52 protein-coding genes and 1 other annotated feature (2 of these 53 only partly in view) are annotated in these 57,671 nt (G+C 32.4%); of the genes, 47 read left to right on the top strand and 5 right to left on the bottom strand.

Annotated elements, in window-relative coordinates:
• From HMPREF0446_RS05070 to HMPREF0446_RS05015, 12 genes are all read left to right on the top strand, one after another.
• On the top strand, positions 1-103 hold the final stretch of the coding sequence (locus HMPREF0446_RS05070; protein WP_006702474.1) for a uracil-DNA glycosylase. Its footprint begins 554 nt before the window's first position; the window shows 103 of its 657 coding nt (coding positions 555-657); its start codon lies beyond the left edge, outside the window; it ends in the stop codon at positions 101-103.
• Positions 104-115: 12 nt separating this feature from the next.
• The gene (locus HMPREF0446_RS05065) at positions 116-1,090 is read left to right on the top strand and encodes a DNA/RNA non-specific endonuclease (RefSeq protein ID WP_006702475.1); all 975 of its coding nucleotides are present in this window, start codon (positions 116-118) and stop codon (positions 1,088-1,090) included.
• 239 nt (positions 1,091-1,329) lie between these two features.
• Positions 1,330-3,417: an SIALI-17 repeat-containing surface protein gene (locus tag HMPREF0446_RS05060; protein WP_006702476.1), complete on the top strand. Its 2,088-nt coding sequence runs from the start codon at positions 1,330-1,332 to the stop codon at positions 3,415-3,417.
• 163 nt (positions 3,418-3,580) lie between these two features.
• Positions 3,581-4,462 carry an ATP-binding cassette domain-containing protein gene (locus tag HMPREF0446_RS05055; protein WP_006702477.1) on the top strand — a complete coding sequence of 294 codons (882 nt, stop codon included), beginning with the start codon at positions 3,581-3,583 and terminating at the stop codon, positions 4,460-4,462.
• Positions 4,463-4,470: 8 nt separating this feature from the next.
• Positions 4,471-5,175, top strand: a complete 705-nt coding sequence (locus tag HMPREF0446_RS05050) for a hypothetical protein (RefSeq protein WP_156902319.1) — start codon at positions 4,471-4,473, stop codon at positions 5,173-5,175.
• An 11-nt stretch (positions 5,176-5,186) separates the two neighbouring features.
• A complete protein-coding gene (locus HMPREF0446_RS05045; RefSeq protein WP_006702479.1) occupies positions 5,187-5,753 on the top strand; it encodes an AMIN domain-containing protein in 567 nt (188 codons plus the stop codon).
• 169 nt (positions 5,754-5,922) lie between these two features.
• Positions 5,923-6,723: a LicD family protein gene (locus HMPREF0446_RS05040; RefSeq protein ID WP_006702480.1), complete on the top strand. Its 801-nt coding sequence runs from the start codon at positions 5,923-5,925 to the stop codon at positions 6,721-6,723.
• A gap of 4 nt (positions 6,724-6,727) precedes the next feature.
• Positions 6,728-7,546 (top strand): LicD family protein, encoded by an 819-nt coding sequence (locus tag HMPREF0446_RS05035; RefSeq protein ID WP_006702481.1) that lies wholly within the window; start codon positions 6,728-6,730, stop codon positions 7,544-7,546.
• Positions 7,547-7,731: 185 nt separating this feature from the next.
• Positions 7,732-9,210, top strand: coding sequence for an oligosaccharide flippase family protein (locus tag HMPREF0446_RS05030; protein WP_006702482.1), 1,479 nt, complete (start codon positions 7,732-7,734; stop codon positions 9,208-9,210).
• A gap of 3 nt (positions 9,211-9,213) precedes the next feature.
• Positions 9,214-10,200 carry a glycosyltransferase family 2 protein gene (locus tag HMPREF0446_RS05025; RefSeq protein WP_006702483.1) on the top strand — a complete coding sequence of 329 codons (987 nt, stop codon included), beginning with the start codon at positions 9,214-9,216 and terminating at the stop codon, positions 10,198-10,200.
• A gap of 176 nt (positions 10,201-10,376) precedes the next feature.
• Positions 10,377-12,065, top strand: coding sequence for an ABC transporter ATP-binding protein (locus HMPREF0446_RS05020; RefSeq protein ID WP_006702484.1), 1,689 nt, complete (start codon positions 10,377-10,379; stop codon positions 12,063-12,065).
• Positions 12,066-12,235: 170 nt separating this feature from the next.
• Complete coding sequence (locus HMPREF0446_RS05015; RefSeq protein WP_020991375.1) at positions 12,236-12,616, top strand: type II toxin-antitoxin system HicB family antitoxin; 381 nt, start codon at positions 12,236-12,238, stop codon at positions 12,614-12,616.
• 42 nt (positions 12,617-12,658) lie between these two features.
• On the opposite strand, the gene HMPREF0446_RS05010 is transcribed toward HMPREF0446_RS05015, so the two are convergent.
• A complete protein-coding gene (locus tag HMPREF0446_RS05010) occupies positions 12,659-13,219 on the bottom strand; it encodes a class I SAM-dependent methyltransferase (protein ID WP_006702486.1) in 561 nt (186 codons plus the stop codon).
• A 155-nt stretch (positions 13,220-13,374) separates the two neighbouring features.
• On the opposite strand from HMPREF0446_RS05010, the gene HMPREF0446_RS05005 reads away from it, so the two are divergent.
• From HMPREF0446_RS05005 to thiI, 4 genes are all read left to right on the top strand, one after another.
• Positions 13,375-15,366 carry a LysM peptidoglycan-binding domain-containing protein gene (locus HMPREF0446_RS05005; RefSeq protein WP_006702487.1) on the top strand — a complete coding sequence of 664 codons (1,992 nt, stop codon included), beginning with the start codon at positions 13,375-13,377 and terminating at the stop codon, positions 15,364-15,366.
• Positions 15,367-15,385: 19 nt separating this feature from the next.
• Positions 15,386-15,579, top strand: a binding site (T-box leader).
• A 55-nt stretch (positions 15,580-15,634) separates the two neighbouring features.
• Complete coding sequence (gene leuS, locus HMPREF0446_RS05000; RefSeq protein ID WP_006702488.1) at positions 15,635-18,049, top strand: leucine--tRNA ligase; 2,415 nt, start codon at positions 15,635-15,637, stop codon at positions 18,047-18,049.
• Between the two features lie 92 nt (positions 18,050-18,141).
• Positions 18,142-19,266 carry a cysteine desulfurase family protein gene (locus HMPREF0446_RS04995; protein ID WP_006702489.1) on the top strand — a complete coding sequence of 375 codons (1,125 nt, stop codon included), beginning with the start codon at positions 18,142-18,144 and terminating at the stop codon, positions 19,264-19,266.
• A 12-nt stretch (positions 19,267-19,278) separates the two neighbouring features.
• Positions 19,279-20,496 (top strand): tRNA uracil 4-sulfurtransferase ThiI, encoded by a 1,218-nt coding sequence (gene thiI, locus HMPREF0446_RS04990; RefSeq protein ID WP_006702490.1) that lies wholly within the window; start codon positions 19,279-19,281, stop codon positions 20,494-20,496.
• Between the two features lie 148 nt (positions 20,497-20,644).
• Here the strand turns inward: thiI and HMPREF0446_RS04985 are convergent, their stop codons facing one another.
• Positions 20,645-22,063 carry an N-acetylmuramoyl-L-alanine amidase gene (locus tag HMPREF0446_RS04985; protein ID WP_006702491.1) on the bottom strand — a complete coding sequence of 473 codons (1,419 nt, stop codon included), beginning with the start codon at positions 22,061-22,063 and terminating at the stop codon, positions 20,645-20,647.
• A gap of 188 nt (positions 22,064-22,251) precedes the next feature.
• On the opposite strand from HMPREF0446_RS04985, the gene HMPREF0446_RS04980 reads away from it, so the two are divergent.
• The 18 genes from HMPREF0446_RS04980 to pip all read left to right on the top strand — a co-directional run bounded on the left by HMPREF0446_RS04980 (position 22,252) and on the right by pip (position 37,086).
• Complete coding sequence (locus HMPREF0446_RS04980) at positions 22,252-23,142, top strand: deoxyribonuclease IV (RefSeq protein ID WP_006702492.1); 891 nt, start codon at positions 22,252-22,254, stop codon at positions 23,140-23,142.
• A 14-nt stretch (positions 23,143-23,156) separates the two neighbouring features.
• On the top strand, positions 23,157-23,777 hold the full coding sequence (locus tag HMPREF0446_RS04975) for a Fur family transcriptional regulator (protein WP_006702493.1): 621 nt from the start codon (positions 23,157-23,159) through the stop codon (positions 23,775-23,777).
• Positions 23,778-23,936: 159 nt separating this feature from the next.
• Entirely contained in the window at positions 23,937-24,110 is a 174-nt protein-coding gene (gene rpsU / locus HMPREF0446_RS04970) for a 30S ribosomal protein S21 (RefSeq protein WP_005605651.1), read from the top strand.
• Positions 24,111-24,189: 79 nt separating this feature from the next.
• Positions 24,190-24,633 (top strand): GatB/YqeY domain-containing protein, encoded by a 444-nt coding sequence (locus HMPREF0446_RS04965; RefSeq protein ID WP_006702494.1) that lies wholly within the window; start codon positions 24,190-24,192, stop codon positions 24,631-24,633.
• Positions 24,634-24,687: 54 nt separating this feature from the next.
• The gene (locus tag HMPREF0446_RS08140; protein ID WP_006702495.1) at positions 24,688-25,089 is read left to right on the top strand and encodes a helix-turn-helix domain-containing protein; all 402 of its coding nucleotides are present in this window, start codon (positions 24,688-24,690) and stop codon (positions 25,087-25,089) included.
• Positions 25,090-25,246: 157 nt separating this feature from the next.
• A complete protein-coding gene (locus tag HMPREF0446_RS04955; RefSeq protein WP_006702496.1) occupies positions 25,247-26,215 on the top strand; it encodes an Abi family protein in 969 nt (322 codons plus the stop codon).
• A gap of 211 nt (positions 26,216-26,426) precedes the next feature.
• A complete protein-coding gene (locus tag HMPREF0446_RS04950) occupies positions 26,427-27,407 on the top strand; it encodes a PhoH family protein (RefSeq protein ID WP_006702497.1) in 981 nt (326 codons plus the stop codon).
• An 18-nt stretch (positions 27,408-27,425) separates the two neighbouring features.
• Complete coding sequence (locus HMPREF0446_RS04945; RefSeq protein WP_006702498.1) at positions 27,426-29,615, top strand: HD family phosphohydrolase; 2,190 nt, start codon at positions 27,426-27,428, stop codon at positions 29,613-29,615.
• 12 nt (positions 29,616-29,627) lie between these two features.
• Entirely contained in the window at positions 29,628-30,113 is a 486-nt protein-coding gene (ybeY, locus tag HMPREF0446_RS04940; RefSeq protein ID WP_006702499.1) for an rRNA maturation RNase YbeY, read from the top strand.
• Positions 30,106-30,489, top strand: a complete 384-nt coding sequence (locus tag HMPREF0446_RS04935; protein ID WP_006702500.1) for a diacylglycerol kinase family protein — start codon at positions 30,106-30,108, stop codon at positions 30,487-30,489. The genes ybeY and HMPREF0446_RS04935 overlap by 8 nt, the downstream gene beginning before the upstream one ends.
• Before the next feature lie 10 nt (positions 30,490-30,499).
• A complete protein-coding gene (gene era, locus HMPREF0446_RS04930; RefSeq protein WP_006702501.1) occupies positions 30,500-31,408 on the top strand; it encodes a GTPase Era in 909 nt (302 codons plus the stop codon).
• A 9-nt stretch (positions 31,409-31,417) separates the two neighbouring features.
• Positions 31,418-32,221: a DNA repair protein RecO gene (gene recO, locus HMPREF0446_RS04925; RefSeq protein ID WP_006702502.1), complete on the top strand. Its 804-nt coding sequence runs from the start codon at positions 31,418-31,420 to the stop codon at positions 32,219-32,221.
• Positions 32,222-32,350: 129 nt separating this feature from the next.
• Entirely contained in the window at positions 32,351-32,947 is a 597-nt protein-coding gene (ruvA, locus tag HMPREF0446_RS04920) for a Holliday junction branch migration protein RuvA (RefSeq protein WP_006702503.1), read from the top strand.
• 14 nt (positions 32,948-32,961) lie between these two features.
• Entirely contained in the window at positions 32,962-33,960 is a 999-nt protein-coding gene (gene ruvB, locus HMPREF0446_RS04915; RefSeq protein WP_006702504.1) for a Holliday junction branch migration DNA helicase RuvB, read from the top strand.
• A gap of 20 nt (positions 33,961-33,980) precedes the next feature.
• Complete coding sequence (gene queA / locus HMPREF0446_RS04910; protein ID WP_006702505.1) at positions 33,981-35,018, top strand: tRNA preQ1(34) S-adenosylmethionine ribosyltransferase-isomerase QueA; 1,038 nt, start codon at positions 33,981-33,983, stop codon at positions 35,016-35,018.
• A gap of 21 nt (positions 35,019-35,039) precedes the next feature.
• Entirely contained in the window at positions 35,040-35,639 is a 600-nt protein-coding gene (locus tag HMPREF0446_RS04905) for a uracil-DNA glycosylase family protein (protein ID WP_040507555.1), read from the top strand.
• The gene (locus HMPREF0446_RS04900) at positions 35,639-36,130 is read left to right on the top strand and encodes a thiol peroxidase (RefSeq protein WP_006702507.1); all 492 of its coding nucleotides are present in this window, start codon (positions 35,639-35,641) and stop codon (positions 36,128-36,130) included. Before HMPREF0446_RS04905 ends, HMPREF0446_RS04900 begins: the two co-directional genes overlap by 1 nt.
• Before the next feature lie 14 nt (positions 36,131-36,144).
• On the top strand, positions 36,145-37,086 hold the full coding sequence (gene pip / locus HMPREF0446_RS04895; RefSeq protein WP_006702508.1) for a prolyl aminopeptidase: 942 nt from the start codon (positions 36,145-36,147) through the stop codon (positions 37,084-37,086).
• Positions 37,087-37,161: 75 nt separating this feature from the next.
• On the opposite strand, the gene HMPREF0446_RS04890 is transcribed toward pip, so the two are convergent.
• Complete coding sequence (locus HMPREF0446_RS04890; protein ID WP_006702509.1) at positions 37,162-38,685, bottom strand: AMP-binding protein; 1,524 nt, start codon at positions 38,683-38,685, stop codon at positions 37,162-37,164.
• A gap of 156 nt (positions 38,686-38,841) precedes the next feature.
• On the opposite strand from HMPREF0446_RS04890, the gene gtfA reads away from it, so the two are divergent.
• The 6 genes from gtfA (at position 38,842) to rny (ending at position 47,741) form a co-directional block, all read left to right on the top strand.
• A complete protein-coding gene (gtfA, locus tag HMPREF0446_RS04885) occupies positions 38,842-40,284 on the top strand; it encodes a sucrose phosphorylase (protein ID WP_006702510.1) in 1,443 nt (480 codons plus the stop codon).
• A 194-nt stretch (positions 40,285-40,478) separates the two neighbouring features.
• The gene (adhE, locus tag HMPREF0446_RS04880) at positions 40,479-43,112 is read left to right on the top strand and encodes a bifunctional acetaldehyde-CoA/alcohol dehydrogenase (protein WP_006702511.1); all 2,634 of its coding nucleotides are present in this window, start codon (positions 40,479-40,481) and stop codon (positions 43,110-43,112) included.
• A gap of 199 nt (positions 43,113-43,311) precedes the next feature.
• Entirely contained in the window at positions 43,312-43,719 is a 408-nt protein-coding gene (locus tag HMPREF0446_RS04875) for a metal-dependent transcriptional regulator (protein ID WP_006702512.1), read from the top strand.
• Between the two features lie 38 nt (positions 43,720-43,757).
• The gene (locus HMPREF0446_RS04870; RefSeq protein ID WP_006702513.1) at positions 43,758-45,074 is read left to right on the top strand and encodes a DRTGG domain-containing protein; all 1,317 of its coding nucleotides are present in this window, start codon (positions 43,758-43,760) and stop codon (positions 45,072-45,074) included.
• A gap of 8 nt (positions 45,075-45,082) precedes the next feature.
• Positions 45,083-46,054, top strand: a complete 972-nt coding sequence (locus tag HMPREF0446_RS04865; protein ID WP_006702514.1) for a DHH family phosphoesterase — start codon at positions 45,083-45,085, stop codon at positions 46,052-46,054.
• A 121-nt stretch (positions 46,055-46,175) separates the two neighbouring features.
• Positions 46,176-47,741 (top strand): ribonuclease Y, encoded by a 1,566-nt coding sequence (rny, locus tag HMPREF0446_RS04860; protein WP_006702515.1) that lies wholly within the window; start codon positions 46,176-46,178, stop codon positions 47,739-47,741.
• A gap of 85 nt (positions 47,742-47,826) precedes the next feature.
• Here rny and HMPREF0446_RS04855 read toward each other — a convergent pair whose 3' ends face one another.
• Together HMPREF0446_RS04855 and recU are read right to left on the bottom strand one after the other, a co-directional pair.
• A complete protein-coding gene (locus HMPREF0446_RS04855) occupies positions 47,827-50,316 on the bottom strand; it encodes a transglycosylase domain-containing protein (RefSeq protein WP_006702516.1) in 2,490 nt (829 codons plus the stop codon).
• 10 nt (positions 50,317-50,326) lie between these two features.
• The gene (gene recU, locus HMPREF0446_RS04850) at positions 50,327-50,914 is read right to left on the bottom strand and encodes a Holliday junction resolvase RecU (protein ID WP_407635483.1); all 588 of its coding nucleotides are present in this window, start codon (positions 50,912-50,914) and stop codon (positions 50,327-50,329) included.
• Positions 50,915-51,148: 234 nt separating this feature from the next.
• On the opposite strand from recU, the gene tig reads away from it, so the two are divergent.
• From tig to tgt, 7 genes are all read left to right on the top strand, one after another.
• Positions 51,149-52,429 carry a trigger factor gene (gene tig / locus HMPREF0446_RS04845; RefSeq protein ID WP_006702518.1) on the top strand — a complete coding sequence of 427 codons (1,281 nt, stop codon included), beginning with the start codon at positions 51,149-51,151 and terminating at the stop codon, positions 52,427-52,429.
• Between the two features lie 149 nt (positions 52,430-52,578).
• Positions 52,579-53,817 carry an ATP-dependent Clp protease ATP-binding subunit ClpX gene (gene clpX, locus HMPREF0446_RS04840; protein WP_006702519.1) on the top strand — a complete coding sequence of 413 codons (1,239 nt, stop codon included), beginning with the start codon at positions 52,579-52,581 and terminating at the stop codon, positions 53,815-53,817.
• Between the two features lie 16 nt (positions 53,818-53,833).
• Entirely contained in the window at positions 53,834-55,108 is a 1,275-nt protein-coding gene (locus HMPREF0446_RS04835) for an MFS transporter (RefSeq protein WP_006702520.1), read from the top strand.
• 2 nt (positions 55,109-55,110) lie between these two features.
• A complete protein-coding gene (gene yihA / locus HMPREF0446_RS04830) occupies positions 55,111-55,704 on the top strand; it encodes a ribosome biogenesis GTP-binding protein YihA/YsxC (RefSeq protein WP_006702521.1) in 594 nt (197 codons plus the stop codon).
• Between the two features lie 5 nt (positions 55,705-55,709).
• Positions 55,710-56,135 (top strand): GNAT family N-acetyltransferase, encoded by a 426-nt coding sequence (locus tag HMPREF0446_RS04825; protein ID WP_006702522.1) that lies wholly within the window; start codon positions 55,710-55,712, stop codon positions 56,133-56,135.
• 64 nt (positions 56,136-56,199) lie between these two features.
• Positions 56,200-56,502: a HesB/YadR/YfhF family protein gene (locus HMPREF0446_RS04820; RefSeq protein ID WP_006702523.1), complete on the top strand. Its 303-nt coding sequence runs from the start codon at positions 56,200-56,202 to the stop codon at positions 56,500-56,502.
• Between the two features lie 156 nt (positions 56,503-56,658).
• On the top strand, positions 56,659-57,671 hold the 5' portion of the coding sequence (tgt, locus tag HMPREF0446_RS04815) for a tRNA guanosine(34) transglycosylase Tgt (protein WP_006702524.1). Its footprint extends 133 nt past the window's final position; the window shows 1,013 of its 1,146 coding nt (coding positions 1-1,013); the start codon lies at positions 56,659-56,661; the stop codon falls past the right edge of the window.

Here is a 57,671-nt window from a genome sequence, read left to right as displayed (position 1 = left end):
TCCGTTATCTGCTTATCGAGGTTTCTTTGGAAGTAAACCATTTAGTAGGGTAAATGACGTCTTAATTCAACAAGGACAAACACCAATTCGTTGGACGGAATAAAAGGAGAATGATATGAAAAATCGTTTTTTTAAACTCTTTCTTTTATGGATGACCTCTTTAACATTCGCTGCTTGTTCGGCGAATACTCAAAAAGGAGTCCAAGAAGAAACAACCACCACAACCGTTCAGATTGATAAATCTCATAATTTACCAGAATCTCTTTTACCTTTTAAAAGAGAAAAACAAATGGTATTAGGAGAATTAGATACGTATAAGCGTTCAACTCAAGCTCATATCCAATTACGATATGATGATAAACCAACAGAAGAAAGAGACAGTAGAATTAATGTAGATCCAGTAGGATGGCATAACTTTAAGTTTCCAGTAGATTATACAGGGAAAGAAGCTTGGTTCATGAATCGTGGTCATCTAGTAGGTTATCAGTTTAGTGGACTAAATGATGAACTTAGAAACTTAACACCTATGACAGCATACTTAAATACAGGAAGTATGACAGGAACAGACGAAAAAAATCCTGCAGGAATGTTATTTTATGAAGAGAAATTAGCTGCATGGTTAAAACAAAATAAAAATGCATGGCTTGACTATCGAGTAACGCCACTTTATACAGATTCAGAATTAATTCCACGCCAAGTAGAATTACAATATGCTGGAATATCTGCTAATGGAAGATTGATTCCGATTCAATTTAGTAGCTCACTTGAAGAAGTCAATGAAGATGGAACAACTAGAGTCATTTTAAATAATGATGCACCGAATGGAACACTTGACTATCAAACAGGTTTAGCTGAACCAACTATTACAAGTGAGGCTCAAGAAACAACTCAGAGCGAACCTCAAGTAACTACTAAAAGTACAGCAAAAAGAAAAAATGATCGTACAGTATATGTAGCAAATGAAGGAAAAGCAACGGTATATTGGTATAACAAAAAAAATATGCCAGCAAAAACAAATCAAGCTAAAGTAGTTGAAATGAGTGAATCCCAAGCAAAAGCACAAGGAAAGACTCATGCTGGAAAAGAATAATGGAAATATACTATCTAGTGTTAGAAAAGAAAACAGAAATTTTGTAAAAGTAGATTTTATGATTAAATTTATTTAAGAACATATATGAAATAATTTAGAAGAAAAAGATGAGTATTGTCGTCTTTTTTCTTTTAATCTAAGAATGTTAATTTTTGAACATAAAGCCTTTACATTTAGATAATATTGGATTATTATTATGTTAATTATGGGGAATTAGGGTGAAAAAGGAGAATTATACTGTGAAAAAATTATCTACTAAAGTAAAAGGACATGGGTATTTAAAAAAGACTAAATTAGGACTAGTCAGTGGAATTATATTAGCATCTTCTTTGTTTGTTAGTCTAGGAAGTAACACATTTGTATTAGCTGAAGAAACTAATACAAATTCGACAGAAAATGTTGCTCCTAAAGAAAATAATGAAACAAAAGATAAATTTGTTCGAGAAGAAACAGTCACTGTTAAGGAAGCTGCATTGAAAGCGAAAGTTGAAGAAGTTAAAACATCTGGAGTTACTATTGAAGAAAAGCCAGCTGAAGTAGTTGGAGCAGCAAAAACAGAAACTGAGGAAGATTCTTTAAAGAAAGAGGCAGAAACTAAAGTAGATGAACAAATTAAAGCTCTAGAAGAAGCGAAAAAAGAGGAATTAGCAAGACAAGAGAAAGCAAAAGAAGTTGAAGTGTTAAAAAAATATTTTATAGAAAATAAACAAAAGAAAAATCATTTAATTACTCACTTAATTTCAAGAGATGCAGAGAAAGATGGAGATAAAACAAAGATATTTTCTGATTTTAGTTCAAATAAAGGAGATGTTTATTTTGTAAATGTAGATACTATAGATTTAACTTCTAAAGATACTATACGAGATATGGGAAAAAATAGAGTAACGAATAATGCCAAAAAAATTCATACAAAGCTTAATACAAATAATGGTATCCAAAATACTGATGCGTATATTTTTAAAGTTCGTAACGGAGAAACGATTTCTTATAATGTAAAAATGTTAGAAGATAGTTATTTAAGTAAAAATTTTGGAATAGATTCAATTTCAATAAAAAGAACTTATAATTTTGGATTTACAAACCAAGCTAGATATTATGATGTTTTAACTAATAATTTAACTGAAACAAATTATATTTTTACAAATATCGATAATTCAACAAATCCAAATTCAGGTACTCCTCATGTTACTACAGAATATTTATATAAAGATAAGTTAGGGAAGGCAATTTCTTTAAAAGAATTGTACATCAAAGTAATTAATGATGGTATTTTTTATAAAAATGAACTTTTAAACTTTGAAAATATATCTGATGAAAGTTTAAAACAACCAGAATCTGTTGAGAGATTCTTTGCTTCTAAAAAATTGGATTCAACAGGATTTTCTGTAATAGAAACTGCTGAGGGTGGAGTAGCAAAAACTATCAATTATCGTTTGAATGAAAAATTATTATCTTCAATTTTAGAAAGAACTTCTCTTACTTTAGTTAAAAGTAAAATATTAGAAAATGTTGACTACAAAAAGTTAATGGAACCTGTATCTGCAAATTATCATTTAGTAACTTATAAAAAACTAATTGATACTGGAGTTGTACAACAAAAATTTGTTGATGAAAAAGGGAATGAAATTGCTCCTACAATTACTAGTGAAAAAAGTGATAAAGGATCTACAGTTGCTGTAACAACTCCTCCAAAGGAAATCACTTATAACGGTCAAACTTATTTGTTACAAGAAAAAAATATTCCAAATAATTTAGTAATTGAAAAAGGAATTAATTCAGTAACTTTTAGTTATAAATTACAAGTTGTTACTGATAAAGGAAGACCAGAATCTCTAGAACTAAAAGAGTTTAACGGTGGCGTAGTACCGAATGAAGCACCAAATTTAGAAGTTCCAGAATTTAATGGTGGAGTAGTCCCAAATGAAGCACCAAAACTCGAAGAATCAGAATATACTAAACCAATAAGTATGAAAGGTGAACCATTAGTACAGCCAGAATTACCTGCATTTGAATTAAATAATGAAAAACAAAAATCAGATGTTGAGGCGCCTAAACCTCAACAGAAAGAACAAACTAAAAAATCTACATTTGATAAAACTTCTAAAAAAACTGAAAATGAAGTTCAAACTTCAAGTGAAAAACCACTGCCAGCAAAGCAAGAAAAAGAAGTAGTTCATCAAGCAGAATCTGAAAAGGTTGTTTCAAATAAACAAGTTCTTCCAAATACAGGTATGTCGGATACTAGTTTATATTATACAATTAGTGCTAGTGTTATGAGCTTATTAGGTATGATGAGTTTAAAATTCAAGAAGAAAAATATGAAATAAATTTTAATAGTATCGAATAAGTATTCATCCAAATAAATAAGAAATCAAAGACTTTTCGAAGTAGCTAGTTGACTTCGGAGAGTCTTTTTTTTCTTGTAATATTCATAAAAAGTGATAGTATTACATTTATAGTATTAAATTTCTAATATAACGAGGTGAATACATGAGTCAACCTTTAATCGAAGTGAAAAATATTCATAAACGATATGCAAAATATCATGCGTTAGATAATGTATCGTTTAATATTTATGAAGGTAGAATTTGTGGATTAATTGGTGAAAATGGAGCAGGGAAAACGACATTAATTCGTATTATTTCTGGACTAATTAAACAAGACTCTGGAGAAATTGTTGGACTAAAAGGATGTAAACTAAGTTCAATTGTGGAAGCACCAGCTCTTCATTTGAATCTTTCCGCTTATGATAACTTACACTATCAATTATTATTATGTGGAGAAAATCCTTCTCATGAAAAAATAGAGGAAGTATTAAATTTAGTAGGGTTAGCCGATGTGGATTCAAAGAAAAAAGCCAAAGATTTTTCTTTAGGAATGAGACAACGATTAGCGATAGGGTTGGCAATTATCGATTCACCCAAATTATTAATTTTAGATGAACCAATTAATGGATTAGATCCGAAAGGAATTAAAGATATTCGAGATATTCTAGCAACTTTAAAAAATGATTTTAATATAACGATTTTAATTTCCAGTCATATTTTATCTGAATTAGATCTTATTGCAGATGATTATGTCATTATGAGTAAAGGAAAAGTTATTCAAGAAGACTCAAAATTAGCTATCTTATCTTCATTGGCCAAAAAAATTATTGTTTCAACAGCAACAAATCAAACAGCGATTGAAATTTTAACATCAAATGATTGTCAGTGTACTCTTTTACCTGACAAAATCGAAGTGAACCATACATCCCTTACGATTAATCAGATGATTGATCTATTAAGAGAAAATCAGATTGAGATTTTTGAGATTTATAAGGAACAAGTTTCTTTTGAAGAATATTATTTTAATTTGGTTGAAGGAAGGTAAGCGTAATGATGTCAAATTTTAAAGCAGATATTTATAAAATTAGAAAAGAAAGAGTCTTTTCTGTCTCACTTTTACTATGTATTTTATTAGAATTCTTATTTACATTTGTGATGAGAGAAAAGAGTGGGGATACTGGAGTTGTCATCACTTTATCGTCTTCGACAGTTTTTCTACCATTATTTTTTATTGCAGTGGATTTATTCGTTTGGGGAGAAGACTTCGTATCTAGAACCATTAATACACAGATTATTAAAGCTAGTAGTCGTTTCTCCTTATTTATTTATAAAGTTGTGACGACGGTTTTATATTCAACAGCGCATTTATTCGTTGCTTATTTATCTGTAGCAGTATTTAGAGGGATTTTTGCAGATAGTATTTCTCTATCGGCAGTGTGGAATATGGCAGTATACCAATATCCTTATTATTTATGTATTATGTTCCTATCTATTTTCATTTTCAATTATGTAGATAAGGTAAGTTATGCGCAATTAATTTATATAGTGGTTGTCATTTTGTTTGATAATTTAATGAGTTTTTCAATGGAAAATGTGATTGACCCTGAATTGTTAAATCACTTTTTACTTTTTAACCAATTAAAAGCCATTACAGGTAGTGGAGACTTTTTAACGCCATCTGTTATGATTGCACTCATTTTTAGTGTCTTATACTTTATTTTTAGTTATTATTTATTTAGTGAACGAGAATTTAAATAAGGAGAAAGCTTATGAAGAAAATTTTACCATTTATCGTTTTTTTCCTAGTTATTGTAGCTTTTGCATTTTATATGACTTATAGCAACGCAAAAACGGATTTTGATTTTTCTCAAACTTGGGAATTACAAGAAAATGCGAAACAAAAAGTAGAAATTTATGGAACAGAGCAAAATGTGGAATTATCGATTGTACAAACTTCTAATCCTCAAACAAAAGTAACTGTATCAGGGAAAATCTCAAAAACTTCAGTGAATACGATTAAAGATACAAAATCAAACGAAGAAGGATTGTATATTCCAATCTCAAAACATGGGTTTCGATTATATACTTCTCAATTTGGAAAAGATACATTAAAAATTACGGTTGAATTAGCGAAAAATGCTGACCCATATGAAGTATTTTTAGATACCGTTAGTGGGGAAGTCAAAGTGAATGTTCCTCAAACATTTGATGGGAAATATGACATCATGTTGAATAATGGAGCTAAATTAACAGAAAAACCTGAAACAAAAGAAACAAGTGCAAGTGTCATTAAAGTAGATGCTTATACAGATGTAACGATTGTAAAAGGAAAATAATTTAATTGAAAGAGCCTTTTGAAGTGACCCCAAAAAGTTAGACTTTTTGGGGTCACTTCACATTTAATTTTTTTACTGCAACTTTTTCAAATAAACCCTTGTGTATTTATTGTTTTGCACGGTTGTGCTATAATCATCAAGGAATATCTGAATAAAAGAGGATTTTTAAATGAAAAGATTAACGACAGAAGAAGTTAAACAAAGAGAATTAGCTATTCTTTTAGCTGTGGATGAGTTTTGTAAAAAAGAGAACCTTCATTATTTTCTTAATTATGGGACATTAATTGGTGCAATTCGTCATAAAGGATTTATTCCATGGGATGATGATATTGATATTATGATGCCAAGAAAAGATTATGAACGTTTTAAACATGAATTTAAGTCAAGCCAATATGAGATTTTATCATTAGAGAATAATGTAGATTACTATAATAACTTTATCAAAGTAGTCGATAACCAAACAGTCATTACGGATACAAGAAATCGTAAAACTTATAAGAGTGGAATTTTTATCGACATTTTCCCGTATGATCGAATAGATGATTTAAAAGCAGTGGATAAAACTTATCAGTTAGAAAGTTTCAAATTATTATCATTCAGTAAGCATAAAAATATTGTGTACAAAGATAGTTTGATAAAAGATATCATTCGTACATTTTTCTGGACCGTATTATTGCCTGTGTCTCCAAGAAGATTTGCGTATAAAATTGAAGAAGTGATTCAACAATGTACAAGACCAAATGGAAAATATGAATGCTTATTAGCTTCTAAATTAAAAGAAAAAGAAGTATTTGAAGCAGGGATTTTCGATGAAGTGGTGGATGGAGAATTTGAAGGACATATTTTACCAATTCCAAAAGAATATGACCGTTTATTAACACAATATTATGGAGATTATTTAACATTACCTCCAATTGAAAAACAAACCAATCCACATGAATTGGAAGTTTATTTAAAAGAAGAGGAGTAGCATGATGCCAAAGTATTTAACAAAAGAAGAATTAAAGCAAACGCAACTAGATATTTTAAAATACATTGACCGTATTTGTAAGGAAAATGATATTCGCTATTTTGTCAGTTATGGAACATTATTAGGCGCTGTTCGTCATAAAGGATTTATTCCATGGGATGATGATATTGATATTTCAATGTATCGTTCTGAATATGATAAATTTATTCAAGCAGTTGAAAAAGATCAACATCCATATTACAAAATTTTAAGTAAGGAAACTTCTGATTGGTATTTCCAAAACTTCTTAGTAGTGACAGATGAACGTACGGTTGTAGAAGATCATATTAAAGTCGATCGTCATGATACAAGTGTATTCGTAGATGTCTTTCCAATCGAACGTTATGATGATATTAAATTAATCGATAAAGCTCACTTAATGGCAACTTTACGTATGATTGCATATATTAAATTACAATATGTTCAATATGGTGATAGTCAGTTAAAAGATATTTGCCGTAAAATCATGTGGTATGCGCTAAGAATCGTAAATCCACGTTGGTTTGGAAATCGTATTGATGCTTTAATTAAAAAATATCGTAAAGAAGATGGGCAATATGAAGGACTTGTCGGTTGCGGTAAAGATGGGCGAAAAGAAGTATTCCCTCGCGGAACTTTTGAAGAATTAATTGAATTACCATTTGAAGATATGATGGTTCCTGCACCAAAAGAATATGATGTATTTCTTTCTCAATTTTATGGGGACTATATGACGGTTCCTTCTCAAGAAGAAATTGATTATAAGAGTCATTTATTGCAAGCTTATCGTAAAGATAAACAATAATGGAGTTAAGTCTAAAAGAGGTTGGACGTTTATCCAGCCTTCTTTTTATGTCTGTTGAAGTGTAGTAGAAGAAGGATAGTAAGAACGAAAACTGCTCAATTCTTATGAATTGTTTAATATCTAGGATATTTGTTTCTATCTTTGCATGAATTTGCTATACTATCTCCAGTAAAATGAGGTGAATTATGAAAAATATTAAAGTAAATGCTATCGCAAACCTATTAATGCGAGTATTAAATATTGTTTTTCCACTAATTACAGGTCCCTATATTGCCAGAATTTTAAATAAAACAGAGTATGGGTATTTCAATATTACGAATACTTTCATCGGATTATTTATCCCTTTTGCAACGTTAGGAATTTATAATTATGGAATTCGAGCTATTAGTAAGGCGAAGGAAAATAAGCAAGAGATTAATCGAATCTTTTCGTTACTCTTTTATATTTCCTTATTCTGTACAGTTATAACAACGATTGTCTATTTTATCATTACTTTCCAAATGGAAGGTGCTCCCGTATTAAAAATATTGTATTACATTATGGCGATACAAGTATTTGCACAGTTTTTAAATATTGAATGGATGAATGAAGCATTTGAAAATTATACGTTTATTTTGTATAAGACTTTATTTATTCGAATCTTTATGCTTGTTTCTATTTTTACATTCGTAAAAACAGAGCATGATATAGTGCCGTATGCCTTTTTAATGTCCATTGCGACACTGTTAAATTATTTAGCAAGTTTCTTCTGGATTAAAAAAGAAGTCCACTTTGTTGGCGTTCAATGGAAAGATGTTAAAGCAGTCATTCAACCGTTAATTGCTATCCTTTTATTAGCAAATGCAGGGATGCTTTATACGTATTTAGATCGAATGTTTTTATCTTCCATTGCTTTACCAGAATATGTATCGTATTACACAATTGCTCAAACATTAGTATTTTCTATTTCTGGAGTTATTAGTGGAGCTGTGAGTGTTAGTATTCCAAGACTTGGATATTATTTAGGAATTAATGATAAGAAAGCCTATGATGATTTAGTCAATAAGGGCGGTAGAATTTTTATGTTCTGTATTACGCCGTTAAATTTTGGATTAGCTATTTTAGCAAGTCATGCGACTGTATTATATGCAGGGGAACAATATTTAGATGCTAGCTTTAGTGTGTTCCTATTTGCGCTTCGTTCTATTCCATGGGCAATGGCATTAATTTTAGAAAATCAAATTATTTTTGTACAAGGCTATGAAAATAAATTAACGATGTTCTACTTTATTGGTGGAGGATTAAACTTAGTATTGAATTCTATTTTAGCTGCTGTCGGTATTACAAAACCAGAATGGTATATTTTAACAACGATTGTTGCTGAATTATTAGTAATTGCATTAGATATCTTATTAATTAATAATAATAAGTTAATCGATTTAAGAAAATTATTTATTCATGCTGGTAAATACGTTCTCTATTCATCAGGATTTTTCATTATTTATGGATTAATTTCTTGGATTCGTCCAATTGAAATGGTCGTGAATGGGGCATTGCTCATCAATATTTTTGTAACAATTGTTAGCTGTGTCATTTATTATGTAGTTTTATTAGCACTTGTCAAAGATGAAATTTTTTATGAAGTGATTCATGCTGTAAAAAATAAAGTATTGAAGAGAGGATAAGCTATGAGTGAATTAATTAGTGTCATTGTACCTGTATACAATGTCGAACAATATTTAGAAAAATGTGTTCAATCGATTCAAACACAAACTTATTCAAATTTAGAAATTTTATTAGTAGATGATGGTGCAACCGATTCAAGTGGACATCTCTGTGATGAATTAGCAAGTCAAGATGAGCGAATAAGAGTCATTCATAAAGAAAATGGAGGCCTGTCTTCAGCAAGAAATGAAGGACAAAAAGTGGCTCAAGGAAAGTATGTGTTATTTGTAGATTCTGACGATTACATTCATGAAGAAATGATTGATTCCCTTTATCAGCAACTCATTGCTGAAAATGCAGATGTTTCAAGTTGTAATGTTATGAATGTTTATACTACAAACCAAACTCCTCAATGTGATCGAGAAGATTTGTATTTAGTATTGAATAGGGAAGAGTTTTTAAGAGAATATTTAATTGGACAAAAAGTCCCAGGTACGATTTGTAATAAATTAATCCGAAAAGAAATTGCTGATAAGATAGAATTTCCAGTCGGAAAAATTTATGAAGATGCATTTTATCACTATCAATTAGTGCAAATTGCTGAGAAATATGTCGTTAATACAAAGCCGTATTATTATTATTATCATCGACAACAAAGTATTACGACTAATCCTTATCGTGAACGTGATTTAGTGTATATTACGATTTATCAACAATTTTACGATTTAGTAAAACAACAATTTCCGAAATTGGAAGAAGAAGCATTCTTTCGATTATCGTACGCACATTTTTATATTTTAGATAAGATGCTAGTGGAAGATGATTTTGAAACTTTAGCAGATTATCCAAGAGTGCGTCACTACTTGAAACAACATGCCTTTGAGATTGCGAAAAATACTATTTTCCAAAAAGGAAGAAGAATTGCTGCTTTAGCATTAAAAATCAATATTCATCTTTATCGAAAATTGATGCTGGCGAATATGGAAAAAAATAAGAAAATTCATGATTAATGAAAAAACGAAGACTTTTGCGAGTGCAAAAGTCTTTTTTTAAATATTAAAACACATAAAATTAAAAAACATTAGAAAAATTAATAAAAGATTAAAATTTCAGTTGACAAACATTGAAATAATGATATTCTATAGTCAATATCTAACGATATACAAAAAAGAGTGGAGGTAATTCTATGCAAAATTTGATAACAAAAGAAGTTAAATTAAAGATGATTCCATGGTTGTTGATTGGTATTGTGGGGAGCTTACTAACATTAGGAATTCCTTATTTAGTACAGTCATTATTAGATAATGGAGATGGGAAAAATATTTTTCAAAATGTTATGCTCATTGTTGCACTTCTATTTATACAGTTAGTATTATCCTTCAGTGCCCATTATGGGTTATTAAAAATTGGGGAAGATATTGTATTTGATTTTCGGATGAAAGCTTATGAGAGTGTTCTTTATAACGAACAAGAAGCTCAAAAAAGAAGTGGAGAATCAGCTGGTGAAATTATTGAAGTGAGTAAAAAATTAAAAAACTTTATCGTTTTCCAATTACCAACTTTTATTCAAAGTATTGTGACGATTGTAGGTATTTTAATTTTCTTGTTTATTTTAAATTGGAAATTATCTGTTGTCATTTTATTAGGAATTCCTTCAATCTTTTTAATCTTAAATCCAATGAGTAAATTAGTTTCTAATATTAGTCAGTCTGAACAAAAAGTAACCATCAAAGTGATTGGACAATTAGGAGAGTATTTTAGAAATCGTATATTCTTTTTAGCGAATAATGCTATAGAACAAAGTAAACAAAAGATGAAAGAGTCATATTTAGAATTGTATCAACAATCTGTAAAATTAGGATTCTTTGAAGCGTTAATGCAGCCTTTTTCATTATTTTTTATAACGATTGTATTAAGTTTCATTTTCTTATTTGGAGGCTTATTACTTTCTAGTGGTGAGATGACGATTGGAATATTTATCTCATTTTTAATTTACATCTTCATGTTATTAACACCTGCAAGTTCTGTCGGTAGTTTTTTAGGCGAATTATCTAAATTACAAGGATCAATGAGTGATTTATTAGAATTGATTCGTAAACCAATTACATCTCAACAAAATACTGGAGAAGTGATTGATTTATCAGATGTAACAATCCAATTATCAGATGTTTCATTTGGTTATGAAGAAACAGAAGTATTAAATCATATTTCAATGGAAATTCATTCTGGTTCAACCGTAGCGATTGTTGGCCCATCGGGAGCAGGAAAGAGTACATTGTTAAGTCTTTTATTAGGAATGATACAACCAACTAATGGACAAGTTTGCATTGATTCTATTGATTTAAGTGGAGTGAATCTACAAGAATATAGAAATCAAATTGGATATCTTGCACAAAATGAAACATTATTAGCAGGAACAATTTTAGATAATTTAACGTGGGGATTGAAGGAAATAGTTAGCACAGAAGCTATTAATCAAGCTTTGAAAGATGCTGAAATCTATGATTTTGTAACTGCATTACCTCAAGGAATTCATACAAATGTATCAGAATTAGGGGATAATTTTTCAGGGGGACAACAGCAACGGTTGGCATTTGCTCGTATTTTATTAAGAAATCCAAAATTAATTTTCTTAGATGAAGCAACTTCTTCATTGGATAGTATTTTAGAACATAAGATTATTCAAACACTAGAACAGGAATATCGTCATCTAACAAAAGTCATGATTGCTCATCGTCTATCAACGGTTCAAGATGCCACTCAAATTTATTTCCTAGAAGATGGAAAGATTACTGGAGTAGGAACTCATTCTGAATTATTAGAATCACATCCTCACTATCAAGAATTTGTAAAAAAACAAATGATTCATCAATAACGAGTAAAATATAAGTCTAGTGCAAATGGTGATGCTATTACATCTGCACTAGGCTTTTTACTGTATTGCATTGGAATTATTTGACATAATACGTGTGATGCGTATGATAATTAATGTAATGAGATAGAAATCTTGTTATCTTTTAATAGGATGTAGAGGTGAGTGAAAGTATGTTGAAATCGTATCCTGCAATATTTCATAAGGAAGATGATGGTAGTTTTTGGGTAGAATTCCCTGAATTTCATGGTGGAACACAGGGGGATTCGCTTGAAGAATCTATGAAAAATGCGAAAGAAATGTTAGAGAGTGTGTTAGCATTGTACATCGATGAGGGAAAGGAGTTACCAACTCCAACAGATATTAATACTTTAACAGTAGAAAATGGATTTGTTAGCATGATTCTTGCTGATCCAACTCCCTTTATAAGAAACAATAAGGCAATTCGAAAGAATGTTACAGTACCTGAGTGGCTAGTGAGACTTGCAGACCGTCAAAGTATCAATTACTCAGAAGTTCTTACACAAGCATTACAGAATCAGTTAAAAGTATAAAGAATAAATTGAAGAAGACTTTTGCGATGGCAAAAGTCTTTTTTATCTTTTTCTTTCTATGACAAAGCAAATAGGTGGTTGGTTTTGTTGGTTGATAAATTGATACTGCAACACTGTCCATTCATGTTGATCTAATGTCGGAAGAAACTTTTGTAATTGAGATAATTCTGTATCTCCACCTTCATGTCCCCAATAACAAACTAATACAATGCGACCGCCAATCGTTAATTGCTCCATAATAGTTTCAATCGCACGGATTGTTGAGTCGGGAGTCGTAATAATCGATTTATCACTTCCAGGTAAATATCCTAAATTAAAGATGGCAGCTTGAATCGGTTGTTGAACATAAGTAGATAGATTTGCATGGGAGTCACAAATGAGATGAATATTTTCTTTTGTGTCTAGTTCTTGAATTTTTTCATTTGTACGAATTAATGCTGCTTCTTGAATATCAAAAGCGAATACTTTTCCTTCTGATTGTACTAGCTTTGAAAGAAAAATAGTGTCATTTCCATTTCCCATTGTTGCATCTATCACGCAGTCTCCAGGCTTGATACATTCTTGTAATATGGAATGGCTGAATTTTTGGGCGTTTTGAATCATATTTAGAACTCCTTTACCAAATCTTTAACATTTATTACAAAAGGTTTACGGTTGTTAAGAGTATACAACGTTTGATGTGTTCGTGCAACGTTCCCCTATGAATCAAAAAAGTTTCTCCTATAATGGATAATGAATGAAGTAGGAGGAATCGAGAAATGTTAGAGACTAGAAATGAACGAATTTTAAGAATTAAAAAAGAAAAACAATCACAAAAAGTACAAATGATGAATCAATCATTAAAAAGATCATTAATCGTTGTAGGAACTACTGCCTGTGTTGGGTTATATGTTTCTCCTGTTGATCAATTATTATCCGCTAATTTTAGTGTAGTAGAAGCTTCAACAGCTGCTACTCAATTTTTACGCAATATTATTCCTGCAGCTCAAAATGTTGCGAGAGGAAAAGATATTTATACTTCTGTTATGATTGCTCAAGCTGCTCTTGAATCAGGTTGGGGAACAAGTGCTTTATCGAAAGCACCAAACCATAATTTATTTGGTGTAAAAGGAAGTTATAATGGACAATCTGTCAATATGCAGACATTAGAAGATAGTGGTGGACAAAATTACTATAGTATTCAAGCAAACTTTAGAAAATATCCATCTTATCAAGAATCATTAGAAGATTATGCTGATAAAATTGTCAATGGTATTTCAGGGGCGCCATTATTTTATTCTGGAGCTTGGAAGAGTAAAACGAATAGCTATCAAGATGCTACAGCTTATTTAACCGGTCGTTATGCAACGGATACTGCTTACGGTTCAAAATTAAATCGTATTATTGAACAATTTGGTTTAACAAAATATGATACTGAAACAGCTGTAAATATGGCGGAAGAAATTGCGAATCAGCAAACTACGACATCTAGTGGAGATGGCTATACTGTTGTAAGTGGAGATAGCTTATATGCTATTGCTCGTAAAACAGGAACAAGTATCCAAGATTTATTAAGCTTAAATGGATTGAATTTAAACTCAATCATTCATCCTGGCCAAGTTTTAGCATTATCTTCAAAATCAGTATCTACTGAAACAAAACAAGAAGAAAGTGCACCAAAAGAAGAAACAAAATCAACTGAGACTTCTACAACAACTTCTACTGGAAGTTATACAGTTGTAAGTGGGGATGGCTTATATGCTATCGCTCGTAAAACAGGAACAAGTATTCAAGATTTATTAAGTTTAAATGGATTAACTTTAAACTCGACAATCTATCCAGGTCAAGTATTAAAACTATCTTCAACTAGTGAAACTTCTGCACCTGAAGAAGCATCAATAAGTACAGAAGAAACAAGTAGTGAAGAAACATCTACTAGTTCAGAACAAGCTACATCTACTGGAAGCTATACAGTTGTAAGTGGAGATGGATTATATGCTATTGCTCGTAAAACAGGGACAAGCATCCAAGATTTATTAAGTTTAAATGGATTAACTTTAAATTCAACGATTTATCCTGGACAAGTACTAAAATTATCTTCAACTAGTGAAGTTTCTGCATCTGAAGAAGCAACAACAACTGCAGAAGAAACAAGTAGTGAAGAATCAGCTTCTAATGAAGTTGAAACATCTTCAAGTGCTGGATCTTATACAGTCGTAAGTGGAGATAGTTTATATGCTATCGCTCGTAAAACAGGAACAAGTATTCAAGATTTATTAAGTTTAAATGGATTAAACTTAAACTCAGTCATTCATCCAGGACAAGTGTTACAATTAAGTAATGCTTATGAATCACCTTCAACTGAAGAAACAGTGACAACTACAGAGGAAACTGCTTCATCTGAAGAAACATCTACATCTGGAAATGCGCAAATGTATTATGTTCACCAAGGTGATACTTTATATCGTATCGCTCGTAACAATGGTATTTCATTATCAACATTATTAGAATGGAATAACTTAAGCGTAGATAGCCCAATTCATCCAGGACAAGGATTAATTGTTTCATATGGCTCAAGTAGTTCAACTGAAGAAGCAGAAGAAACAGCAGCCTCAAGTGAAAGTACTGAAACAACTTATACTGTTCAACCAGGTGATGGTTTATGGAGAATTGCAAAAAATCATGGGTTAACATTAGATGAATTAAAATCAATGAATCAATTAACTTCTAACATTATCCAACCAGGACAAGTCTTGATTGTTTCAAAATAAATTGATATAATGCTAGTAAATATTAGCAGACAAAGGAATAGTAGAAATTTGGATTGTAGTAGAGAGTGCATGGTTGGTGAAAATGCATCATGAAAAGTTTTGAACTCGCCTTTTAGCTGAATTTCTGAATTTTAGTAAGAAATTCCGTTTCACTCGCGTTAAGAGTAAGTTGAGTATAATAATTAGGTGGTACCACGTGTAAACGTCCTATTGTCTTTAGAGACATTAGGGCGTTTTTTTAGGTATTTCCGGAAAAGAGGGGAAATTTATGTCATTTAATCATCATGAAATCGAACCAAAATGGCAAAAGTTTTGGTTAGACAATCATACATTTAAAACTACGGAAGATAAAGGAAAGAAAAATTTCTATGCACTAGATATGTTTCCATATCCATCAGGACAAGGATTGCACGTAGGGCATCCAGAAGGATATACAGCTACTGACGTTGTTTCACGTATGAAACGTGCCCAAGGGTATAATGTATTACATCCAATGGGATGGGATGCGTTTGGGTTACCGGCAGAACAATATGCTTTAGATACAGGTAATGACCCTGCTGAATTTACATTGAAAAATATCGCTACTTTCAAACGTCAAATTCAAGAACTAGGATTTAGTTATGACTGGGACAGAGAAATTAATACAACAGATCCAAATTACTATAAATGGACTCAATGGATTTTTACAAAATTAGTAGAAAAAGGTTTAGCATATGAAGCAGAAGTACCGGTTAACTGGTGTCCTGCTTTAGGAACAGTATTAGCTAATGAAGAAGTCATTGATGGTAAATCAGAACGTGGTGGACATCCTGTTTATCGTAAACCAATGAAACAATGGATGTTAAAAATTACTGCTTATGCGGATCGTTTATTAGAAGATTTAGATGACTTAGATTGGCCAGAAAGTATCAAAGATATGCAAAGAAACTGGATTGGTCGTTCTAAAGGGGCACAAGTAACATTTAAAGTAAAAGATTCAGAAGAAAGTTTTGAAGTATTTACAACTCGTCCTGATACATTATTTGGAGCAACTTATAATGTGTTAGCACCTGAACATGAACTTGTTCAAAAAATTGTAACTCCAGAACAAAAAGAGGCAGTTGATGCTTATATTGCTTCAGTTGCTACTAAATCAGATTTAGAACGTACTGAATTAGCAAAAGAAAAAACAGGGGTATTTACAGGAGCTTATGCGATTAACCCTGTTAACGGAAAAGAAATTCCAATTTGGATTGCAGACTATGTATTAGTTAGTTATGGAACAGGAGCCATTATGGCAGTGCCTGCTCATGATGAACGTGACTATGAATTTGCAAAAGTATTTGGATTAGACATTATTCCAGTTATTGAAGGTGGAGATGTTGAAAAAGAAGCTTATACTGGAGATGGCGTGCATATTCATTCTGAATTTTTAGATGGCTTAAATAAAGCAGATGCTATTGAAAAAATGAATGAATGGTTGAAAGAACAAGGCGTTGGAGAAGCAAAAGTAAGTTACCGTCTACGTGACTGGTTATTCTCTCGTCAACGTTATTGGGGTGAACCAATTCCTGTGATTCATTGGGAAGATGGTACAATGACAACTGTTCCTGAAGAAGAGTTACCATTAGTATTACCAAAAACAGATAAAATTAAACCAAGTGGTACAGGTGAATCACCATTAGCAGCTATTGAAGAATGGTTATATGTCACAGATGAAAAGACAGGATTAAAAGGACGTCGTGAAACAAATACAATGCCACAATGGGCAGGAAGTTCATGGTATTTTGTTCGTTATATTGATCCACATAATCAAGAACAAATTGCAGATCCTGAAAAATTAAAAGAATGGTTGCCAGTCGATTTATATATCGGTGGAGCAGAACATGCGGTATTACACTTATTATATGCTCGTTTCTGGTATAAAGTGTTATACGATTTAGGAGTTGTTCCTAATAAAGAACCATTCCAAAAATTATTTAACCAAGGGATGATTCTTGGTGAAGGTAATGAAAAAATGTCTAAATCAAAAGGAAATGTAGTCAATCCGGATGATGTTGTTCGTCAATATGGTGCAGATACATTACGTCTATATGAAATGTTTATGGGACCATTGGATGCTTCAATTGCTTGGAGTGAAAAAGGTCTTGAAGGAAGCCGTAAATTCTTAGAACGTGTTTGGAGATTATTAGTGGATGAAGAAGGTAAATTACGTGACCGTATTACAACTTTCAATGATGGTTCATTAGATAAAATTTATCACCAAACGGTTAAGAAAGTTACAGAAGATTACGAAGCATTACGCTTTAATACAGCGATTTCTCAAATGATGATTTTTGTAAATGAAGCGTATAAAACAGATGCACTTCCAGTTCAGTATATGAAAGGCTTAGTTCAATTATTAGCACCAATCGCTCCACACTTAGGAGAAGAATTATGGTCTAAACTAGGTGCAACTGAATCGATTAGCTATGTTACATGGCCAACATATGATGAAGCTTTCTTAGTAGAAGATGAAGTAGAAGTGATCTTCCAAGTAAATGGAAAAATTAAAGCTCGTGTTATGGTTCCAGCAAATAGTGATGCAGCTGCAATGGAAGAATTTGCAAGAAATCATGAATCTGTAAAATCAGCTATTGAAGGTAAAACAGTTCGTAAAGTTATTGCAGTTCCAGGGAAATTGGTAAACATTGTAGCCAACTAATTAGATTGTTCATAGAAAATGATGGCGGGAGGGGTTCTTTTAAAAAAGAACTCGCTCCTTTTGCCGTTATGAGATGTAGAAAAGGAGAAATCATGATTTATTTTGATAATTCAGCAACAACAAAAATTGCTCCAGAAGCATTACAATCATATGTTCAAACAAGCGAGCGTTTTTGGGGAAATCCTTCAAGCTTACATCGACTTGGAGGACAAGCCTTTCAAGTATTAGAAAAAGCAAGAGAACATATAGCAACATTGTTAGGTGCTAAAACAGAAGAGATTTTTATTACTTCTGGTGGAACTGAAAGCAATAACTGGGCCATTAAAGGTACTGCTTTGGAAAAAAGAGTGTTTGGGAATCATATTATTACGACCAAAATTGAACATCCCTCTGTTTTAAATACGGTGAAACAATTAGCTCAATTAGGATTTGAAATCAGTTATTTAGATGTTAATGACAAAGGTGAAATTTCACTAGAACAATTAGAATCTATGCTTAAAAAGGAAACAATTTTAGTTTCTGTAATGGCGGTGAACAATGAAATTGGTGTGAGTCAAAACATTGAGGAGATTTCTCGCATTCTGGAACATTTTCCATGGGTTCATTTTCATGTTGATGCTGTTCAAGCTTTAGAACAAGTTCCAGATTTATTAGCTCTTGGACGAATTGATTTATTAAGTTTATCTGCTCATAAGTTCCATGGACCACGTGGTGTTGGAATACTTTATAAAAAAGCAGGAAGAAAAATTCAGTCGTTATTAACAGGTGGAGGTCAGGAAAAGACAGAACGTAGTACAACTGAAAATTTACCAGGAATTGTGGCTACTGCTAAAGCAATGCGTATGTATTTAGAAGCCCCACATCCAATGAAGGAAATTAGAGAATATTTGTGGAATTTCTTAGAACAACAATCTCAAATAAAAATTTTCTCTCCAAAAGAGGGAGTGGATCATATTCTATGTTTTGCATTAAAAGGAGTTCGTGGAGAAGTTCTAGTTCATGCTTTTGAAGAGGAAGAGATTTATATTTCAACAACTTCTGCTTGTTCAAGTAAAAAATCTGATAGTTCGAGTACCTTAGCTGCGATGAATGTTCCTGATTATTGGGCAACAAGTGCTGTTCGTGCTAGCTTTTCATATTTGAATACAATGGATGAAGCAAAACAATTTGTAGAAGTGTTAGAAAAATTAATGAAAAAATTCGAATTTTTAAAATAAAGGAGTGAAAAAGTGAAAGTTAGATTATTAGTAAGATATGGGGAATTATCGACTAAGGGACGTAATAAAAAAATGTTTACGCAAAAATTAGCCAATAATATTAAAAAAGCACTGATGAATTACCCTCAAGTTCGAGTATTCCCAGATTATGATTTTATGTACTTAGACTTAAATGGAGTTCCTCAAGAAGAAATTATTCCATTATTAAAACCAATCTTTGGTATTCAGTCATTTTCTCCTGTCTATATTTTAGAAAAAAAGATGGAGAAAGTGAAAGAAGTCGTATTAGACTTAGTTGGAAAAGAAAATCCCAATGGTAAAACATTTAAGATTGCCACAAAACGTAGTGACCATGAATTTGTAATGGATACGAATGAGATTAATTTATTTTTAGGAGATGCAGTATTAGAAGCTTATCCAGAAATTCGTGTACAATTAAAACAACCAGATATTACGGTTCGTGTAGATGTTCGTCGTCAACATATTATGGTGAGTTTACAAACAATTCAAGGTGCGGGTGGTTTACCAGTTGGAACGAGTGGTAGAGTCTCCTTAATGTTATCAGGAGGAATTGATTCTCCAGTTGCAGCTTATCTTGCAATGAAGAGAGGAATGGAAGTACAATGCGTGCATTTTGCTAGTCCTCCTTATACAAGTCCTCAAGCATTGGTGAAAACAAAACAACTAGCTGCTAAAGTAGCAATCTATGGAGGAAGTTTACAATTCTTCACGGTTCCATTTACAGAAATTCAAGAAGAAATTAAAAAAGCTGTTCCAGAAAATTACTTAATGACGGTCATGCGTAGAATGATGCTACGAATTACAGATCAATTACGTGAGAAAAACCATGGATTAGCCATTGCAAATGGTGAATCAGTAGGACAAGTAGCTTCTCAAACATTAGAAAGTATGATTGCGATTAATGATGTTACGAATACACCAATCATTCGACCAGTTGCCACAATGGATAAATTAGATATTATTGCCATTGCACAAGAAATTGATACATTTGAATTATCGATTCAGCCATTTGAAGATTGCTGTACTGTTTTTGCACCACCAAGTCCAAAAACAAAACCAAAATTAGAAAAAGCAAGAGAATACGAATCAAGATTGAATGTGGAAGAATTAGTGCGTAGAGCAGTAGAAAATACAGTAGTAGAAGAAATTACTCCAAACTATGTAGCAGAAGAAGTAGAAAACTCTGTTAAAATGGATGATTTGTTCTAGGAGAAGAAGAGAAAGACAAAACGCCTGTCTCTTTTGAGTTAATTATACAAACAAAAGACTTTTCCCATAGTAGAGGCATGAGATTCGCTTTGCGAAGTTGCTGCCGTCCTTGCTATTTAAAGAAAAGTCTTTTTTATTTAAATTGTTGTTATTGTTGGAAATACTCTTTTAAAGCACTTGCAATGCTTTTTGCAATATTTTCTTGATATTCTGTTGACTCAATTAATTTATTGTCTTCAACATTGTTTAAATAACCCAATTCTAAAAGAATTGAAGGCTGTTTATTTTCACGTAACACTAAGAAGTTTTGGAATTTAGTTCCTTGACTTTTTACAGGTAAGTTTCTGGCAATATACTTATTCACTGTTTGTGCTAAGTTTTCACTTGTTGCTGCAAAGTAATAACCAGTTGTTCCTGAGGCATTCGGGTTTGGACCTGAATCAAAGTGCAAGCTAATGAAGGCATTTGCTTGCTCACGATTACTTAATTGAGCACGATTTTCTAAGCTGACGCTCTTATCAGAATCACGAGTTAGAATAACAGTTGCGCCTAAATCTTCTAATTCTTTTTTCAATAGTAGAGCAGTTGTTAGAGTATGATCTGCTTCGTGTTTTTCACTAAAGGTAACAACAGCACCTGGATCATCTCCACCATGACCTGGGTCAATGACAATTTTTGCTTGTTCAATTCCTTGAGGGATGTGAGGATCAGTTTCAACAGCAGCAAAGTTTGCATTGACTAACCAATATGGAATATAAGCTTTTTTACCATTACCAATAGAAACTTTATAAAAATCATTTTCACGGTCTTCATAATTAAAGATAGTTCCAGCATTTACAGTACTAATTCGTTTTGAAAACATATCAGCTGATTCATAAAGTGGCGTTTCTTTTAATTTTGAAGCTACCATTTTTTTAGCATCTAATGTTTGAGGTAATCCTGCTTGTAATTTGTACAATTCATTCATATGGTCAACAGCATAATTTAATTGGTTACTATCAACATAGCCTTCTTGTCCATTATAAGATACTTTAGCAAAGTTTGATTGTTGATCATCTAATAAATAGAATGGCTGACCAAAAGGAATGGTAGTAACAACTTGCGAACTATTATTAGCTTCTTTATACATTGAAACAGCTCCACTAGAATGTCCAATCATTAAATGAGTTAATAAGACATCTTTTGTAGGCATCCAAGCCACTTGTTGATGGAATTGAACTTGTAACCATTCGTTATTGACTTTATGTAAAACGAGTACATATTCCCCTTTTTTTACTTCAGCAATGGGAAATTGTTGAGTATTAGGTTCTTGATATAATTTAACAGAAGCTTCAGTTTCTACAGCTGCTACTTGAGCAACTAATGACTTATCAAGTTTTTCATTATTTTGTGTTTCTTCTTCATGCTGATGATTTGCTACCACAGTAGTCTCAACTTGAGATGAAAAGGGTGATGGACTGGCATCAATTAATGGAATAATGGAAAAACCAAAGGCAAGTAGGAAAGCACTAAAACTTATGAAATATTGAACGTTTTTATTACGAATTATTTTGTTAACGTTTTCCATAGGCGCTCCTTTTATAATCCTATTTTAATCTTATACAATTTTTATTATACCAATTATGAAAGGGTTTGAAAAGCAAAAGATAAGGCTTTAACATTCGTCTTCATTGGAATGTACTTAAAAGGGATAATGCTTGATGATTCATGATTTGTCACGTAAAATAAAAGTGATTTGAATGAGGAGGAATAAAGATGTTATTAGGATCTCATGTTTCCATGAGTGGAAAAGAAATGATGTTATTATCTGCAAAGGAAGCAGCTAGCTACAAAGCAAATACAATGATGGTGTATACTGGTGCACCACAAAATACAAGAAGAAAACCGATTGAAGAATTAATGATTTCTCAAGGTCAAGCATTTATGCAAGCAAATGGAATTGAAGAAGTCGTCGTACATGCTCCTTATATTATTAATTTAGCAAACACGACAAAGGAAGGTTATTTAGATTTTGCGATTGAATTTTTAAGAGAAGAAATTCGTAGAGCAGAAGCTATTGGTGCAAAACAAGTTGTCCTTCATCCAGGTTCTCATGTTGGTGCTGGAGTTGATGTTGGTATTGCACAAATTGTTAAAGGATTGAATGAAGTTATTGATAAAAATCAAAAAGTACAAATTGCTCTAGAAACAATGGCAGGAAAAGGAACAGAATTAGGTCGAACTTTTGAAGAAATTGCTCGTATGATAGAGGGTGTTACTCATAATGATCGATTATCTGTGACATTGGATACTTGTCATATTCATGATGCAGGATATAACTTAAAAGAAGATTTTTCTGGCGTAATGACTGAATTTGATAAAGTGATTGGTTTAGACCGCTTAAAAGTATTGCACATTAATGATTCTAAAAATGTATGTGGGGCACACAAAGACCGTCATGCAAATTTTGGATTTGGAGAAATTGGTTTTGATGCTTTAATGCAAGTTGTATCAGAAGAAAAATTTAAAAATATTCCTAAAATCTTAGAAACTCCATATGTTGGAGAAGATAAGAAAAATCAAAAAGCCCCATATTTATATGAAATTCAAATGATTCGTCAAAATCAATTTGACCCAGAATTACTTTCAAAAATTATTAGCCAGTAATAGGAGGAAGTTTTATGCCACATGATCATGAACACGAATGTTGTCAGCATAAAGGAAACCCAAAAAAAGAATGCTGTCACCATCATGAAGTAGAACAAACGAAACAAAATTGCTGCCATCATCATGGTGAAGAACATACACATCATCATGAAGAAAGTCATCACCATTCAAGTAAAAATGAAAAACATCATCAACACTGTCATTGTCATCATGGACAAATTGAGCAAGCTATTCATTTATTAAAACAGGCAGGATTTAAATATACGAGTAAACGTGAAAAAATTATTCAAATTTTTAGTCACGAAGATCGTTATTTATCTGCTAAACAAGTACAACAACTATTAGAAACTGATTTTCCAAATATGAGTTATGATACGATTTATCGTAATTTATATGATTTTACGGATTTAGGTATTTTAGAAACAACTGAATGGAATGGTGAAAAATTATTCCGTTTTGGATGTAGTCATGCTGGACATCATCATCATTTTATTTGTGAAAAGTGTGGACGTACGAAAGAAATTGAGTTTTGTCCAATGACTTATTTTGAAACACAATTAGAGGGGTGTGAAGTACATTCACATCGTTTTGAAATTTTTGGATTATGTGAAAAATGTGCTCATACAGCTTCATAATTTAAAAGAAATAACTTAATTTTTAAGGAAAAATATTAGTGTATCTAATTGACAATTGAGCAAACCTTTTCTATAATAAAAAAAGGACATTTCGTTTGTTTGGTTATTCTATTCAAAAGAAAACAGTTACTTTTAATGCTCGGAGGGAGGGAATAGGATATGTCAAAAACAGTTGTTCGTAAAAACGAATCACTTGATGATGCTCTTCGTCGCTTCAAACGTACTGTTTCTAAAACTGGAACTTTACAAGAGGCTCGTAAACGTGAGTTTTATGAAAAACCAAGTGTAAGACGTAAGAAAAAATCAGAGGCAGCTCGTAAACGTAAGTTCTAGTCAACTCTGTGTATCATATGACTAAGTAAAGGCTGGGATTTACGTCTCAGTCTTTTTCGTATTTTAAGGAGTGAAAATCATGAGTTTAAAAGAAACATTAAATAATGATATTAAAACAGCTATGAAAGCTAAAGATAAAGAAACTTTAGCAGTGTTAAGAATGATTAAAACAGCTGTTCAAGCAGCAGAAATCGATAAAAAAGAAGAATTAAATGCTGAAGAAGAATTAACTATTTTAGCACGTGAAGCAAAACAACGTCGTGAATCATTAGCAGAATTTGTGAAGGCAGGACGTGATGAATTAGTTGCTAAAACAGAAGCTGAAATTGAAATTGTAGAACGCTACTTACCAAAACAATTATCAGTAGAAGAAGTAAAAGAAGTTATTGCGACTGTAGCTGAAAAAATTGGTGCAACAACTCAAAAAGAATTTGGTAAATTAATGGGTGCTGTTATGCAAGAATTAAAAGGAAAAGCAGATGGCAATGTGATTAAAGAACAAGTAAAAGCTCATTTAGGATAAAACAAATGTTATTTGTAAGTTAAAAATTCCAAGTACAATTAGTGGAGGGGTAATATGTCAACTGGTTATTTATTGTCAGAATTAAGACGTGAAAAAAGATTGTCTCAAGAAGAATTAGCAAAAATAATAGGTACTAGTCAATCATCAGTAGGGCATTGGGAATCTGGTAGAAGAAATATACCTCAAGATAAATTGTTACAATTATCAAAATATTTCAATGTATCGATTGATTATTTATTAGGGATTTCTAAATCAAGAAAAAAATATTATGACCTTTCAAGAGATAATAATTTTTGCATTGTAAATAGACTTGGAAAAATACTAGAAGAAATAGAATCTGGTATATATACAAAGGATTTAGATAAATACGATGAGGATTCAAAAAATATTCTCATTAATTCTTTATCACTTGCGTTAAGTATAGCCAAAAAAGAAGAAAAACGTAAAAAATCATAATTTTTTTACACAGAGAAGTTAGAATACTAAGAATTATTAATTGACAAATAAATTTAATAATGCTAGTATTGTAGTAATCTTAATGAAGGGCTGAGGTTCAGCCGGCAAGGAGCTACAAGTTTACTTGTAGCTCTTTTGTGGTATAAAGGAGAAAATTATGTCAGATAAACCATTTAAAACCATAGAAGAACAGATTGTTTTATTAGAGGAACGCGGGATATTCTTTACAGATAGTTCGAAGGAACAAGCTAAACATCTTCTTCAGAATTATGGTTATTACGAAATCATAAATGGATATAAAAATATATTTTTAGAGAATTCAAATCCAGATAAATTTCAAGAAGGTACTACTTTTGATGCTATATTTACTTTATATGAATTAGATAGTAGGCTAAGAAATACAACTATGATTGCCATGCAAAATATTGAAGCCAATCTTAGAACTATAGTTGCGTATACTATTGCTGAAAATTTTGGGTACTTAGAATCTGATTATTTAGTACGAACGAACTATAGAGATGGAAAGAAATATTCAGATGGAACTTATAAACTAGATCAACTTTTAAATAAATTCAGTAAAATTATAAATGATGATACACAACCATTTAAACATTATAGAGAAGTTCATGGAAATTGTCCGCCGTGGATTTTGTTAAAGGGTACTACATTTGGTAATCTAATTAATTTTATTAAATTGCAAAAATCTGAAATTAAAAGAATTATTATTTCTCGTTTTTTTGGAATCCCTGTTGATATTATTAAACAAAATGATGATTTAACAATACTTTTTATGGATATGTTGTTTTTATTTAGGGCATATCGTAATAGAGCCGCACATGGTGGGAGAATATTTAATTATAGACCAAATGAAGCTCATATTAGGTATACAACATTAATTCATCCTCAAATTGAAATATCAACAACAGATTATAAAAAAGGATATGGGAAAAATGACTGGGCAATATTAATATCTTGTTCAGCGTTAATTGACAATAAAATCCCATTATTAAATTTAAAGTCCACTTTGGAAGAGTTTGTAAATACTTTTTCTAAAGTATATCCTAATAAAGAGGAAAGATTATTACATGAGATGAATATTAAGTCTTCCTTTTTTATTAAGCGTTAGAGTTTTATAGTATTTGTTTTAAAAATAATAAAGTAAGTCATTGATGAAATATATTTAAATTAAACTTTCCTTAAGAAGTTTTTATACCAATTATTATTATAAAAATATTTAATGGTTGAACAATTTAAGGAAAGCTTTTTTAATTTTTCCTCACAGTAAATTCATAGAAAGAAACAGTTAAAATATGCTATAATAGTGCTACATACAGTAAATGGAGGTTAACAGTGTGGCAGAAGAAAACTTTAAACAAGCGTTAGAAATCCAAGATCATCCACAACTCGTTCAATTATTCGGTTCACAGGACCAACATTTGAGATTATTGGAAGAAACGTTTGAAACACTCATTACTCATCGTGAAGAACAATTGTTAATTTCCGGTGAAGAAGAGTCTGTAAAACAAACTGTAATGTTATTAGAACAACTACAAGAATTAATAGCCCGTGGTATTTCAATCTCTCAAACAGATATTGTCACAGCGATTAAAATGGCTAAAAGAGGTACATTGGATTATTTCTTAAATTTATATAATGAGGAAATTGGTCGTACATTCTCTGGGAAACCCATTCGCGCAAAAACATTTGGACAACAACAATATATTCATGCGATTAAGAAAACAGATATGGTATTTGGTATTGGGCCTGCAGGAACTGGTAAAACTTTCGTAGCAGTTGTGATGGCTGTTCAAGCTTTAAAAAAAGGTCAAGTCAAGAAAATTATTTTAACACGACCAGCTGTTGAAGCCGGGGAAAATTTAGGATTTTTACCAGGGGATTTAAAAGAGAAGGTCGATCCATATTTACGTCCGATTTATGATGCGTTATATGCCATTTATGGAGTTGAACATACGAATCGTTTATTAGAACGTGGAGTCATTGAAGTAGCTCCACTTGCTTATATGCGTGGACGTACATTAGAAGAAGCATTTATTATTTTAGATGAAGCACAAAATACAACAAGAGCTCAAATGAAAATGTTCCTAACTCGTTTAGGATTTGGTTCAAAAATGATTATTAATGGAGATAAAACACAAGTAGACTTACCAAAAGGAAGTCATATGAGTGGTTTAGTAGATGCTGAAAATAAACTAAAAGGAATTAGTGGTATTTCTTTTGTGGAATTTGATGCATTTGATGTCGTTCGTCATCCATTAGTATCAAGTATTATTGATGCCTATTCAGATCAAGGTGAATAAGTAAGGAGTAAATGAAAAATGAGACAGAAACTGCGAAAATTTCAGGAAGTTTTGGGCATTTTCTATTTGCCCTTACTTCTTTTTTTAACATTTATTGCACTACTTGTCATTGGATATGGAAGTGTAAAACCAACGACTTATACAGTAGAATTGAATCAAGTTGCTAAGGAAACGATTCGTGCTCCAAGAACTTTGGAAGATAAAGCTCAAACAGAGAAAAATCAACAAATTGCAATGGATGCTGTTAGTGATGTATTAGTGTTTGACCAAGAACGTATGACGAAGCAATTAACAAATATTCAGCAATTTTTCCAAGCGATTAAATCAGTTGCCTCTAAGGCATCTGCTGAAATTATTAAAACAGATCAAAGTAATTCTTCTGAAGAATCTGTGACAAGAGTGGCAACGACACAGGAAAGAGTTCAATATTTTAAGAAATCACTTGAAAAAGAGAATCAATCCATTCGAGAGTTTGCCATTTTCATACCTGATAAATATATTTCTCAATTATTACAAGCGAATAATGAACAGTTAGCTTCTTATGAGAAGACATTAAAATCAGTTGTAGAAACACAAATGAAAAATGCTATTAGTGAAAGTAACGTTACAAAAGCTCAAGAAGAAGCAAAGAAAACTTTATTTTATAGCGACTATTCTGATACAGAAAGGGATTTATTAGGTCAATTAGTGACAGTTTCTGTTGTTGTAAATAATGTAGTTGATAAAGAAGCCACTCAAAAGGCAAAAGAAGCAGCAAAAGCAGCAGTTACTCCAGTAAAAATTTTGCAAGGACAAGTGCTGATCCAAGAAGGACATGTGATTTCAAGTCAAGAGATTCGTCTGATTGAATTATTTGGATTAAGTAATGGACAACGAAACTATCACGAATTATTTAGTTATTTAATATTCTTAACAGGAATCATTATTTTCTTAGCTGTATATTTTTATAACCCTACTCAAACGGATAAACAAAATCCAAGTGATACTGCAACTGCATTGACAGTTTTTAGTTTAGTATTTGTTGCCGGAGTATTCGTCTTAAAAATACTTGCTTTAGTACAACATAGAGGAGTTGAACATATTGGCTTAGTATTCCCAATTGCTGGTTTTATTTATCTGTTGTATCGTTTAACAAAGAGTTTAAGGCTGACGATTTTTTCAATTGTTTTAATGCCAATCTTTTCTTGGTATTTCTTTTCTCAGTCGACTAATAGTTTACATTTAATTTTAACAACAGTATTCCTTTCAATGATTGCATGGATAGGAATTTTAAATGAAAAAATATGGAGTACACAAGCTTGGATAAAACGATTTATTAAATATCTTCTTTATCCAGTTTTATTAGGGGTTCCATTTGTTTTATATAGTAATTATGAGTTTCAAACGCAACAAACGATGTTAGTCTTCTTATTTTTACTATTAAGTGGATTTTTATCATTTATATTACCAGTCATTTTAATGCCGTATTTATCTTATGTATTTGAAGATAGTTCGGTATTATTATGGGCTGAATTATCGAATCCAAATCAACCATTATTAAAAGATTTGATTACAAAAGCACCGGGAACTTATCATCATAGCTTAATGGTTGCAAATATTTCTGCAAACTGTGTAGAAGCAATTGGTGGGGATTCTCAATTAGCAAGAGTAGCGTGCTATTATCACGATATTGGAAAATTAGAACATCCATTTTTCTTTATTGAGAATTTACCAGGACATATGGAATCTCCTCATAATATGATAAGTGCTGAAGAGTCAGCTCAAATTATTTTTAATCATGTTACAAAAGGGGTAGAAATTTTAACACAACATCAATTGCCTCAAGCAGTCATTGATATATGTGCACAACATCATGGAACAACATTGATGAAATATTTTTATGCAGAAGCGCTAAAAAATAATCCGGATGTAAAAGAAGAAGATTTCCGTTATCCAGGACCAAAACCTCAAACAAAAGAGGCAGCAATTATTAATATCGTGGATAGTGCAGAAGCAGCAACTCGTGCGATGAAAGAACCGACATTAGAAAAAGTTGAAGCATTAGTCCATTCCATTATTATGAACCGACTAGAAGATGAACAATTTGTAGAATGTGATATTACAATGAAAGAAATAGCGATTGTAGAAAAAATGATTGTGACTTCATTAAATGGTACTTTCCATTCAAGAATTGAATATCCAACAATTAAAAAACAAGAAGTGAAGTAGAAAGGAAATATTATGTTTATTGAATTAATAGACGAAACAGAAGTAGTAAAAGAAGAATACCAAAAATTGGTAGAAGATGTTGTATCATTTGCGAGTGACTATTTACATTATCCAGAAAATCGTGAATGCTGTATTTCATTTGTATCAAGTGAAAGAATTCGTGAGATTAATCGAGATTTTAGAAATATTGACAAAGTAACGGATGTCATTAGTTTTGCTTTAGATGATGAAGACGAAGATATGGATCCAATTAAAAACTTTATGGCTTCAGATGAAAATTTTGTAACTTCCATTGGGGATATCATTATTTCAGTTGATCGTGCAAAAGAACAAGCAGAAGAATATGGACATAGTTTAGAGCGTGAATTAGGGTTCTTAGCTTTACATGGTTTTTTACATTTAAATGGATACGATCATCAAACAGAAGAAGAAGAAAAAGAAATGACAGGCTTACAAACAGAAATTTTAACAGCCTATGGTTTAACGAGAAATGCATAAACAAGTTGAGAAAAATCATCATTTTAAACAATCCATGAAGCATGCTGTGAATGGTATTAAAACGGTATTTCAAGATGAGAGAAATTTCAGATTCGATATTGTTGCTGCAATAGTAGTCGTTATCCTTGGGTTCTTATTAAAAATTGAAAGATTTGAATGGTACTGGATTGTATTTTGTATCTTTTTAATGTTTATTTTAGAAATGTTAAATACCGTTGTAGAGCAATTAGTGGATTTAATGGTAGAACATAATTATCATTTAGCCGCTAAAAAAGCAAAAGATGTAGCAGCGGGTGTCGTATTAATGGGAGCTATATTTGTACTCATTATGGCTTCTGGAATTTTTATTCCAAAGATTTTACAAATATTTTTATAAGGAGAGTAATATGTCAAAACAATTTAAATCAGGTTTTGTAGCAATTGTTGGTAGACCAAATGTAGGAAAATCTACTTTTATGAATTATGTTTTAGGGCAAAAAATTGCCATTATGTCGGATAAAGCTCAAACAACACGTAATAAAATTCAAGGGGTATATACGAATCAAGATTGTCAAATTGTCTTTTTAGATACTCCAGGAATTCATAAACCGAAGCATGAATTGGGAAACTTCATGGTAGAAAGTGCTTATTCTGCATTAAAAGAAGTAGATGCTGTATTATTTATGGTGAATGCTGCAGAAAAAAGAGGTCCTGGTGATGACTTTATTATTGAAAAATTAAAGAAAATTAAAACGCCCGTCTTTCTAGTGTTAAATAAAATTGATTTAATTTCTCCAGATGAATTGTTAGACCGAGTTGAATCATATCAAGAAACAATTCCATTTGCAGGCATTATTCCAATTTCAGTTTTACAAGGAAACAATGTTCAAGAATTAATGACAACTTTAACGAATCATTTACCAGAGGGACCTCAATATTATCCAAGTGATCAAATTACAGACCATCCAGAATATTTCGTTGTGTCGGAGTTAATTCGTGAGAAAATCTTACATTTAACAAAAGAAGAAATTCCTCATTCAGTTGCAGTTACTGTAGATAAAATGCAAAAAGATGAATTTGATAAAGTACATGTTTATGCCAATATTATTGTTGAGCGACCAACTCAAAAAGGAATTATCATCGGTAAAGGTGGTAAATTACTGAAAGAAATTGGTGTCAGAGCAAGGAAAGATATCGAACAATTACTAGGAAATAAAGTATATTTAGAATTATGGGTTAAAGTTGAAAAAGATTGGCGTAAGAAAAAGAGTCATTTACAAGACTTTGGCTATCGTACAACAGACTATAAAGATTAAGGTGACTTTATGGAATACTTTCAAAAGTTTACCGGCATTGTTTTATTTCGACAAGAATATAAAGAACACGATATGATTGTTAAGATTTTCTCTCGAGAATTTGGCAAGCAAATGTTTTTTGTAAGAAATTTACAACGCTCGAGCCATCCTTTATCTGCAGCAACGTTACCTTTTACAAGAGCTGTTTTTATAGGAACCATTCATCAAAATGGATTTAGCTTTATTAGGGAATGTCTTGAAGTCCAAAATCATCGACGGATATATGAACAAATTGAAGTTCAAGCAGTCATGACGTATATGATGCAATTAGTCGATGCTGTAATGGAAGATCGAATCGTGAATACTGAGTTGTATGATTTATTAGAAAATTGTATTCGTGCGGTGGAAAATGACTTAGATCCATTTATTTTAATGCATTATTTTGAATTAAAAATGTTAAAATATTTTGGAGTGGCCTTTCAATGGCAACAGTGTTGTTTTTGTGAAGAGTCGGTTGGACCGTTTGATATTTCGTTGAAACATCATGGATTGTTATGTTCAAGACACTATGATAAAGATGAGAAGAGATTACAATTAAGTCCAAAAGCAGTGCATATTGCAAGGCTCCTTGTTGCAATGAAATCTCCTTTGCAAATTCAATCATTGAGTCTATCTTCAGAAACAAAAGCAGATTTAAAAAGACTTTGTGACTCATTAATGGACGAATATGTAGGAATTCGATTGAAAGGTAAAAAGTTTATTGATCAAATGGAAGATTGGCAGACTCAATTACAAATTCGTCGAAATAAAATAGATGAAATTACTGACAAATGATATGGACGATAGAATTCAAATCTATCGTCTTTTTTGTACACATTTAATGCTATTTTTCTCAGTAGATTATTAGAATTTAAGCCGTTTTCGTGATACACTAATTAGGATGAAATAAAACGGAGGTATGAGATGTACGAATATCTTAAAGGAGAATTAGTGGCTATTCAGCCAACCTATATTGTCGTAGAAAATCATGGGATTGGATATCAAATTATGTTCGCCAATCCATATCGTATCCAATTAAAATTGAATGAAGTCATTCGAGTAGAGCTTCAACAAATTGTTCGAGAAGATTCGATTACATTGTATGGTTTTTTAAGTGATGAAGAAAAAGAATTATTCCAAAAATTAATTAGTGTTTCTGGTATCGGACCAAAAAGTGCAGTATCGATTTTAGCAAATGATGATGTGAATGGTTTTATTCAAGCAGTAGAATCAGGCAATATTACATACTTAACAAAATTCCCTGGAGTGGGTAAGAAAACTGCTCAACAAATTGTATTAGATTTAAAAGGAAAATTCACGAATATTGTAGTGGAAGAAGTAGCCACTCCAGTAGTAGAAACTGCAACTGGAATTAAACAGTTAGAAGAAGCAAGAGAAGCATTATTAGGATTAGGATATTCTGCAAAAGAAATTACAAAAGTTTGGAAAGAGCTAGAAGCAGCTGCTCCTCAAACAACACAAGAAGCATTATCCATTGCCTTTAAATTATTGATGAAATAGAAAGGAAGAATTGTGTGGAAGAACATCGATTTGTAGATGGTAGTCCCTTAGATGAGCAAGAAGTTTCAACGGAATTATCATTACGACCGCAAAATTTACAACAATATATTGGTCAGCAAAAAGTAAAAGAAGAGTTATCCATTTATATTCAAGCTGCTCGCAGCAGGCAAGAAGCTTTGGATCATGTCTTATTATATGGACCTCCTGGATTAGGGAAAACGACTTTAGCGATGGTCATTGCAAATGAACTAGAAGTAGGAATTAAAACAACGAGTGGTCCAGCTATTGAACGGCCTGGAGATTTGGTTGCTTTATTAAATGATCTAAATGCTGGAGATGTATTGTTTATCGATGAAATTCATCGCTTACCTCGTGTAGTAGAAGAAATGCTCTATTCTGCAATGGAAGATTTCTTTGTGGATATTGTAGTAGGTCAAGGACCAACAGCACATCCCGTTCATTTTCCATTACCTCCTTTCACTTTAGTGGGAGCGACAACTCGTGCGGGTGCTTTATCCGCTCCATTAAGGGATCGTTTTGGAATTGTGTCTCATATGGAATATTATGATGAACAATCCTTAACAGAAATTGTGAAGCGAACAGCTAGTGTATTTGAAAGTGAAATACATGAAGAAGCAGCTAGAGAGGTAGCCCTTCGTTCAAGAGGAACCCCTCGTATTGCCAACCGTTTATTAAAACGTGTGCGTGATTTTTCTCAAGTATATGAAGAAGGTGGCATTTCAAAAGAAATTACGCAAAAAGCTTTGAAAGTCCTTCAAGTAGATGAAAAGGGCTTAGATGCGATTGACCGTAAATTATTGAATGCCATGATTGATTTATATGATGGTGGACCAGTAGGATTAGGAGCGATTGCTGCCAATATTTCTGAAGATGCTGAAACAATCGAAGATATGTATGAACCGTATTTATTACAAATCGGATTTATTAAGCGAACTTCAAGAGGAAGAATGGTGACTCCAGAAGCTTATGTTCATTTGAATAGAAGATATTAAAATAGAAAGATGGAATAAGAATGAATTATACAACTCAAGATTTTGATTTTGATTTACCAGAAGAACAGATTGCTCAAACACCTTTGAAAGATCGAACTTCATCACGTTTATTAGTCGTTAATGAAACAGAACATAGTGTAGAAGATAAACATTTTTCTGAAATTATTGATTATTTAGAAGAAGGCGATATATTAGTTGTCAATAATACAAGAGTATTGCCAGCGAGATTATATGGTGAAAAAGAGGGAACAGGGGCTCATATTGAAGTGCTACTACTACACAATACGCATGGAGATTGCTGGGAAACTCTTGTAAAGCCAGCTAAAAGAATGAAAGTTGGAACAGTAGTATCCTTTGGTGATGGACGATTAAAGGCCACTGTGACAGAAGAATTAGAGCAAGGTGGAAGAATCATTGAATTTCAATACGATGGAGTATTTTTAGAAATTTTAGAATCATTAGGTGAAATGCCATTACCACCGTATATCAAAGAACGATTAGATGATCAAGAACGTTATCAAACGGTTTATGCAAAGGAAAATGGTTCTGCAGCTGCACCAACAGCAGGGTTGCATTTTACAAAAGAATTAATGGAAAAAATTCAACAAAAAGGAATTCAAATTGTTCCGATTACTTTACATGTTGGATTAGGTACTTTTAGACCCGTTTCTGTGGATCATTTAGAAGATCATAAAATGCATTCGGAATATTATCATATTTCAAAAGAAACAGCAGAGGTCATTGCAGAAACAAAGAAAAATGGAAAACGAGTGATTGCAGTAGGAACAACTTCAATTCGTACATTAGAAACAGTAGGTTCAGCTAATCAAGGAGAAATCGTTCCAAGTAGTGGATGGACAGATATTTTCATTTCGCCAGGATATGAATTTAAAGTAGTGGATGCCTTTATTACAAATTTCCACCTTCCAAAATCAACATTAGTGATGTTAGTGAGTGCTTATTTAGGGCGAGACTTTACATTAGAAGCTTATCACCATGCTATTCGTGAACGTTATCGTTTCTTTAGCTTTGGAGATGCTATGTTTGTTTATCGTTAAATCTAGCAGTAGAAATTGGAGATGGTACAATTGTCTTTTGAACAATTAAAAGAACAAATTATGCAGGATGAAGAAAATCTAATTTATACGGAGCAAGGAATTGAACCATTATTTTGGATTCCGGAAACAGCTAAAATTTTAATTATTGGTCAAGCACCAGGATTGAAAGCTCAAGAAAGCCGTAAGTTTTTCTGGGATAAAAGTGGAGACCGTTTAAGAGAATGGCTGGGAATTGATAAAACGTTATTTTACGAATCTGGATTATTTGCAGTCGTTCCAATGGATTTTTACTATCCTGGAAAAGGCAAAAGTGGCGATAAACCACCTAGAAAAGGATTTGCCCCAAAATGGCATCCATTAGTTTTACCATTATTGAAACAGGTTGAGTGTATTTTGTTAGTTGGCTCATATGCACAAAATTATTATTTAAAAGAAACGAAAAAAGAGAATTTAACTGAAACGGTAAGAAGTTACTCTGAATACTTGCCAAAGTATTTTCCATTAGTACATCCTTCTCCTTTAAATATAAGGTGGATGAAGAAAAATCCATGGTTTGAAGAAGAAGTATTACCTGAATTAAAATTGATTGTAAAAAATATTATAAAAAAGGAGAATGAATGATGTTTATTACACGACACAATAACCCATATGAATTAAAAGGAGAATTACCAATAGTAGGAGAAAAAGCTCCTCACTTTTCATTAGAATGCATTCATGGAGAAGTTAAAACTCCAGAATCTTTTGCAGGAAGCGTAACATTAATCAGTGTTGTTCCAGATATTAATACTCGAGTTTGCGATATTCAAACAAAAGCATTCCATAAAAAAATGAAAGAACATCCAAGTATTCAATTAGTGACGATTAGTAAAAATAACAAAGATGAATTTAAAAATTGGTGTTCGGCAAATGATGTTGCAATGGAAATGTTATGCGATGTTGATTTTACATTTGGAGAAGCATATGGCATTTATGTTCCTGAATTAAGCGTAGACCAACGTTCGATTTTTGTGTTGGATCAAAATGGAACAATTGTTTATCAAGAAATTGTTCAAGAAATGACAGATGAACCAAATTATGATGAAGCCATTCAAGTAGCATTAAATCACTTATAATAAGGAGAAAATACATGGAAAATAATACATTATTTCCGCCAATTGAGCCTTATAATGAATTTTATTTAGAAGTTTCTTCAACACATCAAGTATTTGTGATGGAATCAGGAAATCCAAATGGAAAACCGGTTATTATTGTTCATGGTGGACCAGGCGGAGGGTCGAGTCCGATAACTCGCCAATTATTTAATCCAGATGTTTACCGAATGATTCAATTTGACCAACGTGGTTGTGGGAAAAGTTTACCTTTTCTTTCATTAGAGGAGAATACTACGCAATATTTAGTTTCTGATATGGAAAAAATCCGTGAAAAGCTAGGAATTGAAAAATGGGTTGTGTTCGGTGGTAGTTGGGGGACGACTTTATCCCTTCATTATGCTATTCAATATCCAGAAAGAGTTCTGGGATTGATTCTACGTGGGATTTTCTTAGGAAGACAAGAAGATACCGATTGGCTTTACCAAAAAGGGGCTAGTGATTTCTTCCCAGATCAATTTGCACCTTATTTAAATCATATTCCAGTAGAAGAACAAGATAATTTAGTAACAGCTTATTATAAGCGATTGACAAGTGAAGATGCATCTATTCGATTAGAAGCTGCTCGTCAATGGGCTAGATGGGAAGGTGGTATTATTACCTTATTACCTAGGGAAACTATTGGTGAGGAATCAGATGAGGACATGCTTGCAATTGCCATTATGGAATGTCATTATTTCTACCACCATTGCTTTGTAGAAGATGATAATTATATTCTTAATCATGCAAATACATTAAAAGAGATTCCAATTAAAATTGTTCATGGTAGATATGATGTCGATTGTCGTCCAAGTGGTGCATACGATTTAAAACAAAAATTGCCACATGCTGAATTAGTCTTTTCTACTGCTGCAGGACATGCGCAAATGGAACCAACAACGGTAAAAGAATTAATGAGATTTGCAAGAGAATTTGAATAAGCTATTTAGAACAGTTTCGTAAAACAATAAACGCTTCACAACAAGAAAACGAACTTGTTGTGAAGCGTTATTTTATTAGTTAAATAATAATTGTTCTAATGCGCGTCTTTGTACTTTCATCGTTGCTGTTCTTGGAATTTTATCGTATTCCATCATAATTGGTTCATTTAAATGAGGTAAGTTTTCAATGGCTTTAAACCATAATTCCTCTTGGAAGAGTTCTCCATCGGTAATAGCGATGATTGGCTGAGGGTATCCATGGTTATCACGAATAATGACGACTTCTTCAAGGAACGGAAGATGGTCTAATAAATAATCTTCAATAGCTAGTGTACTTTCTACTGTTTCTACTAAATCTATTTGACGGTCATGGAGTAGTAATTCACCTTTATCATTGATAAGGCCGTAATCACCAGTATCCCACCATTCATCGTAAACATTTTCTTGGAATCGATCATCTTCTTTAAAGTAAGTTAAAGCACGTCCTTTAGAATATAATTGGATATTTCCTGCTGTATTCGTTGGTAGAAGTGTACCGTTATTCGTTGCTATTCTTGCCTTTGTAAAATGTTCAAATCCAATTCCCATATTACGGATATTCATTCCTGGTAATGATTCCAAAGTGTGTTTACGAACGATTGCAGGTCCGCATTCACTTTGTCCATAAATTTGTAAATAGATGGCATTTTTCTCACGATTAGTTTTTAAGAAAGTAGCCATTGTTTCTTTATTAATCGCGTCAAATGTCGAATGATAATAGCGAGTATTTTCAAATAATTCTGGATGTGCTTTAGCAAGAGTAGACCATTGAACAAAATTATTCGGATGGGTTTCAATTCCAATTGGTTTAAATCGTTGAAGTAGGTTTTCAATATTAGGAATACTTGGATCTTTAATCGCTAAATAGGGAAATCCTAAACTCATTAAAGAAGATATTCCAATATTAAAACGTGAATGTACTGGAGAAATATGGAATGCTAATAATCCAGTTTCTTCCATTTTTGAAAATATACTCTTTTGAAAAGCTGTTCTCCATCCCATGCTGTTAGCAGAGTGTGCAATTAGTTTAGGAATACCTGTTGTCCCAGAGGTATGTGTCATATAACTAATCTCATTTGGATTAAGAGAAACTAATGGAGTTACCGTTTCAACTTGTTTTTGAATTTCTTGAACAGAAATAGCTTTAGACTTATTTTTTTCTTTTAAAAGGTTAACTTTGTCCTTTGTTTCATCATCATAAATTAACCATGCGTCTTCCAATCGTTCAAAAAATGTATCAATAATGGTAGAAGGAAGATGAGCAGAAGTCATGACAGGAACTGCTCCTAAATATGAAATAGCACAAGCTAACCAATAAGTATCGACAGCAGAAGATTTGTATACCATTACTTTTTCAGTTGTCTTAATTCCTAAACTAGCCAACTGGAAAGCTCGTTTCTGAATGAATGTTAAACTTTCTTTGTAGGTTGTTTCTAGTCCAAATTCAGGAAAAGCGGATAATACTTCATCTAAATATATATTTGTATTTGGAAAATCTATAGAAGCTTTTTCATAATTTTTAAATAAATGTAAAGGTTCATGTTCATAAATGGTAAACATAGTAACATCCTTTCGAAAATAATCTTTATCTAGTATACAGGAGGGATATAAAACTTGCAAAAAAATTTAAGCATACTAGTATGCAAACGTTTTAATATTTGGTAAAATAGATTTATGCAACCGGTTTAATGCTGGTAGAAATAGGAGTTGATAAATGTGCAAATTAAAAACGAAGCGATGCTGATTACTTATTCAGATAGCTTAGGAAAAAATATGAAGGATCTAAAATTTGTTTTAGAAACTTACTTTAAAGAATCAATTGGAGGAGTACACTTACTTCCGTTTTTCCCTTCAACAGGTGATAGAGGATTTGCACCAAGTGATTATACGACAGTTGATCCAGACTTAGGAAGCTGGGAAGATGTTGATGCATTAGGAGAGCAATATTACTTAATGTTTGATTTTATGATTAATCATATTTCTCGTGAATCAAAATTTTTCCAAGATTTCAAAAAGAATCATGAAAATTCTCCTTACAAAGACATGTTTATTCGTGTGCATGAATTTTTCCCTCCTGGACGTCCAACACAAGAAGATATTGATTTGATTTATAAAAGAAAAGATAAAGCACCTTTTCAAACGGTTCAATTTGAAGATGGTACAACAGAAGAAGTGTGGAATACATTTGGTGAAGAACAAATTGATTTAGATGTCAAAAAAGAAATAGTAAAAGCATTTATTCGTGAAACGATTAAAGATATGGCAAGTCATGGATGTTCACTCATTCGTTTAGATGCTTTTGCATATGCTGTGAAAAAATTAGATACAAATGATTTCTTTGTAGAACCAGAAATTTGGGATTTATTAGATGAAGTAAGAGCGGAAGCTGCAAAGTATCAAGTAGAATTATTACCTGAAATTCATGAACATTATTCGATTCAAATGAAAATTGCAGATCATGATTATTTTGTTTATGATTTTGCATTACCAATGGTTGTTTTATATTCGCTTTATAGTGGAAAATCTAACCGTTTAGCAAACTGGTTAAAAATGAGTCCAATGAAACAATTTACAACATTAGATACACATGATGGTATTGGTGTTGTAGATGCTAGGGATTTATTAACAGATGAAGAATTAGACTATACTTCAGAACAATTGTATAAAGTTGGAGCAAATGTGAAGAAAGTTTATTCTAGTGAGAAATACAATAATTTAGATATTTATCAAATAAATAGTACTTACTATAGTGCACTTGGAAACGATGATGCGAGTTACTTACTATCAAGAATTTTACAATGTTTTGCTCCGGGTATCCCACAAATTTATTATGTAGGATTATTAGCAGGAGAAAATGATATTGAACTTCTTGAAGCGACAAAAGAAGGACGTAATATTAATCGTCATTACTATACATTAGAAGAAATTGAAAAAGAAGTTGAACGTCCAGTTGTCAAACAATTATTATCATTATTACGCTTTAGAAATACTTCAAAAGCATTTGATTTGGATGGTGAGATTCAAATTTCAACTCCGGATGAATCAACAATTGAAATTGTACGTTCAAGCGCTGATCATCAATCAAAAGCTCGCTTAGTAGCAAACTTAGCAACAAAAGAATTTACAATTGAAGAAAATGATGTAACAGTCCACTTATAATAAAACATATAGAGGGGAGAAGTTTCTCCTCTTTATATTCAATTTAACGAATATAAGAGTTTTTATGAAAATGAATTTTCAAGCAAAAAGAAAATATTTTCTTAAAATAAATTCGTTTTCACCTATTTACAAAATCGTTGAAATAGGTTATGATAAACATGTGATAAAAATAACAAGCAACGGAGGAATTCCCAGTGAGTGAAGAGAAAAAAGTAGTAGACTCTCAAAAAGAAGTGAATGAATTAGTGGAGAAAGGGCTAGTTGCACTAGATAAGTTCAGATTGCTCAATCAAGAACAAGTGGACTATATTGTAGCGAAAGCATCAGTAGCAGCTCTTGATCAACATGGTGTGTTAGCATTACACGCTGTAGAAGAAACTGGTCGTGGAGTTTTTGAAGATAAAGCGACTAAAAATTTATTTGCATGTGAACACGTGGTTCACAATATGCGTCATACGAAAACCGTTGGAGTTATTGAAGATGACGAAGTAACAGGTTTAACATTAATTGCAGAACCAGTAGGGGTTGTTTGTGGTATTACACCAACAACAAACCCAACTTCAACAGCAATTTTCAAATCATTAATTGCTTTGAAAACACGTAACCCAATCGTATTTGCATTCCATCCATCAGCTCAAAAGAGTTCAGCTCATGCAGCTCAAATCGTTCGTGATGCAGCGATTGCAGCTGGAGCTCCAGAAGACTGTATTCAATGGATTGAACATCCATCAATCGAAGCAACAAATGCTTTAATGAATCATGATGGTATTGCAACTATCTTAGCAACAGGTGGTAACGCAATGGTTAAAGCCGCATATTCATGCGGAAAACCTGCTTTAGGGGTAGGTGCTGGTAACGTACCTGCATATGTTGAAAAATCAGCAAACATTCGTCAAGCTGCTCACGATATCGTAATGAGTAAATCATTTGATAACGGAATGGTTTGTGCTTCTGAACAAGCAGCTATTATTGATAAAGAAATTTATGATGAATTTGTAGCCGAATTAAAGAGCTACCACACATATTTTGTATCAAAAAAAGAAAAAGCATTACTTGAAGAGTTCTGCTTTGGTGTAAAAGCAAACAGTAAAAACTGTGCTGGTGCTAAATTAAATGCTAATATCGTAGGTAAACCTGCTGCATGGATTGCAGAACAAGCAGGATTCTCAGTTCCAGAAGGAACAAATATTTTAGCAGCTGAATGTAGCGAAGTAGGCGAAAAAGAACCTTTAACTCGTGAAAAATTATCTCCAGTTATTGCAATCTTAAAATCAGAATCTCGTGAAGATGGTGTTGAGAAAGCAAGACAAATGGTTGAATTTAATGGTTTAGGACACTCTGCAGCAATTCATACTGAAGATGCTGAATTAGCGAAAGAATTCGGACGTATTGTACGTGCAATTCGTGTAATTTGGAATGCTCCATCTACATTTGGTGGTATCGGGGATGTTTACAATGCATTTATTCCATCTCTAACATTAGGTTGCGGATCTTATGGACGTAACTCAGTTGGGGATAACGTAAGCGTTGTGAATCTATTAAATATCAAAAAAGTAGGGAGACGTAGAAATAATATGCAATGGTTTAAAGTTCCTTCGAAAATCTATTTCGAACGTGATTCAATTCAATACTTACAAAAAATGAAAAATGTAGAACGTGTAATGATTGTAACTGACCAACAAATGGTTAACTTAGGATTCTTACAACGTGTGATTGAACAATTAGAATTACGCCCTAATAAAGTTATTTACGAAGTATTCTCAGATGTTGAACCAGATCCAGATATCACAACAGTTAACCGTGGTGCTGAAATTATGAAATCATTTGAACCAGATACAATTGTAGCTCTTGGTGGTGGTTCTGTAATGGATGCTGCTAAAGTTATGTGGATGTTCTACGAACAACCTCAAATTGACTTCCGTGATTTAGTACAAAAATTCATGGATATTCGTAAACGTGCATTCAAATTCCCTGAATTAGGTGAAAAAGCTAAATATGTTGGTATTCCAACAACTTCAGGTACAGGTTCTGAAGTAACTCCATTTGCCGTTATTTCTGATAAAGCAAATAACCGTAAATATCCATTAGCGGACTACTCATTAACTCCAACAATTGCGATTGTTGACCCAGCATTAGTTATGACAGTTCCAGGATTTGTTACAGCAGATACAGGTATGGACGTATTAACACACGCAGTTGAAGCATATACTTCAACATTAGCGAATGACTACACTGATGGTTTAGCTTTACAAGCAATCAAATTAGTATTTGAAAACTTAGAAAGTTCAGTTAAAAATGGAGACTTCGTATCAAGAGAAAAAATGCATAATGCTTCTACAATGGCTGGTATGGCATTTGCCAATGCATTCCTTGGAATGTCTCACTCAATGGCTCACAAAGTTGGTGGATTCTTCCATACAGTACACGGACGTACAAATGCAATCTTACTTCCATATGTTATCCGTTACAATGGTACTCGCCCAGCTAAAGCAGCTACATGGCCTAAATATAACTACTACCGTGCAGATGAAAAATTCCAAGACATTGCAAGAATGTTAGGATTACCTTCATCAACTCCTGAAGAAGCAGTAGATGCATTAGCAAAAGCTGTTTACGAATTAGGAGAACGTGTAGGAATTGAAATGAACTTCAAAGCTCAAGGTGTAGATGAAAAAGAATGGAAAGAAACAATCCACGAAATCGCATTATTAGCATATGAAGATCAATGTTCACCAGCGAACCCTCGTTTACCAATGGTAGCTCATATGGAAGAAATTCTTGCTGATGCATACTATGGTTACGCAGCTCGTCCAGGACGTTTAAAATAATCATTTAGATTAAAAAAAGCGTAGTAGTCTTTTGACTATTACGCTTTTTCTTTATATAAAATTTTACTGTTTTATTGAAAACTAATACAGATGTTCAGTTTATTTTAATACAGATTTATGGTATACTATTGAAGAAAATTAAAGGTTGATAGTTTAAACTTTTAATGTGTTGTTAGTGAGGTTTAAAGGAGGAAACAATATGACCCCTAATAAAGAGGATTATATTAAAGCGATTTATAAATTAGGTGGCAATCATGAAGTAGTTTCTAATAAGTCAATCACTAATATGCTTCAAATATCTGCAGCATCTACAACAGAAATGTTGAATAAGTTAGTGGCAGAAAATTATGTAGATTATGTACGATATAAAGGAGCTAGACTGACAGAAAAAGGGATTTTGTTTGCTGAACGTTTAATTCGTACTCATAAAATATGGGAAGTATTTTTAGTACAATCATTAGGTTTTTCACCTGATGAAGTTCATGCCCAGGCTGAAGTTTTAGAACATGCTTCTTCACCTGAGTTAATTGATCGATTAGTGGATTTTCTGGATGATCCAACTCATTGTCCACATGGAGAAATTATCCCTACGATACATGAATCCTAAACAATGCATGAAATAAATGCTGATTTGGAGGGGAAAATATGTCAACCAAACATCAACGAATTATTGAATATATTGAATCTTTACCAGTTGGCGAAAAGATTTCTGTTCGTACAATTGCTAAAAATATGCAATTAAGTGAAGGAACTGCTTATAGAGCTATAAAGGCTGCAGAAAATCTAGGAGTTGTTTCTACAATAGAACGTGTTGGGACGATTCGAATAGAGCGAAAATCAAAAGATAATTTTGAGAAACTTTCTTTCGGTGAAATTGTTAAAATTATTGAAGGGGAAGTTTATGGTGGCTCTAAAGGTTTAGATAAAATTTTAAACCGCTTTGTTATCGGAGCGATGACAGAAGATGCAATGAGTCGTTATATTCATCCAGAATCATTAGTCATTATTGGAAATCGTAAAGAGGCTCAATTATTAGCTTTAGAACAGGGGGCAGCTGTATTAATTACAGGAGGATTTACTGCTTCTGATGAATTAATTCGAAGAGCGGATGAATTAGCAATACCAGTTATTGGAACAACTTATGATACATTTACAGTTGCATCTCTTATTAACCGTGCAATGACTGATCAATTAATTAAGAAAAAAATCATGATTGTTTCAGATATTTATACCGATTTTTCTCACACTCATTATTTAATGATTGATGATACAGTGGAAGATTATAGAAAATTGAATCAACAAACTGAAAATTCTAGATTCCCTGTTATTAATCATTCTAATCGTCTTGTGGGAGTTGTAACTGCAAAAGATGTCATTGGAAAAAGTGATCATATCGTTATTGAAAGAGTGATGACGAAAAATCCAAGTGTCACTAAATTACATGCTAGTGTAGCCAGTGTTGCTCATTCTATGATATGGAATGGCTTAGAAATGTTACCAGTTGTACAAGATAATATGGAATTGTTAGGGATTATTTCTAGACAAGATGTGATGAAAGCTATGCAATTAGCTCAACGTCAACCACAAGTAGGAAATACATTTGAAGATGATGTTGCTGAAAGTTTAAATGTGTTAGAGATGGATACGCAACAATCCAAATTCCAATTTATGGTCACTCCACAAATGACAAATAATTTAGGAATGTTATCTTTCGGAGTTCTTTGCGAAGTTGTCAGTGTAGCATCAAAAGAATTCATTTCTCGTAGTCAAAGAAGAAATGCCGTTATTGAGCAATTAGATTTACATTATTTAAAAATGATTCCAATTGATAGTGAAATTATTTTACAAATTCAGTCATTAGATAATGGAAGAAAAATAACAAAATTAGATATTTCAGTGTATTTAGAAAATACAATCGTAGCAAAAGCAGTAATGTCTAGTCAGTTAATGGAAAGGAATTAATATAAAAGATGAATAAACAAGAATACTTATTAGCTATTGATAAAGAAATTCAAAAAGCAGACTCAATCGTTATTTTACGACATGAGTTGCCAGATCCAGATGCCATCGGTTCTCAAATTGGATTGAAAAAAATTATTGAAGCAACTTATCCAAATAAAACAGTATATGCTTTAGGAGAAATGAATGATGACTTAGCATATATTGGTACAATGGATACAATTTCTCAAGAAGTTTTTGATGCTTCATTAATTATTGTGAACGATACAGCGAATACGCCTCGTATTGATTCACCATATGAGGTAAATCCATCAGAGGTGATTAAAATCGATCATCATCCTGATAGAGATGTTTATGGAAAGATTTCTTATGTAGACACAACTGCAAGTAGTACAAGTGAAATTTTATGTCAATTTGTATTTAATGAAAACTCCCCTTGGAAAGTAAACGAAGAAGTTGCAAATGCATTATATGCAGGAATTGTAGGGGATACAGGACGTTTCTTATATCCAGCAACAACAACTGTGACTTTTGAAATGGTATCTAAATTATTAGAATTTCCAGTGAAAATTTCAGAAATTGCTTATCATATGATTACAAATCCTGTTTCAGTAAGTCGTTTAGCAGGTTATATTTACCAAAATATGGATATTTCTGAAAATGGAGTAGCAATTACGATTTTAAGCCAAGAACAATTAAAAGAGTTTGGAGTAGAAGAACATCAAACGCATGGGGTCATTTCATTACCTAGTACAGTTGAAGGTGTATATTGCTGGTGTCTATTCGTAGAGCAACCAGATGGTACATATCGTTGTAATTTACGTTCAAAAGGACCAATCGTAAATGAAATTGCAGCGAACCATGGAGGTGGAGGACATCCTCTAGCGTCTGGTGCTGTTGTGAAATCTTTAGAAGAAGTTCATCAAATGTCTGAAGAACTAAATGAATCTTCTAAAAAATTTCTTGCTTCATTGAATAAATAAAGACTTATAGTTGACTTTAGTTGGATAGAATAATACAATGGTTATTGAGTTGGATTATTCTATCCAACGATTGTTTATGCAATTAATTTTGAAAAATTAAAAATGAGACGGAGGTGACTCAATGAACTCAGCACTATTAACTGGAGGCCTCGCGATCTTAACTTTAGTAATCGGAATTGTTGCTGGATATTTTGTTTTCAAATCCAATTATGAGAAAAAAGTTGTAGCTGCTCGTGAATCGGCTGAAATGATTTTAGAAGATGCAAAAAAAGATGCTGACCGATTAAAAAAGGAAGTATTATTAGAAGCTAAAGAAGAAAATCATAAATATCGTACTGAAGTTGAAAATGAGTTAAAAGAAAGAAGAAATGAAGTTTTACTTCAAGAAAAAAGGATGATTCAAAGAGAACAAAATCTTGATCGTAAAGATGAAGTTCTTGAAAAACGTGAACAATCTATTGAAGATAAAGAGAATAAACTTCAAGAGAGAGCACAAGTCATGACGGAAAAAGAAGAACAAATTGACTCTGTGTTATCTGAACAAAAAGCTGAATTGGAACGAATTTCAACCATTAGTAGAGAAGAAGCTCAACAAATTATTATGCAAGAAACACGTGAGGAATTAAGTCACGAACGTGCAGTAATGGTAAAAGAATCTGAACAACGTGCTAAAGACGAGTCAGATAGAGCTGCTAAAAGTATTATTTTACAAGCAATTCAACGCTCAGCAGCTGACTTAGTTGCTGAAAATACTGTGACAGTTATGACATTACCAAATGATGAGATGAAAGGTCGAATTATCGGACGTGAAGGAAGAAATATTCGTACTTTAGAATCATTAACAGGTATTGATTTAATTATTGATGAAACACCTGAAGCTGTAGTACTTAGTGGATTTGATCCAATTCGTAGAGAAATTGCTAAAATGACCTTAGAAAAATTAATTGCAGATGGACGTATTCACCCTGCAAGAATTGAAGAAATGGTTGAAAAATCTCGTAAGGAAATGGATGAAAGAATTCGTTCAATTGGGGAACAAGCAACGTTTGAAGTTGGCATTCATTCATTACATCCAGATTTAATTAAAATTTTAGGTCGTTTATATTTCCGTACAAGTTATGGACAAAATGTTTTAAATCATAGTATTGAAGTTGCCAAACTGGCAGGAATTATGGCTGGTGAGCTAGGTGAAGATGTAAATCTAGCGAAAAGAGCAGGTTTATTACATGATTTAGGAAAAGCATTAGATCATGAAATTGAAGGTTCCCACGTAGAAATAGGTGCGGAAATTGCTCAAAAATATAAAGAAAACAAAATTGTGGTTAATGCAATTGCATCTCACCATGGAGATGTAGAAGCAACCTCGACAATTGCGATATTAGTAGCTGCAGCAGATGCTTTATCAGCTGCAAGACCAGGAGCACGTAGTGAATCCTTGGAAAACTACATTCGTCGTTTAGAACGATTAGAAGCTATTGCTAATGAACACGAAGGTGTGGAACGTAGCTTTGCCATTCAAGCGGGTCGTGAAATCCGTGTTATGGTTCATCCAGAGAAAATTGATGATGCAAGTTCAATTTTATTAGCACGTGAAATTCGTAAACAAATTGAAGAAGAATTACAATATCCAGGACATATTAAGGTTACAGTTATTCGTGAAACAAGAGCTGTAGAATATGCTAAATAATGAAAAACACGCTAGATATCTAGCGTGTTTTTTTATACATAAAAGCAAAAATAAACCCCTTCTCTATTAGAGAAGGGGTAGGAGTTTAGTTATTTTGACCAGCGGATTGAGTTGTTGTTTCATTTCTTGTCGGTAACTGTGTAGTTTGTCCATTTTGTTGTGGCGGTTGTTGTTGCTGAGGATTTTGTTGAATAGTTGTAGTACTTGTTTCTTGTTTTTCCTCGGCTTTAGTACCTAATTTTAATTCATGAGTTACTGGATCTGATGTTTTACCTTTAATAGAGACAGATAAACTAATTTGAACAGATTCACCTGTAATATTTTTAAAGGTTGCACTTGTCTTGTCAACTGTTTGTGTTTGACCACCAACACTGATGGTATAACTTGGTTTATCTCCATCAGATTTTACTGCATTCCAAGTTACAGTAACTTCTTTTTTAGTAGCATCATAACTTACGTTTAATCCTGAAGGCGGAGCAATTTTTTCTTCAACATATTGTTCAGTAGGTAAAGCTCCTTTTACAAATAATTCTGTACTTACTCTATCAGAAGGAGTATTTGGTCCAGCTAATGCTAATGGGTTTGAACCAACAATAATTGGTGAAGATACAACACTAGAAGGTTGTTCCCAATCTTTAACAGGAGTTTGCTTCATGGCATAATTCATTAAGTGACCATAAATCCATTTAGAATAAGCTTGTTCTGTTAATGTTAAGCCACTTCCTGCTGTATAAGGATTGTCATAGCCAGTCCATATTGAAATTGTGTAGGCAGGGGAGTACCCAATGAACCATGAATCAGGAATGATATTATCTGTTTCACTTGCTCCCATTGCACGTTTTTGTTCAGGTGTATAGTTGGATGAACCTGTTTTAGCAGCATGAGGAAGATTTCCCATTTTTAAATCATTTGCAAATCCATAAGTGAAAGTATCTTTTAGCATATTTGTAATCATATATGCTGTAGAGTCTTTCATTGCTTGATGTTGTTCAGGTTTAAACTGTAAAACTTGACCATCTCGTGTTGTGATTTTTGTAACGGTATAAGGTTTCGAATAAGTACCATAGTTAGCGAAAGCAGTGTAAGCTGCTGCCATTTTCAATGGTGATAAGTTTGCGCCAATTGCATTACTTTCTACTAATGATTCTTTTCCGTCATTCATAACTGATAAATCTAATTTTTTAAGGAAAGCTTGAACATTATCGTTACCTACTGCTTTAAATGTTTGGTAGGCAGGAGTATTACGAGACAATACTAAAGCTCTACGCATTGTCATTGTTCCCATATATTGATTATCCCAGTTGTTTAATTCAAAACCGCTAGAATATTTTGTCGGTTTATCAACCATTGTTTGACCAGTCGAATAATTTAAATATTCAATAGCAGGGCCGTAATCCATAATTGGTTTAATGCTTGAACCCGTACTTCTGTCATTTTGAATGGCACGATTATATGCTAATAAATTAGTTTGTTTACGTCCACCATTAATAGCTCTTACCGCACCAGTAGTAGAGTCTAACATAACAACAGCATTTTGAACTTTATCATCTACATATTGAACATATCTATTAGTGTTTAAAATTTCATATAAACGATTTTGAGCATGAGAATTTACAGTTGTTTCAATCGTTAATCCATCTGAATAAACATCTAAGCCAGTTTTTTCTTTTACTTCATCGGCTACCATTGTTAAAAATGAGTCAAAGATTAAACGATTATCATCTGTTGATACTTGCTCATGTTCGGCAATTAGGCCTTCAGTTATCGGAGTTGCTTTTGCTTCTTGTAATTGAGCGTCTGTTAATTTGCCATTATCTTTCATAGATTGTAATACAATATCACGACGTTCTTGAGCTTGTTCTGGATGAGCATATGGATCATATGAACTTGGAGCTTGTGGCATTCCAGCGAGTAGTGCTAATTGCGGAATCGTTAATTCTTTCAATTCTTTTCCAAAGTAGTAATTAGCAGCAGTACCAAATCCATAAGTATTATTAGCCATATAAACTTTGTTTAAATAGTATGTTAAAATTTGTTCTTTTGAAAATTCTCGTTCAATTTGTAAAGCTAATAATATTTCTTGAATTTTACGTTTGTAAGTTTGGTCTTCTTTTTTAGTAGAGAAAACAGATAGTTTAATCAATTGTTGAGTAATTGTACTACCACCCTGAGTAATATGTCCTGCACGCAAGTTACGAACAAATGAACCAACAATACGAATTGGATCAATTCCTAAGTGGGAATAGTAACGCTTATCTTCAATTGAAGTAATGGCATCTTTTAATCCTTGTGGAACTTCTTCTGGTTCAATTAAATCTCGATTTTCTCCACCGAGTTTTGTAATCAACTCTTGATTCATATCAAGAATTTGAGTTTCAGTTGCTCCTTGTAAGTCTGCAGCCGTAATCTCAGGTGCAGTAAAACCATAGTAGAAGAATAATCCCGTTAAAATAGTAAATCCAATTACAAAAATTGAAAATAAAGTAATGAGGATTCTCTTTAAAATAGATTTCTTCTTTCCTTTTGTAGTCTTTTTATTTGTTTGACTACGTCTTGTTTGGCGTGTTTCTGGCATAGAAAACCTCCTAAATTTTATCAATCAATTGATCAACAATGGGAATGTAGTCTAAAATGGATTGTACGGTTAGAGGAATTTGCATTCCGTTTTCACGTATATAAGTTAATGGAATAGATTTTTTTCCATCTTTGTTTTCTCTTATATATGAAATTAGATACTGACTTTCAAGTAAATAATACTCATTTAAACTAGAAAAATAAAAGATAACAAAAACAACTCCACCTTGATAGATACAATCTTCCATATGTTGTAATTGATGTTCATGAATATTTATAAATGGAAACGAAGTTTTATTTTTCGTTTCTTTAGCTTCGAAATCAATATAGCACCCACGATAAACACCGTTATAATCAGTAGTAGAAGCGTGACGATAATAAGCTTCTTTAATAACAGCAGCACTTCGCTTAGGATAATCCACTTTAACGACTTGTACTGGAGTGGGCTTTTTATGAATAACAGCTATTTTTCTTAATCGATAATAATCGTTTGTTTGATTCAATAAAGTTTCTAAGAACATTCCACGACTACCATATGAAACAGTAGAAGTTTGAGGAGAGGAGACTCTCTGCTGTCCCTTTGGGTATTGAATCATAATATCACCCCTAATCTTTACCTATTATACCATTGATTTTAGTGTAAAAGCTAAAATTATTGTTAAGATTCGCAACAACTAGATTACAATTTGATTTCTAAATGAAAATTTTAAAGAATAATTCAAAAAAATTATCAGAAATATTTTACAATTTTACAAAGGTGTTGTAAAATAAATGAGTATGTAAAACGCTCATCAATTAAATTTGATGAAGTAAGAATTTTTTGGAGGAAAGCTATGACAGCAAAATTTGAAAAAATCAACACAAATGAAGTTGTGTTAACATTTGAAATTTCAGAAGAATCAATTAAACAAGGTTTAGAAGTTGCTTTTAACCGTGTGAAAAAGAACTTAAACGTTCCTGGTTTCCGTAAAGGTAAAGTAAGTCGTCAAGTCTTCAACAAAATGTATGGTGAAGAAGCATTATATCAAGATGCATTAAACTTCTTATTACCTGATGCATATGACAATGCAGTAGAAGAAACTGGTATTTTCCCAGTAACTCAACCAAAAATTGATATCGAATCATTGGAAAAAGGTCAACCATGGGTGATCAAAGCAACTGTAATTGTTAAACCTGAAGTTAAATTAGGTGAATACAAAGGATTAACTGTTGAAAAACAAGATCGTACAGTTTCTGAACAAGATGTAGAAGATCGTTTATTACAAGAACAAGCTAAAGCAGCTGAGTTAGTTGTTAAAGAAGGTGCTGCTGAATTAGCAGATACAGTTGTAATCGACTTTGAAGGTTTCTTAGGTGAAGAAGCGTTCGAAGGTGGAAAAGGTGAAAACTACTCATTAGAATTAGGTTCAGGTTCATTCATTCCTGGATTTGAAGATCAATTAGTAGGCGCTAAAGAAGGCGACAACGTTGAAGTTAAAGTTACATTCCCTGAAGAATACCATGCTGAAAACTTAAAAGGTCAAGATGCGGTATTCAAAGTAACAGTTCATGAAGTTAAAACAAAAGAATTACCAGAATTAACAGATGAATTTGCTAAAGATGTTGATGATTCAGTTGAAACATTAGCAGAATTAAAAGAAAAATTCCGTAAAGAATTAGAAGAAGCTAAAGCTGAAGCAGCTGATGAAGCTGTAGCTGACTTAGCATTACGTCAAGCAGTTGAAAATGCTGAAATCGTAGAATTACCAGCAGAAATGGTTCACGAAGAAGTACACCGTCAAATGCAACACTATTTAAACGACATGCGTCGTAACGGTATTACACCAGAAATGTACTACCAAATTACAGGTACAACAGAAGCAGACTTACACAAAATGATGGAAAAAGATGCTGATGTACGTACTAAAACTAACTTAGTATTAGAACAAATTGTTAAAGATGAAAACATTGAAGTTACTGATGCTGATGTTGACGCAGAAGTGAAAGATTTAGCTGCTCAATATGGTATGGAAGAAGGAGCTGTTCGTGCAGCTGTTTCAGTTGAAATGTTGAAAAACGATATTTCAATGAAAAAAGCATTAGCTTTAATTACTGATTCTGCAGTAGAAGCTTAATTTGTAAACTATTTAAGAACAATCTTGGAAACAAGATTGTTCTTTTTTATAGGAAAAAGTTTATTACACAATGGACTTTCCTTGTTCAAATAAGTCAGATATGCTAATCTACTATATATAGTGTCAAAAATGAAATGGAGGGTTCTTAGTTGTATAAAGATGAACCAAAACATGTCTGTTGTTCATTTTGTGGGAAGTCACAAGATCAAGTGAAAAAAATCATCGCTGGACCAGATGTGTTTATTTGTAATGAATGTGTAGATTTATGTAAGGAAATTATTGATGAAGAATTATTAACACAGTTTTTTGAAGGAGAAATTACAGTTCCAAAACCACAAGAAATTCGTGAAATTTTAAATGATTATGTAATTGGTCAAGAAAATGCTAAAAAAGCACTAGCAGTTGCTGTTTATAATCACTATAAACGAATTAATCATTTAGTAGAAGATGATGGAGTGGAATTACAAAAAAGTAATATTTGTTTAATTGGACCAACCGGTTCAGGGAAAACTTACTTAGCTCAATCATTAGCACGCCTATTAAATGTACCATTTGCAATTGCGGATGCGACAACATTAACTGAAGCAGGATATGTTGGGGAAGATGTGGAAAATATTTTACTTAAACTTCTTCAAGCAACAGATTATGATGTTGAACGTGCACAAAAAGGAATCATTTATATTGATGAAATTGATAAAATCGCACGTAAAAGTGAAAATGTATCGATTACTCGTGATGTAAGTGGTGAAGGTGTTCAACAAGCTTTATTAAAAATTTTAGAAGGAACGATTGCATCTGTTCCTCCTCAAGGTGGACGTAAACATCCACAACAAGAATTGATTCAAATCGATACTACAGATATTTTGTTTATCGTAGGTGGAGCATTTGATGGCATTGAAACAATTGTTAAAGAGAGACTAGGAGCGAAAGTCATTGGATTTGGTTCTTCAAATAAAAACTTTAGCGAGCATGAAAGTTTGATGCAAATGATTATTCCAGAAGATTTACAAAAATTTGGATTAATTCCAGAATTTATTGGACGATTACCAATTATTGCAGCATTAGAAAAATTAGAACAAAAAGATTTAGTATCTATTTTAACAGAACCTAAAAATGCATTAGTGAAACAATATCAAAAACTTTTCTTAATGGATGAAGTTGAATTAGAATTTTCTCAGGAAGCATTAGATGCTATTGCAGCTAAAGCGATTGAACGTAAAACTGGTGCACGTGGATTACGTTCGATTATTGAATCTGTTATGATGGATTTAATGTTTGAAATTCCAAGTAGAGACGAAGTTTCTAAAGTAATTGTGACAAAAGAGGTTGTAGAAAATGAAGGACAACCAGAATTGTACAATAAAAAAGGTAAATTATTGAAAGCTTAATTTTAGGGGGAATTTTATGTCTGCAATTCGTAAGTTTTTTGCAAGTCGTTATACAAAAGAAGAATTTTCATGGATTTTACAAGATTGGGCTAATTCAGTGTATTCACTAATGATTACAACAGCTATTTTTCCAATTTTCTTTAAAACAGTTACAACTAATGCGGGGGTAACTGCCGCAAATTCGACAGCATATTTAGGATATGCAAACTCGATTGCTACTTTTGTTGTTTCAGTTATGGCTCCTGTTTTAGGTGCCTTAGCGGATTATAGAGGCTATCGTAACCCAATGTTTACAGTTTCTACTATGGTAGGTGTATTTTCTGTATTAGGGATGATGTTTGCTGGAAGCGATCAATGGATGTACTTACTAATCTTATATACGATTTCTGCCATTGGATTTTCTGCATCGAATATTTTTTATGATAGTTCGATTATGGATGTAACAACGTATGATCGTATGGACCGTATTTCAGCAGCAGGTTATGGTTACGGGTACATTGGAAGTGTTATTCCATTTGTTTTGTTTATGATGATTATGCAATTTTCATCATTAGCTGGAGATATTATAGTTAAAATTGGATTTTTAATTACTGCTGTATGGTGGTTTGTATTTACGATTCCATTTTGGAAACATGTTAAACAGAAAAACTTTATTGAACATGACAAACATCCTGTATATGATAGTTTTGCTCGCCTATTTGAAACGATTAAACATATTCGTGAACATAAGCAAGTATTCTTATTCTTAATTGCTTATTTCTTCTATATTGATGGAATTGGGACAATTATTAAAATGGCGACAGCTGTTGGTAGTGATGTGGGACTAGATGGAAATAGTTTAATTGTTATTCTTCTAATCGTACAAATTGTTGCTTTCCCATTTAGTATTATTTATGGATATCTTGCTAAAAAAATTGGTTCTAAGAATACGGTGTTTTTAGGAATTGCTACTTATATTATTATTTGTATCTTAGCAACTGGATTAAAAACTTATACAGATTTCTTATTATTAGCGATTTGTATTGGTACAGCTCAAGGTGGGGTACAATCCATTAGTCGTTCTATTTTTGGGCAAATTATTCCGGCAAATCGTGCGAATGAATTTTTTGGATTTTATAATATTTTTGGAAAATTCTCATCCATTTTAGGAACAACATTATTAGGGATTACAGCACAAATGACGGGTAACTCGCTAGATGGAGTCTTTTCTTTAATTGTTCTATTCTTAATTGGAGGAGGATTACTATTCTTTGTTAAAATTAATCCTCAAACAACAGAGGAAGGAGCATAAAGATGAAAGTGACAAATGCTGAATTTACGATTAGTGCAGTTGGTCCCAATCAATATCCAACGGATCAAAAAGTTGAAATTGCTTTATCTGGTCGTTCAAATGTTGGGAAATCTTCTTTTATTAATCGTTTAATTCAACGAAAAAGTTTAGCTAGAACCTCTAGTAAACCAGGGAAAACTCAGACATTAAACTTTTATCATATTAATGATTTGTTTTACTTTGTCGATGTTCCTGGTTATGGATACGCAAAAGTCTCAAAAAAAGAACGCGAAAAATGGGGGAAAATGATTGAAGAGTACATTACAACTCGTGAAAATCTTGAGCTAGTTTTAATACTTGTTGATTTCCGTCATGAACCAAGTACGGAAGATGTTCAAATGCGTGAGTTTTTGGAGTATTATGAAATCCCTTATCGAATTATTATGACGAAGTGTGACAAAATCCCTCGTGGTAAATGGAATAAACATGTGAGTCAAATTCGAAAAGCTTTTGGTAAACCACCGGAAGAATTATTTTTGACTTTCTCTTCTGAAACAGGAGAAGGAGTAGAAAAGGCTTGGGAATGGATTGAATCTATTGTATTAGAGGAGGAGTAATTGGGATGATTGGGTATAAGAAAAAAGATGCAGTTTCTTTTGAAGAAATATTTCCATTATATGAAGCAGTAGGATGGACGAATTATACGACAAATCCTACGATGTTAAAAAATGCATTAGAACATAGTTTGTTTCTAATTTCAGCAAGAGATGAAAATGGGAAGTTAATTGGATTTTTAAGAGCAGTAGGAGATGGTTATTCTATTCTCTATATTCAAGATATTATTGTACTTCCTGAGTATCAAAGACAGGGAATTGGAACACAATTGCTTCGTCAAACACTGAAGTATTTTAATGAAGTTTATCAAATTATTTTAACAACGGATAGTGAATTAAAAACAATCGCATTTTATGAAGCCAATGGATTTACAGCTTTATCTAAATATGGATGTACATCTTTTATGGCTAATCCGATTTTACAAGCAAAGTAAAAGCAAGATTTTTAAAACTGTGGTAAACTTGAAGTAAGAAAAGATGAGTCAAAGGATGGAGCATATGAAATTAACAATTGATGAAAAATCACAAGCATGGTTTGAAGAAGAAATGGGAGTTTCTAAAGAACGTGGTGTTCGTTTTTTAGGAAAAGTTTATGGATGTAGTCCGATTCATGAAGGCTTTTCTTTAGCCGTAGAAGTTGATACACCAAATAATCCATTTGTTAGTGTGGAAAAAAATGGGATTATTTATTTTGTTGAAACAGGTGATGAATGGTTTTTCCAAGGACACGATTTAGATGTCGTGTTTGATGAAAAACTAAAAGAACCATCCTATAGTTATCGTGCGATTCAAACTGCATAATCTATTAATAGAGAAATTCAACTTCAAAAGTTAGAAATAGAATCTAACTTTTGAAGTTTTTTTGTTTATTTACTTAAAATCTTATAAAATATTGGACAAATAGAACATAGTGAGATACAGTTATATAGTTGAATGTATAAAGGAAGGAATGTAGAAATGACACAATCAGCTGTAACTTATCGCTTAATTAAAACAGAAAAACATACAGGTGCTCGTCTTGGAGAAATTATTACACCACATGGAACTTTTCCAACTCCAATGTTTATGCCTGTAGGAACACTTGCAACTGTAAAATCAATGTCTCCAGAAGAATTAGATGAAATGGGAGCAAATATTATTTTAAGTAACACTTATCACTTATGGTTACGTCCAGGTGCGGATATTGTAGATGAAGCAGGAAAATTACATAATTTTATGAATTGGAAAAAAGGAATCTTAACAGATTCAGGAGGTTTCCAAGTATTCTCTTTAAGTGATATGAGAAGAATTGAAGAAGAGGGCGTACATTTTAGAAATCATTTAAATGGATCAAAATTATTTTTATCTCCAGAGATTTCAATTGACGTTCAAAATAAATTAGGGGCAGATATTATTATGAGTTTTGACGAGTGTCCAGATTTCCATCATACTCATGATTATGTGAAAAACTCTATTGCTCGTACAACAAGATGGGCAGAACGTGGATTAAAAGCTCATAAATCTCCAGAAACTCAAGCCTTATTTGGAATTTTACAAGGGGCAGGATACAAAGATTTACGAATGGATCATGCTAAAGATATGATTTCTCTTGATTTCCCAGGGTATTCTATTGGTGGATTATCTGTAGGGGAAACAAAACAAGAAATGAATGAAGTACTAGACTATGTAACGCCACTGATTCCGTCTCATAAACCACGTTACTTAATGGGAGTAGGTTCTCCTGACTCATTAATTGACGGAGTGATCCGTGGAGTCGATATGTTTGACTGTGTACTTCCAACACGTATTGCAAGAAATGGGACTTGTATGACAAGTGCAGGTCGTCTTGTTGTTAAAAATGCGAAATATGAACGTGATTTCCGTCCAATTGATGAAAAATGTAATTGCTACACATGTCGTAATTATTCTCGTGCGTATATTCGTCATTTATTTAAAGCAGATGAAACGTTTGGCTTACGTTTAACAAGTTA

This window comes from Granulicatella elegans ATCC 700633 (assembly GCF_000162475.2).
Lineage (GTDB): Bacteria > Bacillota > Bacilli > Lactobacillales > Aerococcaceae > Granulicatella > Granulicatella elegans.
This window is presented reverse-complemented; position numbering and strand designations above follow the sequence as displayed.

Bases quoted from the DNA above. Each gene is read 5' to 3' on its own strand.
- HMPREF0446_RS04835 (WP_006702520.1), top strand. From the start codon at position 53,834: ATGTCTGCAATTCGTAAGTTTTTTGCAAGTCGTTATACAAAAGAAGAA.
- HMPREF0446_RS05055 (WP_006702477.1), top strand. From the start codon at position 3,581: ATGAGTCAACCTTTAATCGAAGTGAAAAATATTCATAAACGATATGCA.
- rpsU (WP_005605651.1), top strand. From the start codon at position 23,937: ATGTCAAAAACAGTTGTTCGTAAAAACGAATCACTTGATGATGCTCTT.
- HMPREF0446_RS04955 (WP_006702496.1), top strand. From the start codon at position 25,247: ATGTCAGATAAACCATTTAAAACCATAGAAGAACAGATTGTTTTATTA.
- recO (WP_006702502.1), top strand. From the start codon at position 31,418: ATGGAATACTTTCAAAAGTTTACCGGCATTGTTTTATTTCGACAAGAA.
- HMPREF0446_RS04975 (WP_006702493.1), top strand. From the start codon at position 23,157: ATGCCACATGATCATGAACACGAATGTTGTCAGCATAAAGGAAACCCA.
- HMPREF0446_RS05065 (WP_006702475.1), top strand. From the start codon at position 116: ATGAAAAATCGTTTTTTTAAACTCTTTCTTTTATGGATGACCTCTTTA.
- HMPREF0446_RS08140 (WP_006702495.1), top strand. From the start codon at position 24,688: ATGTCAACTGGTTATTTATTGTCAGAATTAAGACGTGAAAAAAGATTG.
- pip (WP_006702508.1), top strand. From the start codon at position 36,145: ATGGAAAATAATACATTATTTCCGCCAATTGAGCCTTATAATGAATTT.
- ybeY (WP_006702499.1), top strand. From the start codon at position 29,628: ATGTTTATTGAATTAATAGACGAAACAGAAGTAGTAAAAGAAGAATAC.
- HMPREF0446_RS04995 (WP_006702489.1), top strand. From the start codon at position 18,142: ATGATTTATTTTGATAATTCAGCAACAACAAAAATTGCTCCAGAAGCA.
- HMPREF0446_RS04980 (WP_006702492.1), top strand. From the start codon at position 22,252: ATGTTATTAGGATCTCATGTTTCCATGAGTGGAAAAGAAATGATGTTA.
- HMPREF0446_RS04985 (WP_006702491.1), bottom strand. From the start codon at position 22,063: ATGGAAAACGTTAACAAAATAATTCGTAATAAAAACGTTCAATATTTC.
- HMPREF0446_RS05040 (WP_006702480.1), top strand. From the start codon at position 5,923: ATGAAAAGATTAACGACAGAAGAAGTTAAACAAAGAGAATTAGCTATT.
- HMPREF0446_RS04855 (WP_006702516.1), bottom strand. From the start codon at position 50,316: ATGCCAGAAACACGCCAAACAAGACGTAGTCAAACAAATAAAAAGACT.
- HMPREF0446_RS05045 (WP_006702479.1), top strand. From the start codon at position 5,187: ATGAAGAAAATTTTACCATTTATCGTTTTTTTCCTAGTTATTGTAGCT.
- tig (WP_006702518.1), top strand. From the start codon at position 51,149: ATGACAGCAAAATTTGAAAAAATCAACACAAATGAAGTTGTGTTAACA.
- HMPREF0446_RS05035 (WP_006702481.1), top strand. From the start codon at position 6,728: ATGCCAAAGTATTTAACAAAAGAAGAATTAAAGCAAACGCAACTAGAT.
- HMPREF0446_RS05015 (WP_020991375.1), top strand. From the start codon at position 12,236: ATGTTGAAATCGTATCCTGCAATATTTCATAAGGAAGATGATGGTAGT.
- HMPREF0446_RS05030 (WP_006702482.1), top strand. From the start codon at position 7,732: ATGAAAAATATTAAAGTAAATGCTATCGCAAACCTATTAATGCGAGTA.
- leuS (WP_006702488.1), top strand. From the start codon at position 15,635: ATGTCATTTAATCATCATGAAATCGAACCAAAATGGCAAAAGTTTTGG.
- queA (WP_006702505.1), top strand. From the start codon at position 33,981: ATGAATTATACAACTCAAGATTTTGATTTTGATTTACCAGAAGAACAG.
- HMPREF0446_RS04825 (WP_006702522.1), top strand. From the start codon at position 55,710: ATGATTGGGTATAAGAAAAAAGATGCAGTTTCTTTTGAAGAAATATTT.
- HMPREF0446_RS04935 (WP_006702500.1), top strand. From the start codon at position 30,106: ATGCATAAACAAGTTGAGAAAAATCATCATTTTAAACAATCCATGAAG.
- HMPREF0446_RS04870 (WP_006702513.1), top strand. From the start codon at position 43,758: ATGTCAACCAAACATCAACGAATTATTGAATATATTGAATCTTTACCA.
- HMPREF0446_RS04865 (WP_006702514.1), top strand. From the start codon at position 45,083: ATGAATAAACAAGAATACTTATTAGCTATTGATAAAGAAATTCAAAAA.
- era (WP_006702501.1), top strand. From the start codon at position 30,500: ATGTCAAAACAATTTAAATCAGGTTTTGTAGCAATTGTTGGTAGACCA.
- HMPREF0446_RS04945 (WP_006702498.1), top strand. From the start codon at position 27,426: ATGAGACAGAAACTGCGAAAATTTCAGGAAGTTTTGGGCATTTTCTAT.
- HMPREF0446_RS05050 (WP_156902319.1), top strand. From the start codon at position 4,471: ATGTCAAATTTTAAAGCAGATATTTATAAAATTAGAAAAGAAAGAGTC.
- HMPREF0446_RS04905 (WP_040507555.1), top strand. From the start codon at position 35,040: ATGGTACAATTGTCTTTTGAACAATTAAAAGAACAAATTATGCAGGAT.
- HMPREF0446_RS04900 (WP_006702507.1), top strand. From the start codon at position 35,639: ATGTTTATTACACGACACAATAACCCATATGAATTAAAAGGAGAATTA.
- HMPREF0446_RS04950 (WP_006702497.1), top strand. From the start codon at position 26,427: ATGGAGGTTAACAGTGTGGCAGAAGAAAACTTTAAACAAGCGTTAGAA.
- HMPREF0446_RS04820 (WP_006702523.1), top strand. From the start codon at position 56,200: ATGAAATTAACAATTGATGAAAAATCACAAGCATGGTTTGAAGAAGAA.
- HMPREF0446_RS05020 (WP_006702484.1), top strand. From the start codon at position 10,377: ATGCAAAATTTGATAACAAAAGAAGTTAAATTAAAGATGATTCCATGG.
- HMPREF0446_RS05005 (WP_006702487.1), top strand. From the start codon at position 13,375: ATGTTAGAGACTAGAAATGAACGAATTTTAAGAATTAAAAAAGAAAAA.
- yihA (WP_006702521.1), top strand. From the start codon at position 55,111: ATGAAAGTGACAAATGCTGAATTTACGATTAGTGCAGTTGGTCCCAAT.
- HMPREF0446_RS05010 (WP_006702486.1), bottom strand. From the start codon at position 13,219: ATGATTCAAAACGCCCAAAAATTCAGCCATTCCATATTACAAGAATGT.
- HMPREF0446_RS05025 (WP_006702483.1), top strand. From the start codon at position 9,214: ATGAGTGAATTAATTAGTGTCATTGTACCTGTATACAATGTCGAACAA.
- ruvA (WP_006702503.1), top strand. From the start codon at position 32,351: ATGTACGAATATCTTAAAGGAGAATTAGTGGCTATTCAGCCAACCTAT.
- HMPREF0446_RS04875 (WP_006702512.1), top strand. From the start codon at position 43,312: ATGACCCCTAATAAAGAGGATTATATTAAAGCGATTTATAAATTAGGT.
- HMPREF0446_RS04965 (WP_006702494.1), top strand. From the start codon at position 24,190: ATGAGTTTAAAAGAAACATTAAATAATGATATTAAAACAGCTATGAAA.
- HMPREF0446_RS04890 (WP_006702509.1), bottom strand. From the start codon at position 38,685: ATGTTTACCATTTATGAACATGAACCTTTACATTTATTTAAAAATTAT.
- rny (WP_006702515.1), top strand. From the start codon at position 46,176: ATGAACTCAGCACTATTAACTGGAGGCCTCGCGATCTTAACTTTAGTA.